Origin of the sequence: Lysinibacillus sp. HST-98 (genome assembly GCF_016757845.1) — a bacterium.
In the GTDB taxonomy this organism is placed as follows: Bacteria; Bacillota; Bacilli; order Bacillales_A; family Planococcaceae; genus Lysinibacillus; species Lysinibacillus capsici.
In genome coordinates this window covers 1-55,350 of the sequence record NZ_JAENHX010000013.1, presented here as the reverse complement: position 1 = coordinate 55,350, position 55,350 = coordinate 1, and the positions used below count along the sequence as shown (strand labels likewise).

The following is a 55,350-nucleotide window of genomic DNA, read 5'->3' as shown; positions in this document are numbered from 1 at the left end:
TAGGTCTAACATTCTAAGGGGAAATTTTCAGAATTGAAATTGAGGTGAGTTAAATGACGTTCGCATCGTTCGGATTATTATGTATACCCATTTTATATCTTTATCATTACCTGCGTGGCCAATTTCTTGATTTTTTGTGCGACTGCTTTTCATCGGTGTTATGGCAACTGATAGCGAAGAAATCACTATGATTTCATTCATTTTAGGGTTTTTATTCATCACTGTTTTACCATTACTTTTCTTCATTTGGTCACTAAAAGATTTTCTAATTTTATGTAAAAAGTAAGAGAGACAGTAAATAAAAACATAAAAAAGCCCCGGCTCAAAATTAATTGAGTACCTGGGCTTTGGAAATGATACATGTTTAGTCCTTCTTTTTATCTCTGTTTTTATCAAGAAATTCAAATACTACGAAAATTATACCCATAAGAATTGTAAATTTAAGTGCCTTCATAAATGATTCATCAAAAATAAAGTAAGAACTTATTAACAAAACAAAAATAGCAGCGATATATCTTAATAAAGCTCTATACATCTGTTCCTCCTTTATCCAAGCTCTAAAACTAGTAAGTAAACACTTAATTTTTATGCCTTATTAATATTATTAAAAAATCGGTTCAATAACAGTCGATTTCGCATAACGTGTATTTCTATCGACAATATCTGCTTGTTTAAGATAGTCATGTACTGCTGCTTTAAGTGTTTCGTTTGTAAATGGCATTTTATCACCATCCTTTACTATAGGTTTGGGTGTTTCACCGATGCAAAGAATTAACTTTTGTTCTCTGAGCCGACCACTCGAAATGGGATATAACAAATAACTTTACTTATCTTTTTAATTAGTACAAGAATGAATATTAAAATTTCAATTCTATCTCTTTTTCGTGTGAACATAAAATTATAGCTAAAGAAACCAACCATAATAACAATAGATATGCCAAAAAAATAATCGTATTGTCAAAATCTATTTCAAATTTATTGTAGTTATAGCTGATGTAAGAATTGTTGAAAAGGCTGTTTTTATAAAATTCCCCATCATTGTTTCTATTTTAAGCTTGATTTTTAACTTTAGGATTAAATATTTTGCATTTAAAGTTTGGATAAGCTCTCTCAGCATGCTTTTATTATTGGCTAGAAGAAATGAAGCTTTTTATAAGCTATTAATAATTTTCTCTAGAACTATTCCTGCCGTTGATAATTCATATTTTTCGTTTATGTGTGTTTGTGGAGGATTATGAAGATTGGCTACCTCCCAATAACTTTCTCTTTCAACTCTCACCTCAGTTTTACTAAAATCTGTATTTGCTTCATAAATTTTAAATATGATTCCGTTACTTAATAGTTTTTCAATTGTTAAATACATACTTCCTTGACTTTGATTAATATAATTTAAATACGAAAAGGTTGTTCGTATATCTACCACAGGAAGCGATCTCTCAGAATAAGCTGCTTCATCAAAAAAATCTAGCAATATTTTTAAATTCTCTATATCTTTATCAAAGAGATATGTTAGTGTATTAAAAGCAATTAACTCCTCATGTGATATTGTCTCTCCCTTTTCAATTACAGAAGATAATATCTTCCCCATAATATAACAAGCTGAATTAGAATTTGATTGAAATACTTTACTAAATGCATTTGCTATATACTCAGCTTTTTCCTCATTATCTATGTAATCAGTTAGTTTGCTAATTTCAGACTCTGTTAATTGTTCATTAATTGACAGCCCATTTAAAAACGACATCATCCTTTTATTAGATATATAGCGTGTGGCGCTGTTAACAAATTTAACCACATTCACACTATCACCAACAACTTGAATAATTTCATTTTCAGTAATGAAATCTTTTAAATCAATGTATTTACTAACTGCTTCATTCAATTTTTTAACTATGAATTCTGGTTTCACTTAAACTCACTCCATTCTCAAACATTATATAATATTTTCCATATTTTTCAATATAATAGATTACCGTAAACCACTTTCAAACGAATGAAAGGCACTAGAAAAGGACACATCGCTAGACGCATCCTTTAGCTTGTAAAATTTGTTCTATTGGAAATTAAAAGTCCATGTCATTGACCCAGTTTTATTGTTAATATCTGTGTAATCAAATGTTATCTGCGCTTCCCCAATACCAATCTTCTGCACATTTAAAGAAACATGTCCTGAGGGATTTGGACCTGTAATCGTTGCAGTAGCAATATTGTCATCATTGCTTCTCGGATTGCTGAAAATGACAGTTGAATTGTTTTCCCCTGTTATGGCAACCGTCAAATTCACATTAGTTGACATGGAATAAGGTCCACCAAATGTCCCACCATCAACATATGGTGGTGAAATATTAACTCTTGGTGTATCTGGAATTGTTACCGTTACGGGTGCTGACTTGTAAGCTACTACTTTAGTGTTATTATCCACTATTTTATAGTTTACCGTTACATCACCAGCTGTAACACCTCTTATAGCCCCTGTACTTTGCTGAATTATCGCAGCTCCTGTACCATTTGTTACAGTCCAGATGATGGATTGTCCGACTCCTGAAGGCGTGAAATTAGTTGCTGCTGAGCCCCAGCCAATAACTGAATAAGGTGCTGGCACCATGGGTATTGCTGCTACTGCTGCTTGTGGATGAACTGTCACAGTTGCCGTACCTTTTTCAATTACTACGCCATTAGCATCCATTCCTACATACGCAATAACTGAGCTACCTGCACTTATAGCTGTTACTTGGCCTGTTGTAGTATTCACTGTCGCTACACTTGTGGGTTCAGCTACAAAACTTTTGTTTGTTGCTGTTGCAGATAAGCCTGCTCCTACTGAAGCTGTTATCACTTCGTCCATTTGCAGTACTTGCGAATATGTTGGGCTTTTTTCTGTTGCCTCATCATATACAGTGAGACTCACAGAATTCATTTTACCATTACTACTAGTATACGAAATGGTTGTTGTGCCCGGTGTGTGAGCAGTAATTTCACCTGTACTAGAATGAACTGTTGCAACACTAGTATTGCTTGATGACCAGGTTATGGTGCCTGATTCGGTTGTTTCTGCTGTTCTACTAGTAGTCTCTCCCAGTTGTAAAACAGATGATGACGTTCCTACGCCAGTAATCGCTGCACCATTGCTATGAGTCACTGTGAAAGTAACTGAAGCCGTTTTTAGTCCATCTACTGTTGTTGCTGTTATGGTCACAGTCCCTATACCAGTCGCTATTACTTTCCCCTGTCCGTTAACAGTTGCAACGTTCAGATCTGATGAAGACCATCTCACAAGTTTATTTGTCGCATTTGCAGGTACAACCGTTACTGTTAGTGTCTTTGTTTCACCAATTTGAAGATTTTCTATTACCTCATTCAATGTAATCCCGACTACAGGAATTACACTTGGGGTTGGTGTAGAATCTGGGGTTGGGGTTGGGGTTGGCTCTGGTTTTGGTTCTGGTTTTGGCACCGGTTTTGGCTCTGGCTTTGGTTCTGGCTTTGGTTCTGGCTTTGGTTCTGGTGTTACTTTATCAATCTGCTTTAAAAATCGAGACGCAACAAGGGCAACTTGTTGTCTTTCAGCTATTGCTTGTGGATTGAAACGATTTAATGTATCGCCTGTCATTAGGTTTGATGCTACTGCAAAACCTACCGCATCCCTTGCCCAAGCAGAAATTGTATGTTGGTCATCAAAAGTAAGCTGCTCGCCAAGGCCAATAGATTCGCCACCTAATGCTCTAGCAAATAGAGTAGCCATTTCTTGACGTGTTAAACCTGAGCCAACCCCGAACTTCCCATCACCTGTCCCATTTATTAATCCAGCTTTAACTGCTGCTTCGATAGCTGGATAAGCATAATGAGTTGTTGGAATATCGGTAAATGTTGGAGTACTTGGAGAGTTAGTTAGATTCAAATCCAGTGCTTTCGCTAAAATTATAGCAAAATCTTGTCTTGTAATTGCTGATGTTGGTCTAAATTCACCATCTGGATAACCATTTATAATGCCTTTTTCCACTAACTCGTTGATAGCATTTTTTGCATAGGAATTCTCAATATCAGAGAAATCAACTGCAGCAAAGGTGACTGTATTTACTGAAAGAAATGAAACGACAAAACTTGATAAAAATACTATACTAATTATAATATTTTTCAAAATAACACTCCTTAGTTTAGTTTGGAATAAGTATCTTTCATCTTCAATTATTAATTTTATAGCCATTTAATGTCGTTTCTATTAACAAACGTTAATAGTACTGTTAATTATTAACAGCATAGAATTATTCGTTGCTTGTGCAGCGACTTCTCATTTTACTTAGAACTCTATCATCACAAATTACTTGTTAAATTGTATCCCTCCTATCAACAAACTCATCTAGTTTTAACAGGTCTTCTACAATAAATATTCTTTACCTATTACTTTTTTTCCTTCTGTAATTCAATCCATCCGTTAAATATATATTAATTACAAAATAAACAGTAATTAACGCTTACTTTCATATTCAATATATGCTTCTTCGGCAGTGGTAGATATGATAGTTTATATCCAACTGACTTAATACTGTGTTCTTGCTAGTATGTCTCAACGTTTTTTCAATGCTTACAGGTGCCATCATCTGGTCTGATTAAACCTGAAAATCAATTACTAAAAAAAGTAAATATACTAAATCTTTTCAAATTCAGTACGATAACAACTATGGAACTAAAAATGTGAATGGGAAGGTGACAATTTATCATGATGACGACAAAATTTTCTACTATGCAATATTTAATGTCACGTAGATCCTCGTCTAAGTATTATGGGTTGACGCGACAAATGAACAAGGAAGTTAAAGCTACATCAAAAGAGGATCAAGAAAAAATAAATAATGTAAATAAAATTCTTGAAGAAAGTAAAACTTCTAAATTATCTACCAAACAAATTGATACGCTAAAAAGTGCTGTAAAGCAAGGGTTATTAGGATCTAGCTCTAATCATTTAAGCCCATTAGGTATGTATAACTATAAAAAATCAATCGCAAGTTCGAATTCAAACTTACATTCAACTTTGAGAGCTTATCGAAACTCTATCTAGTATGTATTAGCAAAACACCCTTTAACGAATTAGAGGGTGTTTGTCTTGTAAGGCTGGTTTCATATCATGGTATTCAATTAACCAAAGTCGAACATCATGTATGCTTTTAACTTCTTATCCCCTTTTAAACGTCCACTATATAAAAAGGATCACCTTCCTATCAGTGACCCTTTCAACGATTATTTAAAATTCTGTGGTTTTACCACCTTAAATGAAGCAACTTCCCCGCAGTTTTTACAAAAAGTCATTTGGAGTGGTGACCCTACCGCCATTATTGCTCCTATAGGCCTTATATTGCCCTGGCTTGTAGTACCTCCCACCTGTCCAGTCGTAAATTTATCTCGACCACAAGCCTTGCACACTAATTTTTCATTCTCCATCTTATCACCTCATTATGTAATTTATGTAAATTATAGCATAAAAACCTTTAGTATGAGCGACGAGCGGTCTGCCCCATCAAATGATTAGCATTAAGTCATATTCTTATTATTCATTTTGTTAATTCTTGTAGAGTGTAAATGAAACGGTTAAAACGGAGGGAAAAACGTTTGAATTTCCTGATGAAATTCAAAAAGTAATTGTGATGGGACAAGGGGCAAATCGTGAGATAAAGAGACGGACTATTGAACATGCCGATGACATCGACAGAATAAAAAATGCCCTGCAAATTTCAACTGAATCCCATACCAATATAGGGCCATTATATAAGTTGAAAGTGATTGATGAAAATGGCTAGAAGGACGTGATTGATGTATGGTATTACGAAAATTAACAGTGGCTGCTTCCCTTAAATCAAGACAAAGCTTTGAACGGACACATAGATTGAAAATATAGATACCCCCATTAGGAACCAACCATAAACTGTTCGCTGTTTTTGGAATTCTTGAATGCCTAAAGTGAACATGAAAAGGCCTAAGAACAATATCATGAGGTAATTCAATTGGAAATCTTGTGTGATTAGTCCGTAAACGGCGAGAGATATGCCTGTGATGGAAAAAATAATTTTTAAACAATTTAACATAATTCTCCACCTCCCCTTTTAGTTTATCATACACTAAATAAAGCTTATAGCTAACTAGAAAGACATTGGCATAACTATATTTCCATAGAAAAAGGCATATGCTCATCCGCAGATCGGCATATGCCTTTATTTTTTAAACTCTTAACGATCCACGGAAGCCTCGTGCAGCGTAGTAGGATTCTGCCCCATTGTGGTACATAAAGACCATGTCATAGCGACGGTCGCAGAAGATGGCACCGCCAAGTTTGCGAATGTTGTCAGGTGTTTGTACCCAGCTTGATGTTTTTAAATCGAACTTGCCAAGCTCCTGTAGTTGGCGATATTGCTCCTCTGTTAACAGCTCAATGCCCATGTCCTTGGCAACGTCCATAGCCGTATTTTCAGGCTTATGATTTTTTCTAGATTCCCATGCTTCACGGTCATAACATAAACTTCTGCGACCTTTAGGACTTTCCGCAGAACAATCATAGAAAATGAACTCGTCCGTGTTTGCATCATAGCCTACTACATCTGGTTCACCACCTGTTGCTTCCATTTCGTGGAGCGACCATAGTTTCTCCCTATTAGCCTCTAGCTTAGCTTGGACATTTGCCCAATCAAGCCCTACATGACGAGATGTATTTTTCTCGAAGCGAACTTGCAAAGTATTGATTAGTTCCTCGGTTTGCTCTTGTGATAATTCCTTCGTTGACATTGTTGTCTTCCCCCTCACTTATTTAAATGACAAGCCTACTTCTTTCAATGATGATCGCATAAACGGTAAGGAGGCTGGTCCAATACCATGCTATTTTAAGATATCCTTTTCCGTGTACATAGATAGTTTTTCCAACGTATCAACACCTGCGTGTACGAATGCATTTCTTGCAGGTGAACTCAGCTTGGAAAGGAAGCCACTGCTAGGTTTATTTTCCTGATCACAGGTAGGACAGCTTGGACAATCTGTGCTTTTGTAAAATCGATGTCCTTTTTCACAAACTTTTAACCTTTTATCTGCCAACGTCATCCCTCCAAACCTTATGCTTTTGTCCATTTTACCATATATCAATCTAGGGGATTGCTAGGGAAACTTAGAATGCCTCTATTTGTTGATCTGTTAAGTTTTGTGCACCGAGGTATTGAACTTTCGGTACCCCATCCATATATTTCACCACAGCATATCTTTGTATCCCTGGTTTTAGCCAAATTCGTGCTTCCTTAGGCCAACTTGCAAAATCCTGCGCAAACATTTCCTCTGATGTAATATTTGTATCCTTTGAGAGCGAGTATTCAGTATGATTAAATTCATTATCTAAGATGGTCACATAGAATAAATCGTCTCTGACTTTATAGACATCTTGAAAATGGCGGTCAATCGCATCGAAATAAAAACCAGTTGGATAGATATAAAACTTCCCTGCTTCATAAGACATAATGGACTGGCTCTCTCTGGAAGGGAAATTCATCTTCTCGATAGCTAAGTCAACGCCAAATGTTTCTTTGTATTTTGCTTTGACGGAGGCCCCATCAAACACCATTTCACTCATGTCTGAATACTCATGGTCGAGATTGGACTTTTGAATAACATCTAACACTAAAGATTGGACGACTTTTTTGTCTTGATGATGGATGCGTCTCTCTGTATGAAATTCCCCTAAGGCACTGATGATTTCTTCCCTTTTCTTCTTTTCTAGCAATGCTTCTTGCCCAACAATACTATTTACGCTCGGTGCGAGGGCAGCAAGGACTGTGCCAACATTGCTAGCTGGACTAGTATAATCGAAACCATATTTTTTCTCAGAAAAATTACTAATTAATATGGAACGTTCCTCTCCAGTATATGGGGCAAAAGCTGTGTCATATGTGGCTTGATCTGTTACTTCACCATTTAAAAAATAGTCGATACCCTCAACATTGTTATTATCCATTGTATAGCCAGTAATAACTAACTCCATTGCTGAGTTAGTTGGCTCCTTGGCATAAATCCAGATCTTGTCAACCGTAGTACCTTGACTTGTTTGATTGGAGAACATTTTGATGAACGTTCGACCATCCTGACCTTTGACTAAAGACACATTCATATCACAGGCTGAGCAGACCAATTGATCAACTTCACTTGAAAAAGATAGAATAGCGCTTTCACCGTTCGTATTTCCCGTCCAAACTTCTTGGATATAATTATCCTTATTTCGATGTGTATATGCAGATAATGGGTAGTCTACTCCCTTCATGAAGGCATAAACCTCCTGAACCCCATCATTATCAAAATCGATTAATTCTGAATATAAAACGCCCTGATTATACTCATTTTCAGCAAATGTTTGCATATCGTATGTATAGCCTATTGTCTCAACAGCCTCAGATAATTTCTCATATAATTGACGATCTACCAACTGCTTTTCCTGTGCCAACTTAGATGCCGCTTCTTGTTCGGCGCTAGCCTCGACCCCAGGCTCCTCCTTGGATTGATTTGAACATCCGCACATCAATACCATGAGGCATAATAACAACCAACTTTTTTTCATATTAACATTCAACCTTTCAACACTATGTAATATCTATGTAATTTTTCTACATTTACTACTTTATACCAACATAAGGGTGCTGTAAGTAATAAAGTTTTGATATACCCCTTTGCTAAAAATGATTTAATCCAAACTCTCTATATAGAATTGCTGATCCTTTCCTTCTAAATAAGAAGAACCCCGTTCCAAGTTAGGACGGGGTAACAGTAATATGCTTTCTTGTTTCATCAATAGCACTCGCTGAGATTAATCATTTCCCTCTAATTTTCTGCGTTTTAGCACATAGAAAGGTCTCGTGAATTCCGTCATTTATATTTATTTAAAATTTCTGCTGGAATATGACAGTAATCATTTGGACATCTGGTTAATCTATCCTGATGCTCCTCTGCACTTCTGACATAGTTTGTAAGGGGCAATACTTCAACCATTATAAGCTCGTAATCATTTCGCTCTCTTAGAAATGCCCTCGCCTCTTTTAAATGCTCAGGATTTTCACTATATACGCCTGTTCTATATTTTTCGCCAACATCCTGTCCTTGTCTATTCAAACTGTAAGGATCAATGATTTCGAATAAATAGCCCATTAAATCTCGAATGGATACAACTGTTGGATCAAACCTCGTTTTTACACATTCAGCGTATCCATCATAATCGCCCTCAAGCGTACGACTTGTTCCATTCGCTCTTCCCGCTTCTGTAAACATAACTCCTGGTAGCGTTTTGATAAAAGCTTGTACGCCCCATAAACATCCACCTGCCAAATATACAACTTCCATCATGACTCTCCTTTTTTTCTACTATATATCAAAATACTAATTTTATTAGGATCCTATTCATAAAGAAAGGCACTCATCACATTCATTACTAATGGATAAAAATTATTAAACCTTAGATAAATGTAACGAATCGAGTATACCAAAAGAATTTTTTTACAATATGTCTGCGCTGTAGAAGTATCAATATGAAAAGATGTAACTACTTCTTAACATGTATTACTTTGTAGCCAATAAATAAGATGAAAAACCAAATTGGTGCGACATATAGGGCAACACGCATATCGGGAATAAACGCCATTAGCACAATCACCATTAATAAAAATGCAATAGCAATATACGTAGAAAGTGGGTAAAGTGGAATTTTGAATTTCAGTTTGGCTACTTCCTCTTTCGTTTTTGACTTCCTAAATTTCAATTGTGCAAATAAAATAATCATCCAGCTTGTAATAACTGCAACCGTCGCAACAGCAGAAATATAGATGAACACTTTTTCAGGTACTACATAGTTTAAGACAACCGCGATTAATAACACAGCTGAAGAAAATAAAATCCCTCGACTTGGACTACCATTTTTGCTTACTGTTCTAAAATACTCTGGACCATTTTTTTGTACTGATAAATTGTGTAGCATACGTCCTGAACCGTATAAGCCACTATTAAATGCAGACATTGCTGCTGTAATGACAACAAAGTTAATAATGTGAGCTGCAGCAGGGATACCAACGTAATCGAAAATTTGAACGAATGGGCTACCTTCTGAGCCAACTTCGTTCCAAGGATAAATAACCATCATAACGCCTAGCGCCCCAATGTAGAAAATTAAAATACGCCAAACGATGTTGTTAATCGCTGATGGAATGGCCTTGCTAGGATTTTTTGCTTCTCCTGCAGAAATACCCACTAATTCAACCCCACCGAATGAGAACATAACTAATACGAGTGACATTAAAATACCATGAAAACCGTTTGGCATGAAGCCACCATGTGCCCATAAATTATCAAAGCCAATTGCTTCACCGTGGTTGCCGACACCAAAGAAAATAATGGCTAATCCTAGAACGATCATACCGATAATTGCCACAACTTTAATCATCGCAAACCAGAATTCGAATTCTCCGTATGCTTTTACATTTGCTAAATTTACAAGCGTCATCATCACAAGGACGACAAAAGCAGTTACCCATTGTGGAATATCTGGAAACCAGTAGTTAATATATACACCGACTACTGTTAGTTCTGCCATGCCCACGACAATCCACATGAACCAATATGTCCATCCAGATAAGAACCCAGCAAAGCGCCCTAAATATTTATTCGCATACATACTGAACGAGCCTGATACAGGTTCTGCTACTGCCATTTCGCCTAATGCACGCATAATGGTGAAAATAACTAACCCGCCAATTAAATAAGCTAGTAAAATAGATGGTCCAGCCATTTGAATGGTTGAACTAGAGCCATAAAATAAACCGACCCCAATGGACCCGCCAAGTGCAATTAATTGCATATGACGCGTGCTTAATTCCCGCTTTAGTTGTGAATCTTGATGATTATCTTTCATAATGCTTACTCCCCATACGTTTAGATTTTCAAATACTTGCTCAAAAAAGGAATAAAAAAAACGCCCCTTTGGATTAACCAAAAGGACGATTCAACTCGTGTTACCACCTTTAATTTATAAGCAATTCACATTACTTACCTTAAGAAGTACGGTCATTTGACGATACTCTCGCACATGATTACGGGTGCTTACCGGCGTAGCCTACTTAGAATAATCCTTTCGGTACACAGCTCCAAGATGAATTCTCAATTGTTTTACATGCACCTCACATCGACCGGTAACTTTCTGTTCGTAAAAATAATTGATACTACTTCTTTTCATAGCCTTTGTTCTATACAAATATTTTTGAATTGTTTTTCATTTTACAGAAAAAAAATAGTTTGTCAATATAATTTTAAAAAATTCTTCATAAACCGCATACATTACAAATGACAATAATAGCTAATTTCTAAACAGCCCTATGTTCTTCAAGTAATACCCCTGTTAGTTTAAGAAAAATATGACGTTCATTTAATAAGCGAGCCTGATAACTCTGTGTTATTCTTTCCCACTAAACTCCCATATATTTAAACCCTCAGAAGCTTCTGGTGCTTCAAAAAATTTAGTAACTTCAATAAACGTCGCTTCCGTGTCAAAAGCTGCTCTTTCGGGTTGTTCATTACGCCTTTGCGCAATTTGAACCAAGCATTGCTGGTTATTTAAATTAAGGAAAATTAGTTGATGGTTTGCATTAACCTCAGACGCTATATCCAAAAACCATTTTCGCTGTTTTTGAGTATTACCTGGAAAATCCATTACTACATCCGTACCAACACTCAATATGTTTTGGACATGCTTTTTCACCATCGGCTTGAGCTGTGCTGATAATTTTAGATAGTCCTCAAATGATGTGATCTGATCGGGATAAAGAGAGGAAAGCCATTCATCCTCAGATAAAAGGACCGCATTTTTTTCTTTAGCCAATTGTTTTGATTTTGTTGATTTTCCTGCCCCCATTTTTCCACAGAAAAAGTATAGAGTCCCCACTTGTTTCATATTTTTATTCCTCCTACCTTTTTTATTACCCTTGTAAAACTATAATTTTTGCAACACGAAAAACGGATTCTACAATCAAAATCCGTTCTTTGTCATTTCTTATAGTAACTCTAACACAATATTTAAAAATACATTAGCTGATATGTTTTTGCTAAGATCCTATTTCAAGTGTTATGACGTCATCAAAAGCGTTCCATCGTTAAATCAGTATTTACTGAAACAGCAGCTTTATTACCTTTAGCAGCTGAAATCATTAAAGTGGATGGTTTAGATCTTTCGGTTTCCCCTGCAATATAGACATTTTTTTGAGTTGTTCTACCAACACCATCTGTTATCACTTTTCCATCTTCATCAATATCACAGCCAAGCTTCTGAGCAAACTGATTGGGGCGATAATAAGATGGGGCAACAAATCCACCCGACCTTATAATGGTTGCTCCTGATTCAAACTCTATTTTTTGTAAGTACCCATCATGACCTATGAGGTCTTTTATCTTCTCTGATATAACTTTGATCTTGTGTTTTTGTAACTCCATTTTACCTTCTCTAGATAAGTGAGCTCCATTCGTTAAGACAACCAAATCCTGTGACCAATTATAAATTAACTTGGTCAAATGCAGTACATGCTCTTCTTGTTCTGCCAACACCACTAATGGCTTATCCTTTTGCTCCCAGCCATCACAATACGGACAACTAAATAGACTTTTCCCATAAAACTTTCTTATACTTGGCATAGTAAATATTTCTTGAACACCGGTGGCGAGTATGATTTTTTCTGAAACAAATTCCTGACTCGTAGATGTTTTGACAGTAAAGCGCTCATTATCTATACCCTTTATTATTTCAGTAACTGTCGCATTAAGATAGGACACAGACGGGTAATTCTCCAACTCTTTTAACGCAATATCTTTAAACGCTTGTGGTTTTATCCCATCACGCGTAATAAATCCATGTGACGCCTGTGTCACTCTATTCCTATTTGTCCCATCATCCATTAATGCAATATTTCTCCTAGCTCTTCCTAAAGTTAAGCCAGCACTTAACCCAGAAGGACCTCCGCCTATAATGATACAATCAAGAACAGTCATTTTTACCTCCGCAATGATTTGCTTTTCTTTTGAATTGTAATTTGCATTTGAGAACTACATTATTTCCTACATCATGGATTTCCATTCTTTACACACTAATAACGCGGAGTTTTTGTTTATTTTACATTAAAAAAGACGCATTCCTTTTTAAAGAAATGCGCACAATTAGATAGCCATCAACGAAGGGCGAAATTAGCATGTCTCCATAGACAATGGAAGATGATTAAGTCCCTTCATGGGAGTTTAATTTCGTTATTTGTGAGTTAAAGGTGTTTCTGGTCTATTAGAGCAATATTTGCAAGTAGGGTCACTACATTTTGATTCAGTCCAACTATTACAATTGGGACAAAAATAAGAATCAAAATCATCGTAATATACTAAATTATAGTTGCATTTAGAACATTTATCTTGTTTAATTTCACCATAAAATTCAAAATCATCTATCATCACTTTGCCGTAGCCTTCGGTTATTTTCATAAACAACCTCCTTGAAACTATTTAATCGATAATTGTGTAATTAATAACCATTCTAACATATATTATCCAAACATTTTTTAAATATATTACATTTATTTTCAACACTCTACTTCGTTATGTGAATAAAAAAACGTGCAAAAATTTTTGAATTATTGATAAAATTAAACCATTAATCTATTGGAGGGCATAATGAACACGAAACAATTAAATGAGCAATTTTATGCAAAGAGAGAACTTGTTGGTACTGTCGATCATTGCATATGTGAGGATTGTATTTTTTATGCGGAGCAAATTATGAAAAATAATACGCTTGTCGCGTTTTTACATACTAAAGGCCTTGATCCACGAAAAGCTAATGAAGTTTGGTGTTACATGGAGAAAGATGGATATAAACATTACACGATTGATTTTTTTGAAGTATATGCAGATAAAGAAGAAACGCATACTGTTGGCAACGCAAAAATCATATTTTATGTCAACATCTACGCTGAAAAAGAGCAGCTTCCATATGGATGCACAATAGATGCTGTTTTTAAAATGTAGTGTAACTTTTAAAATCTCCAAAGCATCGTTTTTGAACCTTTCGTTATCTGGCCCGTTTGTTGGACGCAAGTCAAACACTACCACTGGTCTTCAAGTTAAGACTTTGTTAGTTGAAGCGTATTCAAAACATGGCATTATTTTATTAATTTTTCTCCTATTAAAATTTCATAGAGATTTTCTGAATCTTGCTTTGTTAATTTCACATAATTATCACTATCCGTAACCATTTCTAAATTTTCACCATTTTGGCTAACTCAAAGCGAATAAGAGGCTATTTTGTTTTCGCTACTGATCTTAAATGGAAATGGAAATTGAAATTGGTAGTCCGCATAGCGTGCCATTTCTACTTTTTTATTTATCCAATTAGCATTTTTCACTATATCAATCGCTTTTTCCACTTGTTTTTTTGATTGACTTCTTTAAAGTCTTCAAAAATACTTTCTTCACCAGTTCGTTTTTGTACAGTTATTTTTTGCCCAACCATTCAAACAACCCGAAGTAACTAACAAAACAGCTAGTAGAGAAAAAAATAATATTATTTTTTTCAACATGTGGACTCCCCATATATTATAGTACTAAACTACTCGGTTAGTTTAATAAAGAAAAAAAGAGCTGCATTTGCAACTCAATAGTAGTTAATTAATGCGCCTATTACATAATCGCTAGTAACGATGCAAATTTTCTATAAACGCCTCTGATTCATCAGCTATTCGCTTATAGTCAATACTGTGAACATAATGTGAAGAATCTAACTCAATTAATTTACCTTTATCAATTCTATTAATAAAGTCATTTTGAATTCCATTCCACTTTTGATTGTCAAAACCAGTCCCCTCACCATTCGATGAAAACAAAAATATAGGAATGTTCGGCATTCCAGCTTTTTTGACTTTTTGTGCATTTGCTTTTATGTGATCTATTTCATTTACCATATCTTTAGTCAATGTTCTTCGATAAAAAATTACTTTATACAACTCTTTCTCTTCGTCTGTTAAATTCCCATATTTTATTGCGTCACTTTCTGATAGTTTTGGAATCCATCTGATCAAACCAGTCTTAGCAGTAAAAGCACCTAATCGAACGAGGAACATATTGATTGCTATTTCTTCATATACAGCAGGAACAGCCATATCTAATCCAATAATAGCTTTTATTTCATCAGGGTAGTCTTGCGCCCATTTCAAGGCTTCAATGCCTGACATCGAATGAGGGAATAAAATATATGGACCTTCAATTTCTGATTTAAAAAGTGCCTCTTTTGTTTCAGCTAGAATTGTATCAATATCTCGGTCAATATCTGTGACTTCGCTAAATCCATAACCTGCCTTTTCAACAACAACAATTTTATATTTATCGCTTAACAAAGTATAAAGAGATTTAAAATCTAATGCAGGTGAGCTCGTACCACCACCAGACATAAAAACAAGGGTATCTTCTCCTTTTCCTTCTGTATAAACGTGCATTTGATGACCATTAACTTCTACAAGTTGCCCAGTTGGAACAAATCGTCCCTCTTCTTTTGATAATTGTATTTTATGATTAATAAAGCTCAAAGTAAGAATCAACACCAATAATGAAATAATAATTGTAAATATAATTAACATAATGCGTTTAAATCCTCTTTTCATATTTCTCACCTATATTTTGACTATTTCACTGCCATCAATCGTTCCTGCATTTTATACACAATCAAGTTTCGGTCCTTTTACACACGTAATATTTCATAACTGCCTGAATGGTTAAAATGAAACTAATCAAAGTCGATAATAAAAGCTCCATTGCTTCATGCTGATTCCATATAAGCCTATATCGCATGAACAAATAAAAACCGCTTGCCAATGCATGGCAGGCAAATAGACTTCCCCAGATCACTGCCTTTGACTTTTTATAAGCATTACTGCCCCATAAATATTTCATATACAAAAAACAAACAACACCTATACCTATAATAAACAGTGATGTCTGCGCAAAGGATGTTGTCACAGCCATCGCTTCTTCATGCGGCATATCCACATAGAGAAGGTTTCCAAGGTGAATTATGTTAAAGCTCAATAGACAAATTAACACATATAAAAACAATAGCCATTCGGCGATTATCATGAACCATTTCATTATTGCCTCAACCATCCTCGTCTAATAACCTTGTATTCTCTTTATTTGCTAAATATCTACAAAAGGGACAATAATGATCTCTCGCTATGAAAATCGCACGCACGATACATTTCTGACCAGGGAATGGTCTCTTCACAGCCACCACATTCTACATAAAGATCAGGTAGTAAACCCTTATCTAACAAGACATCCCACTGCGTGTTGGTTAATTGATCAGGTCCATTTGTTATAACATCTATCATGATTGCCAATACTTCCCCATCATAAATTCGATTTGACTTCACTAATTCTGTTAAATAAGCCATACATTCAGTTGGTTCACTTATGATTTTTTGCTTTAGCTTTTCCCTTAGCATGTAACGCCCGCTTTCTTTTCTAACTTTACTTGCAAACCTAAAACACCACTCTCTAATTATGTAAAAAAATAAAAATTAAGTAAATAAAAACCTTCTTCTATAAAAATAATTTACAAGTATGTTTTCAGCATTTTTTAGAACCATAGGGTAAATACCATTTCTCCTTTCTGCCAGCACACATATTATAGGTTGTAGAAAGGAGGGATTTTCAGTGGGATACAACGGAAACGTAGGTAACATGAACAACAGCTGCTATTATGGCGGCGACTCTGGCGGTGGCGGCTATTACGGTTCAACATTCGTATTAATCGTCGTTCTATTCATTCTTTTAATTATTGTTGGCGCTTCTTTCATGTACTAATCATCCCAATTAGCACCTAACCTTTTACAGACTCCTAAAGTTTGTAAGGTCATACTAGCTATTTTATAAGGGTCACTTTACCAGCCTAGTGACCCTTTTCATTTTCAGACAATCGTGCGATAATCAAATCTGAAATGGTAAAATTGAGGTGAATTCTACATGTTGAGAGTAATTAAAGCATTGCTAGGCATCGCATTGATTATGGTTGGCCCTTTGTTGATTGTCATTACGGTTGACGACACTGTATTTCTCAAAAATATATTATTAAGAAGCATTGGTGGTCTGTGCGTTTTACTGGGCGTTCATTTATTACATAGACAGTTTCATCCGAATTCATACACAAGTAAACCCACGAGCTCCAAATAAAGAGCACTTGGGTTTACTTAAATATTTAGAAAAATATTATTCCTTGGCAAAATATTTTGGGTCTATTTGAAGAAGAATTGTATTCATATCATAAAAATTTCCTGATTTAAATTTTTCCTCATGCGTAAACCCTTGTTGTTGTTGAATAAATGCTAACCATTCCTTTTCTAACTCACTACCACTCTTTCCGTAAACTTCCTCTAATTTTTGCGCTAGTTCTTTCTCGTTGTATATATGTTCAAACTTTTCGAGTCCGTAGGTATCAATTAAGTATTTAACAAATGATGCCGCATGCGTGTAGCTCATCTCCATCATGACTCGATTCTGTTCTTCACTTGAAAGTGCTGGGCGAAAATAGACATCATCTTGATTTGGATCAATTAACTTACTAATGGGAATTAACTTATCTGAATCCAAATAATGCTTCATGTATTTTTCAAAGTATAATTTATTTTTTCCATATTGATCCTCCATATAACTCGCAAAACCCTCTTGTGTAAAATAGCCATGGTCTGATCCAAAATTGTTGCCATAGCCCAGTAAAGAATGGGTCATTTCATGGACAAGTGGATAGGAATCTTCTTGAACACCAGTTAGTTCGATTTTCGATGCAAACCCCCAGGATAGACCGTCTTCCTTAAACCATACGTTAATGTGCTCGGATGGCGTGTAGGAAGTATGTATAGAATCCTTTATGTGGTCGTATGCTGTCACAATTTCATCCTTTATAGCCTCTACTTTTTCTTGTGGAACACCAATCTCATTCTTAATCTCAAAGGTTATCTTGCCATCCTTTGTTACGACCATATTTTCATCGTTTTGCTCTTCCTGTATTTGTTCTTTAGGTTGAACGGTTTCTGCTGTACAGGCTGTTAGTAGCAATGTACAAAGAAGGATTGTGCCTCTCCATTTAGCCATAACTACCTCCCAAAAAAGTAAAAAAGTATTTTCCAGTTTATACGAAACATAAATCCAAAAGTTTCATTTTTAAAAGAAAAATCAGGAAAATTAGACAAAATTATTTATAATGGTAGTAGACATGGGAAAAAGGAGGTCGCAATGAACAAAAGTACATGTATTCATTACAACCCACGCTATGGCTGGGATCTAAATAGTGATGCAAATTTAGAAATGCGGTTATTCGCCAAAGCACAACGTAGACAAGTAACTATTCTGAGCTATGGATGTGACTTAGATCATCACACCATTAAAAAAATTGCACGGCACTACCTCACTAGGAAAAAATCTAACGAAGCAGAAACAACAATCGAAATAAGGTACGATACATATGATGCTAATTCAAGTAAACATGAAGAAAGTCAATACTATTGGAAAACCTATTTCATTAGTGAAAGAACATTAGCTGCTTTCCTACAAGCGCTATATCGATTACCTGGTACACATATTCGCTGTGAATTTAATGTGCGGGGACATTTTGAAGTAAACCTAAATGGTGTGGAATTTTCTACACGTGTATTAAAAGCCCTTGATTATCCATCTATGTATAAGGAAGATTTAATCGGACGCTATCTTTTATTTATTGATACAGAATCACCTGACAATGAAATAATACGTCATAAAATACACTTGCTCCCTAAAGAGCTGCAAAGTCTCTCTCTTCCCTTAGACAGTTCACAGCTACAATGGGAACTATTAGTAAAGGACTGGATAACAGCCATTCTCCGCTACGACGTGTAAATTTTAGCATATGCAAGTTGATGGTCTATAAAACCAAGTATTATTATCATATAAATAGAAGTAGTGTTAAGCGAATTCGTTTAACATGGCACCTCCCGATTTGTTACTAAGGGGCACTTCCATCCGTGCCCCTTCTATTTTTTGCCTATTGCACACTTCCTCGCCCTCCAATACATAATGATGGGACGTAGATTTATGTTAGAAGTTATTTTAAAATTTTTTATCGAATACCTATGTTGATCAAAATATAGCAAGGCAAAATGATTGATTCCACACCATTTAATATGATGAACCGTATCGCAGCTTATTTTTGCCAATCGACATGTCAGAAAATATCTTCAATTGTTTGTATAACCTATACTCGAACACCTTTAATTCGATCATACATACTTCATTCCAAAAAGGTAACAATACAATGCATTAGGGAAAGATCACAAAGAGGTGTTTGGAAGAAAATGAAAAAGATTTTACTGTTTTTTATATTCTCCCTTGTACTAATTACTTCATTTCAAACAATACCCGCTTCAACAGCTGAACCAACCCAGGATTCTGACGAGCTGAGATTGCAGGATATGCTCATGCTTTTACTTACTCCTTATATTGAAGAAGATTTGACCAATTATTATTCAACGATTAGAAAGGATGTTTCCCCTCATATTACGCCTTGGAAAATTGAAGTGATTGATACAAAAAGAAACCATTTCCGAGGCTTTCAAATGCAAATTACATTTGAAATTGAACCTACCGATGGCGGACAATGGATTCCTATTGGAAAGGATCGAATGACCTATGAAATTTCTTCAGGACCAGATGTTAAATTGATTCATCACACACATCTCAAAACGTATAAATATCTGCCTGAATAATACCTTCCCATTAAAATCATAGACTTGTCCCTTTATTGAATGTCGTGCATTTTTTTTCATCTATGGTAGATGTAATCATAAAAGCACCCCGTCAAAGCTAGATTTTGTGTCTTACTTTGATGGGTATTTCATCGTTATACTAAACTTCGCTGTTCGTAGACGACTCTATTTATTTCCTATCTCTTATTTCTTCTAGTATTTCTATTATGCGATTGTTTTGCCTTTCAATCGATTTTAACTTTCTCTCTATTATGCTTGAAGAGAAAAACACAATTAGTACAATTGCTATTCCAATTAGTAAATCCATTTTAATTCCCCCACTGTTTATTTATGTCATTTCACTTCATCCTACATAGATTTCAAAAGAAAAAGATGGCTCTATATGGAGGCCATCTTTAAGTAAAGTATCCATGGTTGCGTGCTAATTGAATGCTAAACAACGATGAATTAACGAATTCGAGCCTTGCGGAAGCCGTCGAATATACTGATTGCCGCAGATACAATAAATATAATGATTATGCCGCCAATTAGCCATATTTCAAATTGCTTAGTAGATGTGGTAAATAAATTACTCATGTATGCGATACTTTCTTGGTTCATTAAATTCGGATTACTTACTATCACAATGAATACAACGGTTACGAAAAGCTCCACAATTGTATTAAAGATTGCCACCTTCTTCGTCCATTGCCCTTTCAGTAGTTTGTAGAGAGCTAACCCAATTTCGAGAGCAATGACAACGATCACAATGGGCCAATAACGAAGTAAAACATCCTGATTTAAAGCTGGGGTTACGAACTTGAGACCCTCTCCACCACCTTCATATATACCTAAAAGATGATTTGCATAAAAATATAGTGTTGCCCAAATGGCCGTCCACATTAAATGGCCAAATACTTCAAGCTTGGGAATTGCTTTTTTCTTTGGAATATAAATGACAGTTTTCAAATCCTCAGGAGTCCATTTTTTAAGACTTGCTGATAATGGATGCTGCTCTTTTCCTTTATCTGTTCGTTCCAAAATAACGAATACAAGTGTTAGCCAGAAAAAGACATGTATGCCTACTTCAATGATTCTCCATATTCCTGCACCCATCATATTGAGGACAACATTCATAACTGCTTCTTCCCCACCAAATCCAATAAAATATTCAGCAATCAGGGAGATGACCGCAATAACAGCGGCAATGGGAATAATCATTTTTAGTAGCGAGAGGTATACATCAAAATAGCGAGGGCCAATTAAATGCATTGGTTGATCACGATAACCACTCGCTAACGCCGCTGGATTCCCTAACTTTTCCAGCACTTCCTTTACATCATGCTCATTGTAATCATCAGGCAGCATATCCCCAATGGTTGATTGTAACTCAAGTGCAATATCCTCACGATTTTTTTCAGGCAGCCTCCGCGTGACTTCTTGAATATAAATTTCAGTCAGATTCATCTCTATCCTCATCTCCTTTTAGTAGCTCATAAAGTTCTTTTGAATTATTAATCCATTCTCGTTTCAATTGCAAAAAGACGTCTAATCCATATTCACTTAATACATAATACTTGCGGGGTCTACTCTCAGAGGTATCCCAGCTACTTGTCACTAACTCTTGTTTTTCTAAACGGCGAAGCAATGGATATAAGGTACTTTGATCGATGTTAATGCCCGAATCTTCTAATAATTGAACAAGTGAATATCCATACTGCGGTGTTCGTAATTGGCTTAAAACTGCTAATGTCAGTGTTCCTCTCCTAAGTTCTGTCATTAATGAATTCAGTAGCGTACTCATTCACTCACCTCTATTTCACTTACTTACTATATGACATACACTGTATAACTCATACTATGTATCGTACACTATTGTTGTTACAACAACAAGCAATTTTATTTTCCTTTATAGAAAAAAAGCTGTTTTTCAACACAGGAGTCTTTGTCCCTTTTTCAGCTGCTTGCTTTCTACCAATTAAAAAGAAAGGGCAAAATTGATAGCAACCACGTTCCGTTAATTAAAGGTCTAATCACTGTATTATCGTCAAATTTCCAATACATAACATTTCAGACATTAGTCTGAAGACAATCATTGATGTTAGACGGTATATTGTATTTATACTTTTTAACGATAAAAGTATTAGGAAAAATCCTAGACAACCATTACGTATAGAAAAAAATTACTACTAAAACGTTCAAGTATCTTAATTTATAAAAACTATACGTAATGTGTTTGTTAGATTTGTACTTGAAAAATTACCAACAGGTAGAACATCTTGTACAACATAACGTACAGTGATGTTTTTTTTATGTGATTTTTGCTATGAGCAAAACTGTATGTTCAGACCGATTAACTATTTATTAATAAGGAAATACAAATGTGTCGAGGTGACTTCTATGAAAGAGAAAATGCACTTTACAATTTTAAGTAACGATTCAACTGACGGAGATGGAGGTTACGGAGTAGGTACCCTTGATCTAAATAATGTAACGTCAATTATTATAGATTGTGAAAAAGAGCACGTGTTTATAGATTTAGACGCCTTACACGGACGAAGTAAAATTGAAAAAAAAGTTCGTTTTTCCCCTGACCTAGCCCATGCTAGCAGCGATTATTATCGTTATTGGATAGTTTGGGTAGCGATTCAGGTTAATCAAAATGGCCCCTATTATGCGGGATGTACCGCAAGTGAAGTACGGGTATCAAAGGAAGAACGCCGTATTAAGCTTGGCTATAAATCTTTGCCAGAGCAAGTAAATTATTTAGATAAGGCACTGAAAGGGAAATTTCTCTTGCAGCATATGGATAGCCATTCAAAAAAACTACTTTATCAGTTTTTATCTGAATTTAATGAAGCGTATTGGAAACACTCACCCGAAGAATTAAAACACCAGTTGTCTGTATAGGAGGATTTATAATGGCATTTGTAATTACAGAATTATGCAGGGATGAAAAAGCGGCTATCTGTTTGGATGTTTGTCCAGTAAATTGCATTGTTATGACAGATACCCAATATGTAATTGATCCAGACCTTTGCATTGATTGTGGCGCTTGTGAATTAGTTTGTCCAGTAGAAGCGATTTATTTTGAGGACGAGTTGCCTTCTGAATATCAGTCAGCTACCCTGCTAGCACGAAATCATTTTCGAAATTAGCATTGTCTTTATCTCTATAAATTGAATAGAAGGAAGAACAAGTCGATTTCCTATACAATAAGAAATCGACTTGGTCGTATGGCTTATTTGATAATGACGAATTTAGCCTAACTGGCGTTTAAATTGTTTAATGGCGAAAAAATATGCGATGACTATGATGCCGATGCACCACATAAGAGCGGGCCAGATATCATTACTAACAGAGCCTTCATATAAGAGGGCGCGAATTGCATTGACGATTGAGGTAACGGGCTGGTTCTCAGCAAACGCACGGATAATTGTAGGCATGGTTTCCGTGGGAACAAAGGCCGAACTGATAAAGGGTAGGAAAATCAGCGGGTATGAGTAGGCTGTTGCCCCCTCCATAGACCCTGCTGCTAATCCAGGAATGACTGCCAACCATGTCAGTGCAAGTGTAAACAGCCCTAGTATGCCAGCTACCGCAAACCAATCCAAGAGATCCGTACTAGAACGGAAACCCATCAAGAACGCAACAAGGATAACGACTACAACAGTAAGCGCGTTGGAAATAAGCGAGGCCAACACATGAGCCCACAATACAGACGAGCGCTTGATGGGCATGGCGATAAAACGTGCCATCAGCCCACTCTTTCTATCTGTAAACAGCCGCGCGGAAGTGTAAGCGCAGCCCGATGCAATGGCCATCAATAAGATTCCTGGCAATAAATAATTAACGTAGTTGGCTGTACCTGTGTCTATTGCGCCACCAAATACGTAGACAAATAGTAGCATCATGATAATTGGCGTAATCGCCACCGTGATTATTGTATCAGGGCTGCGCATAATGTTACGCATTAAACGCCCTAGCAATACCCCTGTTTTACTCTTCATTTAAATCTCCTCCTTTTTACCAATGATGGCGAGGAAAATGTCCTCCAATGTTGGCTGCTTCTCAATGTACTCTACTTTTGCTGGCGGGAACATCTCTTTAAGTTCTATCAGAGTACCAGTCGTTATCATTTTTCCTTCATGTAGGATGGCAATACGATCCGCCAGCTGTTCGGCTTCCTCCAGGTATTGGGTCGTTAGCAAAATGGTCGTGCCACCATCTGCAAGCTCCTTGACTGTTTCCCAGACTTCCATTCGTGCTTCAGGGTCAAGCCCTGTCGTTGGTTCGTCTAGAAAAATAACTGCTGGCGTCCCAATTATGCTCATGGCGATGTCAAGTCGGCGCCGCATCCCGCCAGAAAAATTGTCTGCTCGACGATTGCCCGCATCTGTCAGGCTGAATCTTGCGAGTAGATTGTCTGCGGTTTGAGCGGGATTGGAAACCCCTCGCAACTTGGCAATCATAATCAGGTTTTCCCGCCCTGTGAGCATACCGTCTAAAGTGGCGAACTGCCCTGTCAGGCTGATGCTCTGACGAACATGATCTGGTTGGTGCTGGACATCAAAACCGCAAATCGCTACTTTGCCACCATCAGCCTTCATCAGTGTGGAGAGAATATTGATTATCGTCGTTTTTCCTGCTCCATTTGAGCCTAACAATGCGAAAATTTCGCCACGCCGCACCTCAAAATCCACTCCCTTTAAAACTTCCTTTTCTTTAAAAGATTTTTTTAACCCTTTTACAGAAATCGCATTTTTGCTCATCCTTTTTCCTCCCTTATTAAAAATTTCTTTGCAGAGTAGATTGCCCTTTCTTAACTACTAAGTCTAACTGATAACCTGTATAACTTAGTACCGTATGAAATTAAAACTGAATAGCGAAGGCAACAATGAAAGTAGCTATTCAGTCGGTATTACTGATCCATTTATTTTTTTCCTAATCGATTCAAAATGCTTTGGTTTAAATCTTCACGGTACTTGGCGATATAGGTTTTTGCGTTTGCCACTAGCTCATCAGCAAAAGACGCTACATCTTCGCCAGTGATTGCCAGCACTTGTCTGCCTTCCGCTGCCCCAGCTTCGAACAACTCGATCAATTCATATTGCATGTGCAGCATATCCATCCCATTGCCCACTGTGAAATTCCACATGTAGTTTTGAATTTTTTTAAATACAAACTGGTAATCCTCTGGCAGCTGTTCGACCCGTGCCATCATCATCTTGTACTCTTTTTTATCACCCATCATTTTTTTGAACAATTCGATCACGTTATTTTCCTCCTTTGTATTATCAAGCTAAAGATCAGACGCATTATCATATGAAACTAAAAAGACTTAAGCGCATTGATTTTTGACGAGATAAAATCCCATTTTTCCCAAAATAATTTTAGTTCGTCACGTCCAGCCTCATTAAGTGAGTAAAACTTGCGGGGCGGTCCCATATCTGATGGTTTCTTTTGAATATTCACCAGTTTTTTTTTCTCTAAACGCACGAGGATGGTGTAGACCGTCCCTTCCACGACTTCAGTGAACCCTAACTCGTTCAGGCGTCGGGTAATTTCGTATCCATAGGTTTCATGACGGCTAATGATTTCCAGTACGCAGCCTTCCAAAGACCCCTTCAGCATCTCCGTTAAATTTTCCATATGCAGAACCACCTCTTTTTTGCTTCACTATTCTGTATAACTTAGTACTTAGGTAAATTTTTTTCGCTTTTGAGAGCTATTAAGTAATACTTATTACAACTACATAGTAGCACCGAGTAGTTCGAGTGTCAATTATTTTTCTTATAAATTTTTTGATGCCACTACTCAAGAAAGAAAAAAAGAGCTGCCTACGCAACTCCATGTTCTTTCATTAAGTTTTCACATTCTTATGAAGCGACTGTACTTATCCATATCAGGTGAGCCATTTATTTACGTTCAATATCTTATCCCATGTGATTGTAGATATTGGGAATTTAACTGTCTTAACCTTTTTAACTATTTACCTTCCTCATAGGCAAAGATGGTGTGAAATATAGGACACCATCTTCTATTTTTCATGCTACTTAACGATTGCTAAAATATCCTTTGGCTCATAAAAAACGTAATCTGCCTCCTCAAAGCCAATGGTGGATTTAGCTCCCCAATGGGCAAGGGCAAATTTGGCGCCTGCTTGCTTTGCGCATTGGAAATCATAGATAGAATCACCGATATAGATGGCCTCTTCTGGTGCTACCTGTAATGCGTCCAGACATTTTAACAGCGGCTCTGGGTTTGGTTTATGCTTTTCCGTATCACTGGCACTTACAATATGCTGGAAATACTCACTTAACCCAAACGGCTCAAACTCATCCACTACCTCTTGCGCTGTTTTAGAAGTGACAATACCCAATTGTAGCGGCTTTGTTGCAAGGTGCTGAATAACGTCCTCTAGACTTTCGAAAACAGCCACTTCATGTGAAAAATCCAGCACAGCCGCAGACCATTTCTGATGCACAGCCTCTATGTCATCCACGTTGAGCCTCTGCAATGCATCTTTTCCTGGGATGCCTAAAGCAAATCGTAATGCCTCAAAGGGATAATCCTTTTGTGTTTCTTTTCGTAAGGTTCTTTGCAATGACTGTAAAATCGCTTGCTCTGTATCCAAAATCGTTCCATCTACATCAAATATAATCGCTCTTAACATGTATACCCCTCCTAGTTAAAGCACGTTATTTATATATGCGCATAATTGCTGATACATTTCCTCTTCATAATCCTTCTGGCCTCTTATAAATTTCTCCTTTAAATTATAAAAACATATTTCAAGATATTCCTGATTATGATGCTGTTGAAAGGGTCTCCTATCCTTTACTGGGCCTAAACCCTTAAAGTAGTTATTCTTTTTTTCGAAGGTTCGAATTTGGTAACCCCGCTTCTTCATTTCATCCATGACTTTTTCAGTATACAAATACAAGTCTTCTTTCGGGTATTCGTATATATAATTAATCAGTATATGCTGATCCTCTTTCGCAAATATGCTATTTAGCTCTCTCCACTGCGACAATAGTTGTCCCTTTGGTAGATACGCAATTAAATCTATATGCCATAACCTCATGTGCCTTCCCCTTTCTATTAATCAACCATTAATGTAAAATATTACTTACTATGATGCTAAAACTGACGGAGGGATAGTATGGAAATAAAAACTGCAACGCTCGATGAAATTCCGCAAATTGAGCGTTTATACCAAGAGCTTTTTTTTGAGATGTCGATTCTTCAACCTAAATATATCAAACCTGCCAAACAAGATGCCAACTTTATCAGGTTTACGATCATTGAAGATGATTCAGATATTTTAATCGCAACATTCGAGAACGAAGTAGTAGGCTTTTTGCTAATTCAAGAAACAACGACCCCACCCTATACTTGCTTGGTTGAACACAAATATGCTTTTATTGTGGATGTGATTGTTGGCAAGCATTACCAAAATAAAGGAATTGGCTCTGCTTTATTAGATGAAGCAAAAAAATGGGCAGCCTATCGTCACTTGGACTATTTGGAGTTAAATGTATTGACTGAAAATAAAGGCGCTAAATCCTTATATGAAAAACACGGGTTCAAGGATACAAACCAGACAATGCGCTTAGAATTTTAAGTATGTGATGAGAAAGAAGGGATTTCAATGGAAGAAATGAAAACCGTACAAAAGAAAGCCAACCTCGTCGTGCCTGTCTTTATTGGCATGGGATTAGGTGCGTTTATCGGTTTACTTGCCTATGTAAAGGATTGGCTGTAAAAAAATAGACAAAGCCCCTCAAACTGCTTTGTCTATTTTTCAACACTATATTAGTTTACTTTCTTTCAGTAAATCATAAATGATTGTATCCTTTGTTTTATGAATACCCAATTTACCGATTTGCTTTAAGATAAATGGTGCTTCAATATCTGTTAGTTTTTTACCATCCAGCAAACGAGCCGTCGATGCTAATAATGTGCGAACATCAAAGGCAGACGCAAACACCTCTGGCACACCTCGGTCAATCCTTAATAGTTGATAGACTGCCTCCATCGCCGTTCTTACGGAATATTCCGTAGTAAAGACAGTGTCTCTTGCTGTTTCACTGAAGTTGCCAATAAAGGCTAAATTAGCAGACCCTTCTGGCACAACAAGTGGACGATCACCCATTGCTCTTGGCATGAAATAAGAGGTGATGTAAGGCATATAGCATGGTATCGTATTGCAAGAATTTTGTGCAATGTCTGGAATTTCATCCACTGGTACACCCATATGGTATAACCACTCTTGTGCAATTTCAATGCCTGTACATTCCGTAATACTTTTTTTAATAAAATCACCTGGCTTGTTTGATAGTAAGCCATAAATCCAAACAACTAATTGGTCCTTTGGTTGATTTTTAAAGTGAGGTTGTCGGTTCAATGTATAGCTTAGCATCCAATTAGAATCGGTAGCTGTGACAATTCCTCCTGTTACGACCTTACCAGCGTATGGGTCTCTTTTACTGATTTTTTCAATATACGGAGCCACTCGATCATCTAATGTTGTCAGGGTAGCGGAAACAAACCAGCTTTCCTCTGGCAGATTATCGCAGAACTTTTCTGGTCGACCAAATTCTTCACCTTGGGCAGCGATATTTTTCCACAGGGACCAGCTGCCACCTAAATCTTTATTGATAGGGGCTGGCGTATTATTATCCCCGTATGTTGTACTTTCTGTAATACTACCATTTGTCACAAACACGAACTCATTTTCTGTTAGTTCAATATTCTTTTTCACACCGTCTTTTCGTAACACCAATGTATGAGCTACTTTTTTGTCTCCTACCCTATCAACTAAAACATTTTCTACTACCGTATTATATTGGAAATCAACATTATGACTTTCTAAGTATTTAATTATTGGAAGCACGAGCGATTCATACTGATTATACTTTGTAAATTTCAAGGCCGATAAATCTGGTAATCCGCCAATATGATGAATGAAGCGCATAATATAACGACGCATTTCCATCGCAGAATGCCATTTTTCAAACGCAAACATTGTGGACCAATAGAGCCAAAAATTCGATTCAAAAAATTCTTCAGAGAAAACATCTGTGATTTTTTTATCCTCTAATTGTTCCTCAGGCGTAAAGAATAATTTAATCATTTCTTCTGAGGATTTGTCTGATAAGGTGAACTTGCCATCATCCTCTAGTCTTTGGCCTCTATCCTTCATTAATCGACATTTTGAATAATTAGGATCCTCTTTATTAAGCCAGTAAAATTCATCTAAAACCGAAGCATTTTCTACTTCTAACGAAGGAATGGAACGGAATAAATCCCATAAGCATTCAAAATGATCTTCCATTTCTCGTCCACCGCGAATAATAAACCCTCTCGTTGGATTAAGTATACCATCAAGACTTCCTCCTGAAATATCTAACTCTTCAAGAATATGAATGTTCTCACCTTTCATTTGGCCATCACGAATTAAAAAACATGCTGCTGACAGTGAGGCTAGACCTGAGCCAATCAGATAAGCAGATTTTTCATCGACTCCCTCAGGTTTTTTAGGACGTGCGAAAGCTTCATAGTTACCATTGCTGTAATACATATTACCGCCTCCTAATTTATTATTCTAATATAGAATATCATAGGTTATCGGCTAAATGGTAAAATGAGCTAATAATTAACAAAAAATTCAAATCCGCTAATTGTGCGTTAATTTATCTCCTCTTCTCATTGGACAAAGCAAGTGCTTGTATTTTTATAAAAGAGAACCGTACAGTAAATAATCGTACTAACCCCCTTAACGCCTGCCTTAAAAAGGAAAAACCAATTCAATATGTTACTATTCGCTTTGCATAATTATTATCTCAATAAATCTTTTTTAACCTTCATTCCCTTTTTGATGTTTAGCCAATTTCTCGTTACCTCGTTTAAAATTCCCCGTAATTTTAGCTAACAATAGCGCTCAGCCTCTTTCTACTTGACGATTTTAATTTGCTTTCCTTCATAACGTGAATGGCTCCTCGTTTAGTCTATTACGTTTATCGATTTCACTAACAGTTTCATACCCGATTTCTTAATAATTAGATTCAATAATAAAAGAATCTTAGCTTACAACTTTTTCTAATATGTTATTATTAACATATATTATATAAATATGGTATTTTTAGTAACACTTCCAGCATAGTGATAAGGAGAGAGGTATTCATATGGAATGGTTGAATGTACAAACACTAATTTGGTTGTTTCCTATTTTATTTATTATCCACGATTTTGAAGAAATTATTATGGTAGAGAAATGGTTTCAAAAGAATCGTCATAAGCTGTATGAAAGATTACCCCAAAAAATAGCCGATAAAGTGGTAAAACAATTTTCAATGAGTACCGCACAATTTGCTGTTGCTGTATTATTTATCTTTTTGTTTGTCAGTCTCTCTACCATTCTGGCTAACTACTATTTTCTAAACGGAATCGCTTTTACTATTTATTTTTTCACAGCTGTCACACTTGTTTTCTTTATCCATGCTTTTACCCATATTGGACAATCGCTATTATTTCGTTCTATCACACCAGGAGCGATAACATCAGCCATCATTATTATTCCTTATAGCATTATTTTATTTAAATCTTTGTTTACTAGTGGCATCCTTACTTGGCATATCGTTTTGCTAAGCCTGCCTTTTGGCATACTATTTTTCCCTATTGTCTTTACTGCGCATTGGATAGGAAAAAGAGTGATATAGATACATGTTCATGAAAAGACAGAAAGGAGGCAGTAGAATGGCAAAAACTCCGATTTATTTAAAATGGATGATTGGTATTGGGATGCTTATTATCCTAGCCTCGTTGTACTTTTTAAAAGACCATCCTTATTACTTATGGGTTAGGTGGACAGGTAATATTTTATTGATCGTAGGCATCGTATGGATGCCGTTTACTAAAGAAACCGATAAAAAACATGTAAATTCTTAGCAGGAGTAAATCTTCTGCTTTTTTTTACGGTAAATTTACCTACGATTATAATAAAATGATAAAATCAGATAAAAAAAGAAGGTCTTTGTATGTTAGAAAAACTGAATGTATTTCTCCAAAAATACATTGCGATCCTGACCCCATTAAGCTTAATTGTAGGTGTATTCTTAGAAAGCATTGGACATCATTTATTATTCCTTGTCTCCTGGCTATTTGCCTTTATGACATTCTCAGGAAGCTTACATATGAAATTTAAAGATGTAAAAATTTTCATGAAGCATCCAATACTCATTTTATTCTCCATCCTTTTTCTTCATCTCTTGATGCCTTTATGGGCATATTTCTTATCCACCGTTTTGTTTGATGACCATTTGTTGACTGTTGGTTTTGTCTTAGCGGTTGCACTCCCAACAGGCGTAACGAGTGTTATTTGGATCAATATTTGCAAAGGGAACTTACCGTTAGGCTTATCGATTATTTTAATTGATACCCTCCTTTCTCCCATCATCCTCCCCTTCATCCTCTATATCGTTTCGGGTGAAAAAATTGAGTTGGATGTGGCATCCCTGATTCTGAATTTACTATGGATGATTGTCTTACCCACAATTTTAGGTATATTAGTGAATGAACTGTCGAAAGGAGCCATCCCCCAGAAAATTGGTAAAAAGCTTGCTCCTTTTTCAAAGCTATGTTTATTTGCGGTCATACTGATTAATAGCAGCGCCATTGCTCCCTATTTAAAGGATATCAACATACATCTCTTCTTCGTGGTGCTTTTAGTGTTCTTGCTTGCAGTATCAGGCTATCTATTTGCTTACCTCATTGGTCGATACCTGTTAAAAGATGGCCCTCAAATGGCAACCTTTGTTTTTACTGGTGGCATGAGAAATATTGCTGTCGGTGTTATCGTGGCCACAACGTACTTTCCAGGTAAAGTCGCCATGCCTGTTGTGTTCGGTATGCTGTTTCAACAGGTACTAGCTTCCGTTTTTAGTAAGATGGTGAATCCGTTGTATAAACCAGATAAGAGCACCGTATAGACGGTGTTCTTATTTTAGATTTGCACTTATACTAACTAGAAGAATTTTATTTACATTTGAAGGGTGTGCTAATATGTCATACAATTTTCAACTTACCTCACCAAAAATACCTCCGAATCTTGACAAGGCAAATTTTCAGGATATTTTTTATGAGGAGGAACCCTATTTAACAAATTGCATGATTACGGATACCGTCATTGATCACGAGGATGTTGAACGATTAATCGTCTCTCATGTTATCTTTAAAAATGTCACATTCATCGATTGTACCTTTCAAAAAATTGATTTAACGGATGTTGTTTTTGAAAACTGCGATTTATCTAACGCCAACTTAAGTGAAGGCATCATTCATAGAGTGACCTTTAAAAACTGTAAATTATTAGGATTGAATTTAACTGAAGCAAACCTTGGCAATGTTTCATTTGAAAATTGTCTTGCAAACTTATGCAATTTCCCTGAAGTGCGCTTTAAACAAGTGCTATTTGATAGTACCTCCCTACAAGGTGCGAATTTTTATGATTGTTTACTAAATAAAGTGGCGTTTCAGGAAAGTGATCTAAATGATGTGGATTTCTCTCAAACTTCCTTAAAAGGAATAGACATCAGTACATGTAAATTTAAAAGACTTCAAGTAACTCCAGAAAGTTTACATGGGTGTGAAGTCTCTACTGAACAAGCGATCGGTTTTGCCTCCTTACTAGGATTGAAGGTTAAATACTAGTTTAAGGGCTTAAATGTTCAAGAAAAAAAATGAAGCGCTCATCCTTATGCTCGGATAGCGCTCAATTGTTGCAATCCTTCCCTTTACAGGCTATCCTCCTAATTCGCGGGGCTATCCCTCACTTTAAGCGTTCTATCCGCTACTTTTTTAGTTTTATCCTCCACTTTTAGAATTCTATCCTGCTATTTGAGGGCTATCCCTCACTTTAAACGTTCTATCCGCTACTTTTTCAATTTTATCCTCCACTTTAAATAAGGCGTCCGATAATTTATGCTATCAGACGCCTTGTTTGTTATTAAATTCATATTATTATTCGACCGACAGCCTTTTATATAGCATTTCTATATGTTCTATTCCATCTTCTAAATAAACATCGGATGTCGTTTCAAATCCAAAGCCCTCATAGAATTTTAGCAAATATGCCTGCGCAGAAATGCGGATGGCGTCTTCTCCAATCTCCTCTAGAATATAATCAATTGCTCTTTTAACCATTTTCAGAGACAATCCCTTTTTTCTGTATGTTTGCTTTGTTAACACTCTGCCGATTGCTGCTTCTTGATATGCTATTCCTTTGGGAAGAATCCTTAAATACCCAACTACCTCTCCTTGGTCTTCACCAAATAAATGATAAGCATTTTCGTCTTTTGTATCTAGATCCTGATAGACACACTCTTGCTCTACAATAAAAACTTCCGCACGAACCTTCAGTATCTCATATAGTTCTTTTACTGTTAACTCATCAAACTTTTTTATCTTCCAATCCACTTTTATAGCCTCCTTATACTATTCAATTTCATAAAGTATAGCAAAAGTAGAATAAAAGTGGATCAGCTCCTTTTAATGTAAAAGATTAAACTACATATCTAGAAATTTACTTGCGTCACTATTAAACTTCCATAGGATTCCGAATTCTAACTGATAGGTTCTACATCTCTTCTATGAGCCGTTTTCGTTTGACTAATATCACCATATGTGGCAGCTTCCTCATCAATGCCATAGAGTGGGTAAAAGTATCGGCTCTCTGCTGTATCAAGCGTAAACGCATGAAATCCACCTATATTATGCAGCCTTGCATACTCCGTTATGGCATCAAGATCAGGCTTTAAAACATACAGAGCATCCTTCGTCTTTATTGTAGCATTCCATCCAAATGACCTGTATAGCAGTTTTTGAAGAGGCTTGATAACCGTGCATAATCATCAACTGTTTTTCCTAGCTTAGGTTGATCGTTATCATCATGAATTTGACAGATAAACGATCATCCTTCTAAACAACAATAAAAATCATTTAAAATTCCTCTCTATAACGAAAAGGACTCGCACTTTTACTGACACAAAGCACTAGTCCTTTTTGATGAAAGCTAGAGTTTTATACCCAGCCTTTATTTTGTGTGGATTAAGATTGTTGCGTGAGCACGCCATCCTCCATACGATATACATGGTCACAGAACTGTAGCATTCGTTCATCATGGGTGACCATTATGGCAGCTTTGTTACGTTCTTTTGCTTCTTTGGCAAGAAGCTTTACGACCTCAAGTGCCCGTTTAGAGTCAAGGCTAGCAGTTGGTTCATCGGCTAAAATCACTTTTGAGTTATTCATGAATGCGCGCGCAATCGCAACACGTTGACGCTCACCTCCTGATAATTCATTCGGCATTTTTTTAAGTTTATCACTTAAGCCAAGCTCTGTAAGTAGTTGCTTTGCAAACTCTTTATCATCTTTTGTCACTTTACCACCCATTTTTTTCACAAGTAGTAATTGATCAAGTACATTTAAGTAAGGTACTAAGTTTGATGTTTGTAAAATGAAACCAAGCTCTTTTAAACGGAAACTTGCTAATTGTTTTGCTGAAAGATCAATAATATTCCTGCCGTTAATTTCTACAGTACCCTCTGACATCTGTAATAGAGCGCCTGCAATGGAAAGTAGTGTACTTTTACCTGAACCTGATGGACCGATAATGGCTACTAGCTCCCCAGCTTCTACTTCAAGTGTTGCTTGTTTTAATGCTTGAACAGTGCTAGCGCCTTCTTTATAGCTTTTAGAAACATTTTGTAATGATAATAGGGCCATTTATTCCACTCTCCCTAATGCTGTTAATGGATCGATTTTAACGATTTGACGTACAGAAACAATTGAACTTAATAATGCAATAATTAATAAAACAATCGCATAGGATATGATTAATGTCGGTTCTAAGTCAAATGGCATACCTTCTGGTAAAATTTTAGCCGTTAAGTAAGTTAGGACTATACCAATAAGGATACCTAATACTGATAGAATCGCTACTTGTGCAACAATTGCTTTACCGATGAAACCATTACTAGCGCCAATTGCTTTCATGACACCAAATTGTTGTGTCTTTTGCATTGTAATGACATAGAAGAATACAGCGATAATGAATGCAGAGATAACGATACAAAAAGCAAGCATCATCATAATAGTGCCATTTTCTTCTTTATAACCTGGCATACCGTTGATTGCTGTTTTCTTTGTAACCGTTTCAACATCTTTTACGGCTTTGTCGATAGTAGTTGGATCTTCTAAGTTAGGAGCCTTTAGGAAGAATAGCGGAACTTCGCATATTTTAATTCTTTTAATGCTAAAAACATGATGTAGCCTCCATATTTGAAATAGAATTTATATGAGCAAAGATTTTATCCTGCTAAATATGAATTCTTTTTCATTATACACAAAAGTTACACATGTGTAACTAAAATAAGTGACATACTTGTTACTTATTTTGAAATACCATGTAAAATAAGCAATTGGATCTCTTTTAAAAAGCTTTCTATAGGCATATTGAGATGGTTTGGCATATCAATCAATTGAAAAATGAAGCTAAGCAAAATAAAGTCGTTACGATCTTCTGCAATGATCCCCTCTTCCTTACCCTGCTTGATTACTTGTTGAAGTGGTATGTAGAGTCCACCATGCATGTTATTTAATACTTCCTTTTTTTGCTTCACAACTAGTGATACGTCATTAATCTGTGAGGCGAATCCTAAAATTTGATGTAGGTCACGCATATCAAACATACGAACAAGTAAATCCTCAAGCTGTTGTTCAAATGATTGCGAAAAATTAACATTTGAAAGGTTCTCGATGCTTTTTTCCATTTGCCAAACCATAAATTGAATAATAAGTTCTTCTTTATTTGGATATTGTTTATAAATTGCGGCCCTTGATACGCCAATACTTTGTGCAAGCAAGCTCATTGTAAACCCTTGATATCCAACAGATAGCAAAAGCTGATGTGTATGATGCCAAAGGTCTTGTTCAGAAAATTTTTTATCTCGTCCCATATAATACCTCCAATATTCTACAATGCTAACATTGAGACACAAAAAAAGCGAGTAACCTTTAAACATGCTTGATGATTGAGTAGATGGCCTTTTTGTTAATGGTAAAAACTATTCTATAGATAGAAGGTGACGACCATTTCATAATTCCAAAATCAATATTGTCAAATCTCCATAGGTATTTATAACGTAAGAAAGATGAAAGGAATGATTTTCTTTCACTAATCAACAAATTTAATAATCATCTTGGTCTTCTTCATCGCCAGCTTTACAAAAAAATCCATTTAAAATCATCTGTGGTAAAAATAGAAATATACTGGTATATTATAGGTTATATTCTATTTATTTTATGAAGGATGGTGCGTTGATGGATAAAACACTGGAAGATTTACAAAAGGAAATGATTGGTGAAGTAAAGAAGGGATTTCCCATTTTACTTTCTGGTGCGGTTGTCTTTTTACTTTTTACTCTAATGCCCTTATTTTTACCAATTGAAGCTGTACGTTTAATTTGGATCTTTGGCTTAGGTGCCATTTTCCCTATCGGTTTTGGCATTAGTAAAATTCTTGGGATTAATTTAAACGCTACTGGCAATCCTTTAGGGACGTTAGGAGGAATTGTTGCCGCTCCTCAAGCTTTTTACATACCTGTATTTATCATTGTGTATATGAACATACCTGAATACCTTCCCTTTACAATAGGTTTACTTGCAGGCTCTCATTTTCTGCCATACATATGGATTTATAAAAGTAAGGCTTATTTATTTGTGACTTTAGGCGTTTGCTTTTCTGCTTTGATTTTAGGTGGCTTCTTTGTCGATCAAGCCTTCACACTTGTACCTTTAGCCATTTCTATTGTGTATGGAATGGGCGTGCTTTTAATTCTAAGAGAACTTAAAGTCAATCCGATTTAATCACCTTCCTCTAGGTGATTTTTTTAATATTCCAGACCTCCTTCAACTTGAGAAATAAAGTATTCATTTCCTATCCCATACTTGTTCCTTTACAACAAACCTATTAATAAATGAAAGGATGTATAGATGTGCTATTTCCATATCGTAATGATCTTAGGAAAACGTTAATCCCTTACCTAAGCACACTTGATGAGGCATTTTGGTTTAAGACATCTGATTTTTATCCAAATAATGTCGCATGGATTATATCTCATTTATCAAGTAGCGAAGACTATTGGGTGAATGAAATTGGACTTAGGAAACCTTGTATGTTAAACCTTCACGATAATTGTTCGCCCAAGGAAATACTAGATTCCTATATTCAAATTAGAAATTATACGGATGACATTCTACATACATTAGACGAATCGCAGCTCAATGAATTAGTCGAGGTGCCGAAGTTTTCTGATGGTTGGACGCCACCTTCCGTCCCTACACTTAATTGGTTGTTTCATCATGTTTACTCACATGAAGCTTACCATGTTGGGCAAATCTCCGTTATCGCGCATCTTAATGGATTGCCAAAGCCATTATTTTAATAAAGGGCAAAGTAATGAAAGGAATAGCTTTTTAAATGGAGGAACAGTAGTGGGAAAAGGCGTTATTTCCGTACATTATGGTTTGAAGATACGAAGAGAGCACATATAGACCTGTATAACTGTTTATCACATAAGCTCTCGACATTCAGAAAACCATATCAATTATGGATGGAGTTTGTAGAGGAGAATGCTGGTTTGGATTCAGTTACTATCCATACACCCAATCCAGCTGAGGATAATTTCCCACTAACAATAGTAAATGTAGATTGGAATTGTCCTGTCCCCAAATTCCTTAAAGATTTAATCAACCTGAATGAGTGGAATATAGGGCACTATAAGCAGGTATCAACTAACAGCTATTTCATCCAGTCTAAAAATAATGGCGTGAAATCGTAAGGTCGGAAACCATTTGTGGGTTTCCGACCATTTCCTTTAATCCAAATATTCTTGAGCTAGTTGTTGATTTTTATAGATGGCCATACCCGTTTTCAATTTTCTAAAGCCCATTTTTGCATAAAACGGTTCATTCCCTGTTGTGGCAATTAACTGAATGCAGGATACCTCCCTTAACTGTACGATCATATCCTCTAGCAGTAAACGAGCAATCCCTGTACCTTGATAGGCTTGATGCACAACCACATCGTAAATGGCGGCATTAAATACGCCATCTGACAAAGCTCTAGCAAAGCCCACTATTTTTCCATCTACCACGGCGAAAACTTGATGTGTGCTTGCATCGAAAACTTGTTTGATAATCTGTTCATCATGTTTCCTCCACCCAACAGATTGATAGACTTCCTTTAATACTGGCAAATCCTTCTCTTCCATCTTGTATTGAATTATTACCATTTTCATCCTCCTCTTTTTGCTTTCATGAAATCTCTCTATGAAAACGATGTTTATTCTATTATACTAATAAAAAATGATTTGAGGATGGTGGGATAATTATGATGTTTGCTCCATTATTTGAACAGGACGTACCAGCACTTCTTCTTCCTTAACGGTAGAAGCGCTTTTTCTCCGTTATGGGCATAGGTATCTATGAAAACGGAGGAAAAAATATGAGAAATCTAGTAATCGGTGCCATCTTTTTATCGCTTGCTGCGAGTATTTGGGGTGCCATGTATGTAGTCGTTAAAGTAGTGGTGGAGGTTGTGCCACCATTAGAGCTTGTTTGGATGCGCTATTTAATTGCGGTGATTGCACTCGGGATCATCGGGATCATGTTGAGGCAATCCTGGAAAATAGCTAAAAAAGATTGGCTGATCATTTTTCTTGTTGGCCTTATTGGGAACACGATTTCAATTGTGACACAGGAAATGGGCACAATGCTATCCACCGCGCAGATGGGAGCAATTATTACTGCTACAACCCCTGCTTTTATGGTTGTCTTCGCCCGTTTGATTTTAAAAGAAAGTATTACGCTGAAAAAATGCTTGTCCATCGCTCTTGCCACGATTGGTGTTGGAATCGTTGTAGGCAATGGTCAAATCGATGTGACACAGCAATTAGGCGGACTCTATTTACTGCTTGCTGCCTTAACGTGGGCATTGATGTCGGTATTCGTCAAAAAGGTACCAAGCGATTACTCACAAATTGTTGTCACAACCTATACATCTATGATTGCCGTGATGCTATTGACCCCTTTTGTCCTTCCAAGGCTAAACAATTTAGATCTGGCAAGTGTTTTACAGCCGACCATTTCAGGTGGCTTGCTTTACTTAGGCATTATCTCAACAGCCGGTGGGTTTTTATTGTGGAATAAAGGGCTTCAACTAATGAATGCGTCTAGTGGCGGCTTATTTTTCTTCTTTCAACCGATTGTTGGCACCTTTTTAGGCTGGACCTTATTAGGAGAGACGATTGGGCTTTCCTTTTGGATAGGCTCCCTATTAATTTTTAGTGGCGTTTTTATTGTCATTCGAGACGAATAAATCGAAGTGCGTTTCTATGTTAGATAGAAACGCACTTTTTATGTTGGCTCAGCTTATGGTCATTGAACGTCTTGTTGACACATATATTGCCAATGCCTAAAGGAGTTGATATTCTGAACATCTTTTTAGATAACTTAAAGGATTTTACTTTATTAATTTTTTTACTTGCTAGTATGATTTATTGTCGACAGCTAAAATTAACGAGGTGGCAACGAAAATTATCGATTGGTGAATGGAGCATGTACATCCTGCTCTCTATTGCCCTTCCCCTTTATGCAGTGCTTTATCTTGCTTTTCTTTTAGGAGCATAGGAAAATAATACATCATAGGCTATTTTTGGAGGGATTTCATGTTTCAAACAATCGATCATTTTTTACAGTCTTGGGCATTTGAAGCCGCTGCTACGCAAAAATTACTTAATCACCTTACAGATGAATCGCTACATCAGGCAATCACTCCCGAAAACTGGACTTTAGGACGCATTGCTTGGCACACGGTTACTGCTATTCGAATTATTACCTCGAATTCGAATTTAGCGTTTGAAGCCCCAGCAAAGGATTTTCCAGTTCCTACTTCTGCTCAGTTCATTGCAGATGGCTATCACCAAGCGAGTGAAGCCTTTGTGGAAGCGATACAATCGCAATGGACTGACAAGACAATGACTGAAACGATTGAATTTATTGGTCAACAAATGCCCAATGGTTCCCTGTTATTATTTTTACTACAGCACCAAAGTCATCATCGCGGTCAAATGACGGTTCTGATGCGTCAGGCTGGTTTAACTGTTCCAGGTATTTATGGTCCAGCGAAAGAGGAATGGGCTCAGTTTGGGTTGGAAGCTCCTCAAATGTAGCTAAGCTTGTGCCAAATAATAAAGAGGTTGTCTATTTTTTAAGACAACCTCTTTTATTTATTAACTATAAAGATGCTAGCAAGTTATTAGTATCAGCAATGGTTGGGTTAGCGAGGTAATGTCCGCCTTCAATTTGCAGTGTTTGGCCCGTCATAAATTTTGATTCGTCAGAGGCTAAAAATACAACTGCATGGCCAATATCATCCGCTTCTCCATGATATGGTAGCGCATTAAATTTCGCATAAATTGCCAGCATTTCTTCTGGCATATTGTTTTTCGCGGCAGGTGTTAAAATAAGACCTGGTGCAACCGCATTACAACGGATATGATCCTTCCCAAATTGTGTGGCAATGTTTCTTGTCATATTCACCACACCTGCTTTTGTTGCCCCATAGGCTGTACGAATTTGGTCACTGGCGAACGCAGCCATAGAAGCCGTATTAATAATTGAGCCCCCACCAGCTTTTTGCATATATGGAATGGCAAAACGACTTCCTAGTAATATAGATTTTAAATTCACATTGACTAAGCGGTCCCACTCATCTAAATCAATATTTAATACATCTAAATCTTTCTTCAGGTTAGTTAGACCAACATTATTAAAGAGCACCGTTAAGGAGCCATATCGTTCTACAGTGAAGTTCACGGCCGCTTCAATGGAGGAAGCATCCCCTGCATCAAGGAAAACGGCTGCCGCCTCATACCCATCATTGACTAAATTTGCTGCTGCTTCTTTAGCACCCTCTACATTAAAATCAGCAATGACTACTTTTGCGCCCTCTTTTGCTAACAAGCTAGCTGCTGATAAACCAATACCAGAAGCTCCACCTGTCACTAATGCCACTTTATTTTTTACTCGATTCATTTTCAATTCCTCCTTCAACTCACACGAAAAAGAGCAAATCAGCTCTCCTAACGTAAAATAGTTTAACACTAAACTATTTATTTTTAAACTAATATCTCTAAATGTAAACACGTATATTTTCATCCTGAATCGAAATACTTCTATAAAGTGCTATTTAAATAAGGACGTGCAAGCAAATGCTAAAGAAAATTACTTTTTCACTATGTATTTTTTTATTTTACCAAACCACGGAACATGCAAGTGCGCATCCTCAGCCACCCACTTTTGAGGGAAAATTTGATGAAGCTGGCTATCAATCAGTTGAAGCGGCTGTGAAGGAATTTGAACAGCATTATAGTAAGGTTAAACTCCCAACTGTTTTACCCCCGTTTTCCATCACACATAAGTTTGGTCGATTTTACAAAGATCATCACTATGGCATGTATGATTCACTTAACATTCTCTATGTTCATAACGAAATGAAACAGCATATTTTTAAAATGGATATTCGACCTATTCAACCGAAAGTGAGCTTTTCAGGAAAAGCATATATACTGCAAGATGGTCGTCAGGGAATTTATTTTGAGCAGCTGCTTTTTAACTTCTTTGTCTTTGAAGAAAGCAATTTACATTATCTTCTCGGCATTTATAAAGATAGCACGAATCAGGAAACACCCAATCTTTTCGTACAAATAGCCAATTCGATAAAGTCAAATGAAGTCACAACATCTATATATTTTCCTTCATCTATACAATGAATATGTTGTTATGCTATAATACTTTAGAAAACCTCAAAGGGTATTAACCAATTCTGAGCTACAGTGATGCATATCGCTGTAGTTTTTTCTATGCTATCATTTCCTTAAACTTACATTACGAGGTGAGAATATGGAAACAAATACTTATAGTTGTAAAGCCTGTAGCGGTCAATCTTTTTCTGAAGGGAAATTAGATGGCTATGCTGCTTTAAGACCCGTGAATACCATCTTTTCCACAGGTTCACCCCTTATTTTCACTGTCTGTACGCAATGTGGAGAAATTGCCTCTATTAAAGCTACAAAACCTGAAAAGTTCAAGTAAAAAACAAGAGAGCATCATTTCAATAATGAAATTTGCTCTCTTGCTTTATGTTTCTTTATTATTCTTCTTTCCCCATTGATACGGCTTTTTGGACCAATTCCACATCCAAACAAAGAAATAGATGAAGACCATTGTGATGACCATCATCGTTATATTTTCTCCCCATGCAATCGACTCATGCTTCCTCCATTGATTCACCGTTCTAACAATGAAGTACAAAAAAGGATAAATAAAATAACCTACTTGATCCCGTCGCAACTAAACACGCCTCCTCTTAGAAAAGATGATTTTCCCTACTCACCAATCATCGTCGCAAGCTTCATCATCGTTTTCCAATTGCGAACTGTAGCAGGCACCTCTAGCTTATGCAGTTGTTGACTAAGCTTGGCATTGCGAATGCTATCGTAAAATAAAAGATAGACATCTCTCCCCTTAATAATGGAGCGCTCTTTTTCACTTACATACTGTAATAACTTAGCACCGTTCTCTTCAGTTGGAACTGTTGAAAGTAGTGCAACATGGAGACTTTCCCCTGTAGCTGTTGCACTTGCATCTGCTAAGTCTTGTTCTGAGAAAGGACAATTGTTCACAATAGAGCGGAATTCTTCAGCTGTACGAATGATCACTGTACTCGTAATAGTGAAGGTAGTTTGGATGGTCTCTTGAATTTGCTGTTGCAAAAGTTCTGCTGATTCACTCGATTCAAACAGGATATTGCCACTTTGAATATAGGTCCGAATGTTTTGGAGCCCTAGTGGTTGCAGCGCATCTCTTAATTCAACCATTTTTAATTTATTGTGCCCGCCTACATTAATACCTCTTAAAAGTGCTACGTATTTAGTCATTCGCTTCCACCTTTCCTTTTATCTATAGTATAGCAATAATTAGGGAATAATAGGAAAAAACTGCACCCTTTCATGCAGGGCGCAGCTTGATTAGCTATACTAATTGATGGATATCTTCTATTAAGCGATCCACATTTTCTTTGGTCGTAGCCCAGCTTGTGCAAAAGCGCACAACCGTATGAGTATCATCGTATGCTTCCCAAATGGAGAAGGAATATTTTTCTTCTAACGTTGGAAGTAGATGGTTTGGTAAAATTGGAAATTGCTGATTCGTTTTTGAATCATAGCGCATTGCGAAGCCTTTATCGAGAAATGCCTGTCGTATCAGCATGGCCATATCTACCGCATGATGGGAGATATCCATATAGAGCGTATCTTCAAATAGCGTTTCGAACTGAATGCCTAATAATCGACCTTTGGCAAGCAGCCCCCCTCTTTGCTTGATCATGTAGCGGAAATCCTTTTGATAAGCAGGATTCACGATGATGACTGCTTCTCCAAACAATGCACCCATTTTAGTGCCACCAATATAAAATACATCGCAAAGCTTAGCGATATCAGCGAGAGATAAATCACTGTGTTGTGCCACTAGCCCATAGCCTAAACGAGCACCATCGATAAACAGCGGTAGGTCACAGTCTTGACAAACTTCTCGTAAGGCTGTTAATTCTGCTTTACTATAGGTCGTGCCATTTTCCGTAGGATGAGATATGTACACTAAGCCTGGCTGCACCATATGCTCATGTGTGCGATCTAGCCAGTGCGCATCATAGCAGGCTTTCACCTGTGCCGCAGTTAGTTTGCCATCATCGCTAGGCAATGTCAGCACCTTATGACCCGTTGCCTCAATAGCTCCTGTTTCATGCACTGCAATATGCCCTGTACTCGCAGCAATGACGCCCTGATGAGGACGCAAAATAGACGCTATCACGGTCATATTCGTTTGTGTACCACCAACTAAAAAGTGAATGTCTGCCTGCTCCGCTGCAATCGCTTTTTTAATAAACGCTCTTGCTTTTTCGGAATGCTCATCCATACCATACCCTGGAGATTGTTCTTCATTTGTTGCCACTAACCGCTGCAAAATTTGTGGATGGGCACCTTCTGCATAATCATTCTCGAATCGAATCATAGCTACTACTACCTCCAAATTCTCTCTATCTATTCCTCTATCTTACGCCTGTTGCTTCATTTTCGCTATATCTTAAAGAACAGTTCACAGTAGTTGTTAGTTATGAGGTGATGAAATTTTAAATTTGTACTTCGGAGGAGATCGATGCCAAGCAGATCTCATCCGCTTTGATCACGCTATAAACAATTTCCTCTTTGTTTGATTACTTGGGATTCATTTTGGAGCGGCTTCTCCTTAGTTTGGATCACCTCAATCAATCTCTCAATATTTCAGAAGGGCCACCTTCATTCCCCGCCGGAGCCACAGGATGAGTCACTCGAAGTGGCACTAGAATCAGCACATTGTTGACTGTCCTGGGAGGAAAGATATGCATCATTTGTTGAAAATTCGTTAGTGGAATGGATATGGTGGTTGTGCTCATTCGATTTACTGTGATTTTTATTTGCATTACTGACGATGCCTATAACAACCACAACTCCAACAAATACGATAAATAAAATCATTTATTCCAGCTCCTTTCATTCATTCTATAAATTGTAACATTAAATCCACGATTGTTAGTAGAGATCTATGTAAACGTGGCAATAGATAAAATAACACCACAATCGAAAATGATTGTGGTGTTTACGTTATGATTGCGATTTGCGTGTGGCAGATTTTTTTGAACGATTTTCTTCGCTCGAATTTTTCTTTTGCTCTTGTGTTAAAGCATTTTCTTCGCGCACATCTAAATCATCTGGACTTAAATCTGTCGCTAATTCCGCCAACTCTGACTGACGTTTATATTGCTTGCCCTTTGTCAAAATGATCACCTCCAAGTAGTATTACATTGCCCTATTTGGTTTGATCTATTCCCGCGACGGTATGAAATGATTATTTCTAGCTAAACTAATTGCACCATCTGCTGGTTCAAAAGATGGTGATAAACTTGTAAATCTTGCTCATATAAACGCTGATAGGTCGCTAGGCTATGCTGTTTGATATTGTCAAAGTCCTTTTCAGGAACTAAGCGATGTGTACGGTTAAGCATCCATGCATTTTCCCAAGCTGTTTGCTCAAATTGAATATTCATTTTATGTTCTTCAATCAGCATGGCTAGTAGTTGTTCCTGACGATATATTTCTTTTAAGGCATGTTGCTTTTTCATTGTAAAGATTTCTATTGTACGTGGAAGTGATGCCTGTAATGCTTCTCGATCCACTGCATGACCTAGCTCATGTAGGGTCATTGTTTTGACATAAATTTCAAGTGAAGTTGGAAACATTAGTTCATTTCTTGCCTCTACTAATCGTTTCGCATCAAATCCAACATAATCCCCAATAAAGTTATAGCTCATATTAATACCTGAATCGTCTTGTTTTATCTTAACCGTCATGTTCACAGTCTGCACGACGGATTGAATTACCTGAAATAGTACTTTTTCTTTAAGTTGTGTCATTCTCTCAATCCTCATTTCCGCTAAAAACAAGTAGAAGCGGATTAAATATATACTACAATTAGGAGAAATTCAACAAATTTATCCTGTGGATTGAGAGGAACTTAACAACCAAAAAGGCGCCTGTAGTTTAAAACTACAAACGCCCTGTGTGTGAAGGGTTTCAAGCTATTTAAAAGTGATTAGTTATTGTTGTTATTTCGACGATTTTGGTTGCCGTTGGAGTTGTTACTACGCTGTTTACTGCGTGCTTCTCCACCTTTACGTCCTATTTCTTCATAAAAATCGTCGTCGTGCTTTTCAGAGGTAGCTTCTCCGCCTTTGCGGCCAATTTCTTCATAAAATTCTTCGCCGTGGTTTTCAGCCGTAGCTTCTCCACCTTTGCGACCAATTTCTTGATAAAATTCATGTCCATGATTTTTAGACGTAGCCTCGCCGCCTTTACGTCCTATTTCTTCATAAAAATCACGGTCATGATTTCTGGAGGTAGCTTCTCCGCCTTTACGTCCCGCTTCTTCGACAGACATGTTTTCATTGTTGTTTCTGTTGCGATTGTTTTGCTTGTTAGCCATTTCTATTCCTCCTAAATATTTTTTGAGCTTTTTACTAGCTCGCTATTTATATTCCCAGTCAAAACACATCTAAACATATTTTTTTAAAAAATTGATTTTCTTATTGGAATAGAACGCTGTTAGGTGCGGATTGTTAACAAACCCATCAATCATATACATGTACCCTTTCCAATATAATACTAATCTATAGTATGTCATCGATGATGAAAGAAGGGTGATGGAAAAATGACGACGCTCACAAAGCCATCTATTGGTTTAACACAATTTACAGACTTCACAATGAAGGGAAGCGCAGCAAAAACAAAGTTTGTGAAGGATATAAAATATCAGGGAGAATACCATCCAATAAAAGATTATTGGAAAGCCTTGCGTGATGGATTAAAAAAATACCATGAACATCGTTTTAATGATACCTATTTACTAGACCTCGTGGATAATGCCCTACCTGCACGCCAGAAAAATTACCAAGAAGCCGTTAAAGCCTATATAAAATTTGTAAAAAATAAAAACGTTCAGTGGTTTGAACCAGGTAAGGCGAATTGGTATTGCGACGATTTAATTGTGCGTTCCAATCCTGAACTCGGTTTAATCATTGACGATGTACCCTATTTAATCAAGCTGTATTTTAAAGGAAAAAATGAGCGCATCGATAAACATAAATGTCGATCTGCCCTCACTCTTCTAAAGGACTCCCACTATGCGGTCGAACACCCTGATTCTGTTAAACACGCCATTTTAAACGTACAAAAAGGTCGCTTGATCACAGATGATGATTCAACGGACTATCATCAAATTGCCCTCGAATCGGATGCAGCTCAATTTATGTTTATTTGGAATAGGCTCTAGCTACTTGTAATTTGGTACTTCCATCTCTATAAAATGACTGACAAAAATATATTCAGATATGATATTTTATATTCCAATATGATATGCTTTTATTCCATTACAAAAAGACATTCTTTATAGGATAATAAAAATAATCGAGAAAACAGAAAAAAAGGAAGTGCTACTTTGAATGCTGAATTGGTGATGCAGGAGCTAGAGGCTCTTGGCAAGGAACGGACGAAAAAAATGTATATATCAAATGGCGCCCATGAGCCGTTATTTGGTGTGGCAACAGGTGCCATGAAGCCTATTGCGAAGAAAATTAAAATCGATCAAACTCTAGCAGAAGAGCTTTATGCCACTGGCAACTATGATGCAATGTACTTTGCTGGCGTCATTGCAGATCCAAAAGCCATGACTGTGGAAGATTTTAATCGATGGATCGATGCAGCTTATTTTTATATGCTGTCGGATTATGTAGTAGCGGTTACTTTAGCAGAGGCACCGATTGCTCAGGAAGTGGCGGATGCGTGGATTGCCAGTAGTGAGGAATTGAAAATGTCTGCAGGCTGGAGCTGCTATTGCTGGCTATTAGGGAATCGCAAGGACAGCGAATTTTCCGAGAGCAAGCTAGCTCATATGCTGGAAATCGTAAAAAATACCATTCACGATGCACCTGAACGCACAAAATCGGCCATGAATAATTTTTTATACACAGTAGCTATTTCCTATGTGCCGCTCCACGAACAAGCAGTAGCAACCGCACAGGCGATTGGTCCTGTAGAGATGAAGCGAGACAACAAAAAAAGCACGCAGCTAAATGCTTATGAAACAATTCAAAAGGAAATAGAACGAGGCAGAATTGGCTTTAAACGTAAATATGTGAGATGTTAATCATCGCATTTTAAAGGCATCTATCCCATAAGGATGGATGTCTTTTTAAATGAAAAATCATTGAATAATAATATATTTTTATTGAAAAACGATAAATTTTATTTTAAAATCAATATATCATTACCAGTGAGGTGATTTGTATGAAACATAAAAAGGGGTCAACCCTTTTCCTAAAGAGTGTGATCATACTGCTAGGTATCCCTGTATTAGCTTTAGGACTATTATGGCTACCTGGGATGGCAAGTAGAGATGCAGTGGCACATCCCGCATCCTCCTATTTGTCTTATCTTTTTTTACTCTATGTGTATGTACTATGTATTCCCTATTACACAGCGTTGTATCAGACCTATCGCCTCTTAACGAACATCGACCAGCATAAAGCTTTCTCCAAATCTTCTGTACGGGCTTTGAGAACGATCAAAAATTGTGCTCTCACGATTGTAGCCGGCCTTGTGCTAGGTATTGCAACAATTATGATGATGTTTACTGGCAAGGAAGATATTACAGGAATTATTACACTGACACTCATCAGCATCTTTGTAACAAGTACGATTGCAACCTTTGCAGCCATTCTGCATCGACTACTTCAAAAAGCCATTGATCTCCAAAACGAAAATCAATTAACCATATAACAAAAAGGCACTAACCATTCTTGACTGGTAGTGCCTTTTCATGTTTCGAAAGTATTTAAAACTAATTTCCTATAAAAACATATCAAAATTCTCTTTTCGATAGTATAATAATTACATATTTTGATAATTGGAGGATTTATATGAAGAAATTGGTTTTGTTGATGGCGATGCTTACATTATTTTTCACCACAGCCTCTATTGCGAGCGCACATCCAGGGCGTTTAGATAGCAATGGCGGTCACAACTGTTCTGACAAATCAAAGGCTAAAGGGCTTTGTTCTGGCTATCATTATCATAATGGCAATAGTGGCAATAATACAGGGACTTCTTCAGGCGGTCAAAGTTATTCTACACCAGCACCTAAAGCAACGGTAGCACCTGTATTAACGAAGGTTGCTGTCTATTTAAATGACGTGAAGCAAAATTATACGCCTAGCGCTTATATGAAAAATGGCACAACCTTAGTGCCAATGAAGGCAATTTTTGAATCTCTTGGGGCATCGGTTAGCTATGATAATGCAACGAAAAAAGTAACGGCCACAAAGGACAGTAAAAAAATTGTGATTGGTGTGGGGAATAAAACGGCTTATGTTGATACAAATGGTTCTGCATCAACAATCACACTCAGCCATCCTGCTGAAATATATCAAGGTACAACAATGGTGCCTTTACGTTTTGTCAGTCAAGCACTTGGCGCAAATGTAACATTTGATGAGGCAGCACTTGTTGTTTATATCTCAACTAAATAATGGACAAGTCTTAAGCAGTATGCTCCTACAAGGTGCTGCTTTTTTATTGTTTCCTAAAGTTAAAATCATACTTCTTGTTGATTTTACCAGCAATCGTTTCTAGAAATAAAGCCACTGTCATATTCTCGACTTCATTTGTATACCATGCTAGCTTTGCACCATAGTTCTTTTTATTATAATTCACTTCTAATGGCCAGAAATTTTTTGTTTTATACGTATAATCAAATTTTACATAGAGTTGCTTACCATCGGGACATTCCATCACCACCTGGTATAATGGATTTTTTCTTTCTTGTTCAAATTTTACTTTTCTTATTTTGGTTAACATCAAAACCCCTCCTCTCTTCTACTACATTCGACAAAATTTTGAAAAAACCTTTATTTAATGAAAAAGGATAAAGCTCGCGATGACTAGGAGCTTTATCCTGCACAATTAGTTGGCTATAAATTTGTCGTAATAGCGTTTCAGCATGGTCGCCATTTGCTCTCTTGTTAAGGCGCCTGCTGGATTCATGTTTTTACTTCCATCGCCTCGGATAATGCCTTCGCTAATTGCCCACTCCCAAGCCTCTTTATGGGCTGCCCCCACTTCTCTGCTTGTTTGTAAACTAGCTTTTTCAGCTAGTATGCTTTTCAACGTCTCTATTTCTTGTTTTAGCTCATTATATTGTGACACTGTTAATCCCTCCTCAAGCCCATTTTTAATATCTTGCTGGAACTGTGCTTCTGTAATCCCCATACTTTTTAAATAGTCAAAAGGATCTTTGTGCGTAGTGCCTCCTAGATTTTCCGCAATCCATCGATGTGACTTAATGCCGTTGCCGCTACCATCTAAAACAGTGGGAACCCCTGCCTCTATAGCAAGTTTACGTAACAGCCAAATATAAGCTGCATAGTCCTTTTTAAATTGTTCCTTGTCAGCAGTCCGTGCCAGTTCCACCTGGGCATAGCTATACGGATTTCCCTTTGGTCCACAGCCATATTGCACGCGATTGACTGGGGCTACTTGCACGATTCTTCCACCACCACCTACCCAGTGAGAAACAAAGGCATTGGCTTTATTTCGATTCATATAGGCGATTTCGTTTTCCAATGCCTTTGGACCTGTATTGCTGCCATTACCTGATTCATGCGCCACAATGTATTTGACTGCCGTTAGCGTCTGATTTGGTAGCCCTGACATCATCTGTTTTTCAATAACATAACTCATGTTGCACCATCCTTTCCTATTATTTTTTAGTGACTGACGCTATGTTATTTTTGTCTTTTTGGGTTTTTTTAGGGTAAACAACAAATAATTAGAGGTTCCTTTTGAGGCTTATTAGCTTCTTTTCGCGCTTAAGGCTACTGCGATCGTTTCACCTCTCTTTCCTCGAAGCTATGAAGAGTGAATGTCACAAGGACATCCACTTACTATTAGTAAATGCGCGCACAAAAGTGTTTTCTAGTTAGTTGTGCTCTTTTACTATTTTTTCATTATGATTTTATAACCTCTTTTCTCGCTTCCAAGCATTGACAAAGTATTGTTTTCTGTAGTATTTTAGTTCTTCTAAAATATTGAAAGCGAGGAAAGAAAGTGTGCAGGCAGTAGAGATTATTCGTCAATTACCAAGCTTACACGGCTTTACACAGCTAGTGAAAATTAACAAAGGCTATTCACCTGATAGCAAGTATCTGGTAACAGTAGGTGAAACGCGCTATTTGGTGCGCTTGTCAGATCTAGCACATCATGACAAATGTGCAGTAGAGTTTTCCTTGCTCCAAGAGTTAGCAAAGCAAGGTGTAAGAACACATAAAGCCGTTGACTATACCTTGTTTCAGGAAGCCAGCGTATCCGCAATGGTCGTTAGCTTTTTAGAAGAAACACCAGCAGATGAAATTATTCAGGAACTTTCTGACTCTGAGCAATTCCACCTTGGTCTTGCGGCAGGGAAAGAATTGAAAAAAATACATCAAGTGAGCCCTCCGCAAATAATTCATTGGGAGACAACACAGCTCAAAAAGTTTTCTAGCTATTTGAAGGCATACCAACAAGATGCCTATCAACTTCCACAAGAAGCTAAACTATTGCGCTTTATTGAAACGCACTTACCACTGTTAAAGCAACGCCCCATCACCCTGCTTCATGATGATTTTCATCTCGGTCACATTATTTGTAAAGGACATACTTACAATGGGGTGATAGATTTTAATGGCTATGATGTGGGTGATCCTTATCATGACTTTTATAATCTTGCCTTATTTAGTAGACGACAAAGTATCCCCTATTGTATTGGGCAGATTGATGGCTATTTTTCATCTGCACCAGACGATATGTTTTGGCGGTTATATGCTCTCTATGCAGCCATGACTATCTTTTCAACCATTGTTTGGACTCGTCACTATGACCCACGCTCCTTTGACGATGCGTTGGAAAGAATTCACATGATTTTACAGGACCATGATGACTTTTCATCGATTAAACCTTTATGGTATGTGGAGAATTTATTCACTCCGTAAGAGGGCTAATATTTTTTGTCGTTCTGCTGCAAAATCAATTGTTGGCTGTGATTTTGGTTCCTGATCGCCACGCTGCTGAAACCACTGCGGAATGATTTCCCGTCGTCTGGCTTTAGAATGTGATGACACTTGCTGCTTGCGGGCTTGAAAACGTTGCTGCTCGATAGCAATATCTGCAAGATTCTTTATATTCTGATCGCACCAATTTTGTAAGATTCTCTCTACATACCGCCAGCGTAAAACATTATGCTCCACCGCTAGCTTCATCGCATAGATGACCATGTCCTCTGAAAAAATAGTGAGCCAATGACGAATTTTACTAGCAATGTAGGTTGTTTGTGTGCCAAAGCCTTGTTGCACATAAAAGTGATGGGCAGTGCTAGTAGACTCCTTATCATCTTTATCTTTTAGTAATTGATTATTTAGTAAATTATTATTTAGTAGTGTGGGCTTTTCCGTCGATGGTACAACCGTTGACGAATTTCCCGTTGACGGTATAGCAGCACGTTTTGATGCTTCATAGACGAAAAATTCTACCCTACCGAACTTGCCGTCTTTTCCTCGTTCCTGTACTTTTTGAAGATAGCCCGCCTCTATGAGTTCATCCAAAATTTTGGCTGTCGCTTCCCGCCCACATTTACTACGAATTGCTAAATCTGCAAGACTAAATGACCAATCATCTGGCAAAGACAGCATATAGGCAAGCAGACCCTTTGCTTTCCAGCTTAATTGCTCATCGTTTAAGAATGCTTTATCCAAAACCACAAAATTCTCCTTTTTAGCTACTCGATAAATCATGACGCTCCCTCTTTCCATCTAATGTCCTTTCTAACTATATAAAGAAAATTTTTAAAAATGGGACATAAAAAAAAGTACATGCCATGAAGCATGCCCTTTTAAGCAGATGAAATGAATTTTTTAGCGAATTCCTATTAAGACAAAGGCATTCCAATTCATGCTATAGAACGTTTTGATGACTTTGCCTACTTCAAGATTTAGATGGAAATATAATCATGATCTGTAAGTATAATGAAAGCAGCAGAAGCAAACAATTGCTTCTGCTTTTTTATTCATAAAGCTCTTTATAGACGATGACTTTTAAAGCGGCAATCTCTTCATCGGATAATTTGCCTTCCACCATTTGCAGTGCTTCTTCCTGCGTCATCGAGCCGTCCTGCAATTTTACACGCATGTCGTTCAAATCGGTAATGCCCACTTTTTGAATTAAGACTTTCGTTGCCTCTTCTTTTGTCGTAAACGGTAATGTACTGCTATCGACCGTTTTCGCCTCTTCCATATAGGCTTTTAATTGTGGGTCATTTTCAATGGTACTTTTGATGTTTTCCTTTTGTCCGCTATTTTCTAATTCTGTCGACAAGGTATCTACAATTTTTTCAGAGGCAAATTTTGTGCCGAAATGCAGCACACCATACCCCACTACACCAACGAATAGAGCAATTACCACTAGAAATTTAATCAATCTCAACTACGCTCACTCCTTTATACACGTTCATCATACTATATGGAGCGGGTGTTGAGAAACAATTCTCCCTAGAAATTATGTAAAAAAACCCCATCTATGAAGATGAGGCTTATTTAACGTATTTCAAATACTTCCGCACAAATTCTACAATGTAGAGAACTTCCTCTTCTGTCATCGTTAGCAGCTTGCAAACACGCTGTAGTCTAGCAGGTAATGCTAATTGCTGACGCACCTGATGAATATACATATATTTACATTTTCGCGGATTTACTTTGTCTCGTATTTGCTTATATCGTAGATAAGCATAGCGGGCAAAGGCGTTGAGCATCTCCCGCTCCTGCTCATCACGCTCCCTCTTTTTAGCAGCCTCATCAATGATGTCCGTGTCAAATATCTGTGTACCATCTGTTAATTGCATAGTACCACCTCTCTATTGCAAATGTACTCCTCTCTATTAAATGCAACGAAAAAAGCCACACCTAGGGTAGATGTGACATTTTTTATGATTTTTATATGTAAAGATTGATGGATAACCTGTAAAATGTGGTGGATAGAATGCTAAATGTGACGGATACAATGTCTAATCTGACGGATACAACGCTCATTTTGATGGATAGAATCGCTTAGATTGGATTGCTCCTTCAAATCGGTGGTTTGAATGCTAAATGTGATGAATACAATGCTTTTTCTGATTGTTGGCCACTATTAGCTTCATAGATAATATGCAAAGATTGCTACAATAATGTTTGGTATGGCTAATAGTAAAGCGTTATTCATGAGGAGATTTCGTTCACTTCTGTCTTCATTTGTTTCTGTTGCGAAATTGGCGCGCATTCTATCTCCGCTTGCGATGGCTCCTGACAATAACATGGCAGAAACGATGAAAATTCCACCGAGTAGCCCTGAAAGCAAATGGGCTTCCTCTGTACCCCATATGAGAATGGAGCATATCACACCTAGAATGGACAAGATGGTGCCAATGCCTATATACTTCATTTTCAGCCCTCCTTCGTTTATTATACGGCTAACCGCTCTTTTTCGTTTCAATAAACCCCTATTTTCTTATACGAAATTTTTCCTTTTCCAGTAAAATAACTATAAGGAGGGAGGCTATGCAAATGAAAGACAAAATAAGAGCGTTAACGAAAATGACCTTAGATGATTTAGTACATAATAGATATGAGAAACTTCAACAGGCGAAGATATTAACAGAGGATACTGCTATTTTTCTGCAAGAGGTTTTCGCCTTGCAAGGTACCTTAACATGGCCGCTGGATGAAGCTTCCGTAGCTATTGATGTGTATGAAATGGATGACCAAAGTTGCTTTACAACAGAAATTCGTTATTTATGGTTTGATGATGAAGAAAGTGCTGTGGTTCTTTTTTGCAAGGCCTATACAAATGCAGATCAAACGGAGATCACTGCTTTTATGATTGATACGGTTGATGCCTAGTATAGTATCCTCGCCAAACGTTCATAGTAAGTATGGTGTGAAACTCACGCCGAATCATACGACGGAGGGATCAATTTATGAATGGAATTCGTGAAGGTTTAATCCCCACTATACTTGGGTCAGCTGTTACGGCGGCAGGCTATGCAATGAAGCAAAAACATGGCTCTAACAAAATGGTGGCCAATACGATTTTTGGCTTTGGCTTAGCGCACATTGTGTTAGGTGCGATTGACCTGGTAGAGCATCGTCGTTAACGAGAGAAGGGCACGCTATGTGCTCTTCTTTTTTGTATTTTTTTCTATTAAATGCTAACATTGTCATAAAACTTAAGGAGTACAGTGATGGCGACAATAGAAGATTTTATAGCACTTGATATACGAATCGGCACGGTATTAGAGGCAGAGGAACTACCAAAGGCTCGGGTTCCTGCGATTAAAATGAAAATTGATTTTGGTGAAGAGCTGGGCATTAAACAGTCTTCTGCACAAATTACGAAGCGTTATACACCCGAAGTCATTATTGGGAAGCAAGTAGTAGCGATTGTTAATTTCCCACCACGTCGCGTTGCGGGTTTTAAGTCAGAGGTATTAGTCATTGGTGGTGTACCTGTGGAGGGAGATGTAATTCTGTTAACGCCTGATCAGCAGCTGCCCAATGGAACGAAAATACAGTAAAAGCCTCTCGCATTAGGTGCTGCACCCCAAAAGTTAGAGTAATAAATCTAATTTTTGGGGTGTTTTTGTATGGCGAAATATAGCCAAGGTTTTAAATTAAAGATCGTTAATGAGTATTTAAAAGGGAATCTGGGCTACCTAT

General features: G+C 37.0%; 70 protein-coding genes, 2 pseudogenes and 1 other annotated feature. Of the genes and pseudogenes, 27 read left to right on the top strand and 45 right to left on the bottom strand.

Translation table 11 applies throughout. The features are described from left to right. Nucleotides 1-1,150: 1,150 nt before the first annotated feature. The gene (locus tag JIN86_RS21545) at nucleotides 1,151-1,909 is read right to left on the bottom strand and encodes a hypothetical protein (protein ID WP_202342827.1); all 759 of its coding nucleotides are present in this window, start codon (nucleotides 1,907-1,909) and stop codon (nucleotides 1,151-1,153) included. 144 nt (nucleotides 1,910-2,053) lie between these two features. Beyond that, on the bottom strand, nucleotides 2,054-4,138 hold the full coding sequence (locus JIN86_RS21540; RefSeq protein ID WP_202342826.1) for an Ig-like domain-containing protein: 2,085 nt from the start codon (nucleotides 4,136-4,138) through the stop codon (nucleotides 2,054-2,056). 660 nt (nucleotides 4,139-4,798) lie between these two features. Here JIN86_RS21540 and JIN86_RS21535 point away from each other — a divergent pair. Beyond that, nucleotides 4,799-5,056: a hypothetical protein gene (locus JIN86_RS21535; RefSeq protein WP_237497387.1), complete on the top strand. Its 258-nt coding sequence runs from the start codon at nucleotides 4,799-4,801 to the stop codon at nucleotides 5,054-5,056. A 179-nt stretch (nucleotides 5,057-5,235) separates the two neighbouring features. Here the strand turns inward: JIN86_RS21535 and JIN86_RS21530 are convergent, their stop codons facing one another. The 10 genes and pseudogenes from JIN86_RS21530 to JIN86_RS21485 all read right to left on the bottom strand — a co-directional run bounded on the left by JIN86_RS21530 (nucleotide 5,236) and on the right by JIN86_RS21485 (nucleotide 13,515). Beyond that, entirely contained in the window at nucleotides 5,236-5,436 is a 201-nt protein-coding gene (locus JIN86_RS21530) for a hypothetical protein (RefSeq protein ID WP_004228479.1), read from the bottom strand. A gap of 407 nt (nucleotides 5,437-5,843) precedes the next feature. Then, entirely contained in the window at nucleotides 5,844-5,984 is a 141-nt protein-coding gene (locus tag JIN86_RS23665) for a DUF3953 domain-containing protein (protein WP_225341030.1), read from the bottom strand. Nucleotides 5,985-6,210: 226 nt separating this feature from the next. Then, nucleotides 6,211-6,771, bottom strand: a complete 561-nt coding sequence (locus JIN86_RS21520) for a DUF4256 domain-containing protein (RefSeq protein ID WP_004228486.1) — start codon at nucleotides 6,769-6,771, stop codon at nucleotides 6,211-6,213. Between the two features lie 18 nt (nucleotides 6,772-6,789). Beyond that, nucleotides 6,790-7,080 (bottom strand): annotated as a pseudogene (locus JIN86_RS21515) (RNA polymerase alpha subunit C-terminal domain-containing protein). A gap of 64 nt (nucleotides 7,081-7,144) precedes the next feature. Further along, a complete protein-coding gene (locus tag JIN86_RS21510; protein ID WP_202342825.1) occupies nucleotides 7,145-8,578 on the bottom strand; it encodes a hypothetical protein in 1,434 nt (477 codons plus the stop codon). Between the two features lie 305 nt (nucleotides 8,579-8,883). Beyond that, nucleotides 8,884-9,354, bottom strand: a complete 471-nt coding sequence (locus JIN86_RS21505; protein WP_004228493.1) for a peptide-methionine (S)-S-oxide reductase — start codon at nucleotides 9,352-9,354, stop codon at nucleotides 8,884-8,886. Between the two features lie 199 nt (nucleotides 9,355-9,553). Continuing rightward, nucleotides 9,554-10,915: an amino acid permease gene (locus JIN86_RS21500; protein ID WP_202342824.1), complete on the bottom strand. Its 1,362-nt coding sequence runs from the start codon at nucleotides 10,913-10,915 to the stop codon at nucleotides 9,554-9,556. 78 nt (nucleotides 10,916-10,993) lie between these two features. Beyond that, nucleotides 10,994-11,245, bottom strand: a binding site (T-box leader). Between the two features lie 207 nt (nucleotides 11,246-11,452). Then, entirely contained in the window at nucleotides 11,453-11,950 is a 498-nt protein-coding gene (locus JIN86_RS21495) for a P-loop nucleotide/nucleoside kinase family protein (protein WP_202342823.1), read from the bottom strand. A gap of 182 nt (nucleotides 11,951-12,132) precedes the next feature. Next, nucleotides 12,133-13,038 (bottom strand): NAD(P)/FAD-dependent oxidoreductase, encoded by a 906-nt coding sequence (locus JIN86_RS21490; RefSeq protein WP_202342822.1) that lies wholly within the window; start codon nucleotides 13,036-13,038, stop codon nucleotides 12,133-12,135. A 252-nt stretch (nucleotides 13,039-13,290) separates the two neighbouring features. Further along, a complete protein-coding gene (locus JIN86_RS21485) occupies nucleotides 13,291-13,515 on the bottom strand; it encodes a toprim domain-containing protein (RefSeq protein WP_004228499.1) in 225 nt (74 codons plus the stop codon). Between the two features lie 189 nt (nucleotides 13,516-13,704). On the opposite strand from JIN86_RS21485, the gene JIN86_RS21480 reads away from it, so the two are divergent. Next, on the top strand, nucleotides 13,705-14,058 hold the full coding sequence (locus JIN86_RS21480; RefSeq protein WP_004228501.1) for a hypothetical protein: 354 nt from the start codon (nucleotides 13,705-13,707) through the stop codon (nucleotides 14,056-14,058). A gap of 662 nt (nucleotides 14,059-14,720) precedes the next feature. Here JIN86_RS21480 and JIN86_RS21475 read toward each other — a convergent pair. The 3 genes from JIN86_RS21475 to JIN86_RS21465 form a co-directional block, all read right to left on the bottom strand. Beyond that, entirely contained in the window at nucleotides 14,721-15,686 is a 966-nt protein-coding gene (locus tag JIN86_RS21475) for an alpha/beta hydrolase (protein ID WP_237497386.1), read from the bottom strand. A gap of 61 nt (nucleotides 15,687-15,747) precedes the next feature. Next, the gene (locus JIN86_RS21470) at nucleotides 15,748-16,170 is read right to left on the bottom strand and encodes a hypothetical protein (protein WP_202342821.1); all 423 of its coding nucleotides are present in this window, start codon (nucleotides 16,168-16,170) and stop codon (nucleotides 15,748-15,750) included. Between the two features lie 56 nt (nucleotides 16,171-16,226). Continuing rightward, nucleotides 16,227-16,526 (bottom strand): hypothetical protein, encoded by a 300-nt coding sequence (locus JIN86_RS21465; protein WP_237497385.1) that lies wholly within the window; start codon nucleotides 16,524-16,526, stop codon nucleotides 16,227-16,229. A 238-nt stretch (nucleotides 16,527-16,764) separates the two neighbouring features. Between JIN86_RS21465 and JIN86_RS21460 the strand changes: the two genes are divergently transcribed. After that, on the top strand, nucleotides 16,765-16,887 hold the full coding sequence (locus JIN86_RS21460) for a YjcZ family sporulation protein (protein WP_081456919.1): 123 nt from the start codon (nucleotides 16,765-16,767) through the stop codon (nucleotides 16,885-16,887). Nucleotides 16,888-17,289: 402 nt separating this feature from the next. On the opposite strand, the gene JIN86_RS21455 is transcribed toward JIN86_RS21460, so the two are convergent. Beyond that, complete coding sequence (locus JIN86_RS21455; protein WP_202342820.1) at nucleotides 17,290-18,171, bottom strand: gluzincin family metallopeptidase; 882 nt, start codon at nucleotides 18,169-18,171, stop codon at nucleotides 17,290-17,292. 141 nt (nucleotides 18,172-18,312) lie between these two features. Here JIN86_RS21455 and JIN86_RS21450 point away from each other — a divergent pair, with 141 nt between their 5' ends. Then, nucleotides 18,313-18,951: a hypothetical protein gene (locus JIN86_RS21450; RefSeq protein WP_202342819.1), complete on the top strand. Its 639-nt coding sequence runs from the start codon at nucleotides 18,313-18,315 to the stop codon at nucleotides 18,949-18,951. Nucleotides 18,952-19,406: 455 nt separating this feature from the next. After that, on the top strand, nucleotides 19,407-19,817 hold the full coding sequence (locus JIN86_RS21445; RefSeq protein WP_202342818.1) for a DUF3888 domain-containing protein: 411 nt from the start codon (nucleotides 19,407-19,409) through the stop codon (nucleotides 19,815-19,817). A 169-nt stretch (nucleotides 19,818-19,986) separates the two neighbouring features. On the opposite strand, the gene JIN86_RS21440 is transcribed toward JIN86_RS21445, so the two are convergent. From JIN86_RS21440 to JIN86_RS21430, 3 genes are all read right to left on the bottom strand, one after another. Further along, nucleotides 19,987-20,124 carry a hypothetical protein gene (locus JIN86_RS21440; RefSeq protein ID WP_004228528.1) on the bottom strand — a complete coding sequence of 46 codons (138 nt, stop codon included), beginning with the start codon at nucleotides 20,122-20,124 and terminating at the stop codon, nucleotides 19,987-19,989. A gap of 140 nt (nucleotides 20,125-20,264) precedes the next feature. Continuing rightward, nucleotides 20,265-21,263 carry an HAAS signaling domain-containing protein gene (locus JIN86_RS21435; protein ID WP_202342817.1) on the bottom strand — a complete coding sequence of 333 codons (999 nt, stop codon included), beginning with the start codon at nucleotides 21,261-21,263 and terminating at the stop codon, nucleotides 20,265-20,267. Further along, entirely contained in the window at nucleotides 21,250-21,600 is a 351-nt protein-coding gene (locus tag JIN86_RS21430; RefSeq protein ID WP_004228532.1) for a PadR family transcriptional regulator, read from the bottom strand. Before JIN86_RS21430 ends, JIN86_RS21435 begins: the two co-directional genes overlap by 14 nt. Before the next feature lie 596 nt (nucleotides 21,601-22,196). Here JIN86_RS21430 and JIN86_RS21425 point away from each other — a divergent pair. Both JIN86_RS21425 and JIN86_RS21420 read left to right on the top strand, forming a co-directional pair. Further along, the gene (locus JIN86_RS21425) at nucleotides 22,197-22,706 is read left to right on the top strand and encodes a YwhD family protein (RefSeq protein ID WP_202342816.1); all 510 of its coding nucleotides are present in this window, start codon (nucleotides 22,197-22,199) and stop codon (nucleotides 22,704-22,706) included. 11 nt (nucleotides 22,707-22,717) lie between these two features. Next, nucleotides 22,718-22,954, top strand: coding sequence for a DUF362 domain-containing protein (locus JIN86_RS21420; RefSeq protein ID WP_009371104.1), 237 nt, complete (start codon nucleotides 22,718-22,720; stop codon nucleotides 22,952-22,954). 102 nt (nucleotides 22,955-23,056) lie between these two features. Here the strand turns inward: JIN86_RS21420 and JIN86_RS21415 are convergent, their stop codons facing one another. The 6 genes from JIN86_RS21415 to JIN86_RS21390 form a co-directional block, all read right to left on the bottom strand. Next, on the bottom strand, nucleotides 23,057-23,806 hold the full coding sequence (locus JIN86_RS21415; protein ID WP_202342815.1) for an ABC transporter permease: 750 nt from the start codon (nucleotides 23,804-23,806) through the stop codon (nucleotides 23,057-23,059). Then, on the bottom strand, nucleotides 23,807-24,568 hold the full coding sequence (locus JIN86_RS21410) for an ABC transporter ATP-binding protein (protein WP_004228541.1): 762 nt from the start codon (nucleotides 24,566-24,568) through the stop codon (nucleotides 23,807-23,809). 161 nt (nucleotides 24,569-24,729) lie between these two features. After that, a complete protein-coding gene (locus JIN86_RS21405; RefSeq protein ID WP_004228543.1) occupies nucleotides 24,730-25,071 on the bottom strand; it encodes a DUF1048 domain-containing protein in 342 nt (113 codons plus the stop codon). 56 nt (nucleotides 25,072-25,127) lie between these two features. Next, nucleotides 25,128-25,448: a PadR family transcriptional regulator gene (locus tag JIN86_RS21400; protein ID WP_004228545.1), complete on the bottom strand. Its 321-nt coding sequence runs from the start codon at nucleotides 25,446-25,448 to the stop codon at nucleotides 25,128-25,130. Nucleotides 25,449-25,848: 400 nt separating this feature from the next. Then, complete coding sequence (locus JIN86_RS21395; protein WP_202342814.1) at nucleotides 25,849-26,472, bottom strand: HAD family hydrolase; 624 nt, start codon at nucleotides 26,470-26,472, stop codon at nucleotides 25,849-25,851. A 15-nt stretch (nucleotides 26,473-26,487) separates the two neighbouring features. Further along, on the bottom strand, nucleotides 26,488-26,883 hold the full coding sequence (locus tag JIN86_RS21390; RefSeq protein WP_004228549.1) for a pyrimidine dimer DNA glycosylase/endonuclease V: 396 nt from the start codon (nucleotides 26,881-26,883) through the stop codon (nucleotides 26,488-26,490). Between the two features lie 78 nt (nucleotides 26,884-26,961). On the opposite strand from JIN86_RS21390, the gene JIN86_RS21385 reads away from it, so the two are divergent. Then, on the top strand, nucleotides 26,962-27,423 hold the full coding sequence (locus tag JIN86_RS21385; protein WP_004228553.1) for a GNAT family N-acetyltransferase: 462 nt from the start codon (nucleotides 26,962-26,964) through the stop codon (nucleotides 27,421-27,423). Nucleotides 27,424-27,609: 186 nt separating this feature from the next. On the opposite strand, the gene JIN86_RS21380 is transcribed toward JIN86_RS21385, so the two are convergent. Further along, nucleotides 27,610-29,382, bottom strand: coding sequence for an oleate hydratase (locus JIN86_RS21380; protein WP_202342813.1), 1,773 nt, complete (start codon nucleotides 29,380-29,382; stop codon nucleotides 27,610-27,612). Between the two features lie 604 nt (nucleotides 29,383-29,986). Here JIN86_RS21380 and JIN86_RS21375 point away from each other — a divergent pair. From JIN86_RS21375 to JIN86_RS21360, 4 genes are all read left to right on the top strand, one after another. Then, nucleotides 29,987-30,520, top strand: coding sequence for an HXXEE domain-containing protein (locus JIN86_RS21375; RefSeq protein WP_202342812.1), 534 nt, complete (start codon nucleotides 29,987-29,989; stop codon nucleotides 30,518-30,520). A 37-nt stretch (nucleotides 30,521-30,557) separates the two neighbouring features. Continuing rightward, nucleotides 30,558-30,749, top strand: a complete 192-nt coding sequence (locus tag JIN86_RS21370; RefSeq protein WP_009371097.1) for a hypothetical protein — start codon at nucleotides 30,558-30,560, stop codon at nucleotides 30,747-30,749. An 89-nt stretch (nucleotides 30,750-30,838) separates the two neighbouring features. Continuing rightward, complete coding sequence (locus JIN86_RS21365; protein WP_202342811.1) at nucleotides 30,839-31,789, top strand: bile acid:sodium symporter family protein; 951 nt, start codon at nucleotides 30,839-30,841, stop codon at nucleotides 31,787-31,789. Between the two features lie 73 nt (nucleotides 31,790-31,862). Then, entirely contained in the window at nucleotides 31,863-32,510 is a 648-nt protein-coding gene (locus JIN86_RS21360) for a pentapeptide repeat-containing protein (RefSeq protein ID WP_202342810.1), read from the top strand. Between the two features lie 309 nt (nucleotides 32,511-32,819). On the opposite strand, the gene JIN86_RS21355 is transcribed toward JIN86_RS21360, so the two are convergent. The 4 genes and pseudogenes from JIN86_RS21355 to JIN86_RS21340 form a co-directional block, all read right to left on the bottom strand. Continuing rightward, a complete protein-coding gene (locus JIN86_RS21355) occupies nucleotides 32,820-33,275 on the bottom strand; it encodes a GNAT family N-acetyltransferase (protein WP_202342809.1) in 456 nt (151 codons plus the stop codon). 630 nt (nucleotides 33,276-33,905) lie between these two features. Continuing rightward, on the bottom strand, nucleotides 33,906-34,583 hold the full coding sequence (locus JIN86_RS21350) for an ABC transporter ATP-binding protein (RefSeq protein ID WP_202342808.1): 678 nt from the start codon (nucleotides 34,581-34,583) through the stop codon (nucleotides 33,906-33,908). Beyond that, nucleotides 34,584-35,087 (bottom strand): annotated as a pseudogene (locus JIN86_RS21345) (ABC transporter permease); the annotation flags it as partial. Nucleotides 35,088-35,248: 161 nt separating this feature from the next. Beyond that, nucleotides 35,249-35,815 (bottom strand): TetR/AcrR family transcriptional regulator, encoded by a 567-nt coding sequence (locus JIN86_RS21340; protein WP_202342807.1) that lies wholly within the window; start codon nucleotides 35,813-35,815, stop codon nucleotides 35,249-35,251. 364 nt (nucleotides 35,816-36,179) lie between these two features. Between JIN86_RS21340 and JIN86_RS21335 the strand changes: the two genes are divergently transcribed. The 3 genes from JIN86_RS21335 to JIN86_RS21325 all read left to right on the top strand — a co-directional run bounded on the left by JIN86_RS21335 (nucleotide 36,180) and on the right by JIN86_RS21325 (nucleotide 37,699). Continuing rightward, nucleotides 36,180-36,725, top strand: a complete 546-nt coding sequence (locus tag JIN86_RS21335; RefSeq protein WP_004228576.1) for a DUF7010 family protein — start codon at nucleotides 36,180-36,182, stop codon at nucleotides 36,723-36,725. 128 nt (nucleotides 36,726-36,853) lie between these two features. Beyond that, on the top strand, nucleotides 36,854-37,303 hold the full coding sequence (locus tag JIN86_RS21330) for a DinB family protein (protein WP_202342806.1): 450 nt from the start codon (nucleotides 36,854-36,856) through the stop codon (nucleotides 37,301-37,303). Between the two features lie 195 nt (nucleotides 37,304-37,498). Further along, nucleotides 37,499-37,699: a hypothetical protein gene (locus tag JIN86_RS21325; protein WP_202342805.1), complete on the top strand. Its 201-nt coding sequence runs from the start codon at nucleotides 37,499-37,501 to the stop codon at nucleotides 37,697-37,699. Between the two features lie 36 nt (nucleotides 37,700-37,735). Here the strand turns inward: JIN86_RS21325 and JIN86_RS21320 are convergent, their stop codons facing one another. Then, nucleotides 37,736-38,152, bottom strand: coding sequence for a GNAT family N-acetyltransferase (locus JIN86_RS21320; protein ID WP_004228579.1), 417 nt, complete (start codon nucleotides 38,150-38,152; stop codon nucleotides 37,736-37,738). A gap of 212 nt (nucleotides 38,153-38,364) precedes the next feature. Between JIN86_RS21320 and JIN86_RS21315 the strand changes: the two genes are divergently transcribed. Beyond that, nucleotides 38,365-39,237 (top strand): DMT family transporter, encoded by an 873-nt coding sequence (locus JIN86_RS21315; protein WP_202342804.1) that lies wholly within the window; start codon nucleotides 38,365-38,367, stop codon nucleotides 39,235-39,237. Nucleotides 39,238-39,586: 349 nt separating this feature from the next. Beyond that, a complete protein-coding gene (locus JIN86_RS21310) occupies nucleotides 39,587-40,090 on the top strand; it encodes a DinB family protein (RefSeq protein WP_009371092.1) in 504 nt (167 codons plus the stop codon). Between the two features lie 64 nt (nucleotides 40,091-40,154). Here the strand turns inward: JIN86_RS21310 and JIN86_RS21305 are convergent, their stop codons facing one another. Then, on the bottom strand, nucleotides 40,155-40,955 hold the full coding sequence (locus JIN86_RS21305) for an SDR family NAD(P)-dependent oxidoreductase (RefSeq protein WP_202342803.1): 801 nt from the start codon (nucleotides 40,953-40,955) through the stop codon (nucleotides 40,155-40,157). Between the two features lie 176 nt (nucleotides 40,956-41,131). Between JIN86_RS21305 and JIN86_RS21300 the strand changes: the two genes are divergently transcribed. Continuing rightward, a complete protein-coding gene (locus JIN86_RS21300) occupies nucleotides 41,132-41,692 on the top strand; it encodes a carbon monoxide dehydrogenase (protein ID WP_202342802.1) in 561 nt (186 codons plus the stop codon). Between the two features lie 130 nt (nucleotides 41,693-41,822). Then, nucleotides 41,823-42,014, top strand: a complete 192-nt coding sequence (locus JIN86_RS21295) for a hypothetical protein (RefSeq protein WP_202342801.1) — start codon at nucleotides 41,823-41,825, stop codon at nucleotides 42,012-42,014. Nucleotides 42,015-42,059: 45 nt separating this feature from the next. Here the strand turns inward: JIN86_RS21295 and JIN86_RS21290 are convergent, their stop codons facing one another. The 7 genes from JIN86_RS21290 to JIN86_RS21260 form a co-directional block, all read right to left on the bottom strand. Then, the gene (locus tag JIN86_RS21290) at nucleotides 42,060-42,272 is read right to left on the bottom strand and encodes a hypothetical protein (protein ID WP_202342800.1); all 213 of its coding nucleotides are present in this window, start codon (nucleotides 42,270-42,272) and stop codon (nucleotides 42,060-42,062) included. 35 nt (nucleotides 42,273-42,307) lie between these two features. Next, a complete protein-coding gene (locus tag JIN86_RS21285) occupies nucleotides 42,308-42,859 on the bottom strand; it encodes a DUF1697 domain-containing protein (protein WP_202342799.1) in 552 nt (183 codons plus the stop codon). 94 nt (nucleotides 42,860-42,953) lie between these two features. Then, nucleotides 42,954-43,991: a threonine aldolase family protein gene (locus JIN86_RS21280; protein ID WP_202342798.1), complete on the bottom strand. Its 1,038-nt coding sequence runs from the start codon at nucleotides 43,989-43,991 to the stop codon at nucleotides 42,954-42,956. A 284-nt stretch (nucleotides 43,992-44,275) separates the two neighbouring features. After that, nucleotides 44,276-44,494 (bottom strand): hypothetical protein, encoded by a 219-nt coding sequence (locus tag JIN86_RS21275; RefSeq protein WP_202342797.1) that lies wholly within the window; start codon nucleotides 44,492-44,494, stop codon nucleotides 44,276-44,278. Between the two features lie 126 nt (nucleotides 44,495-44,620). After that, nucleotides 44,621-44,803, bottom strand: coding sequence for a hypothetical protein (locus JIN86_RS21270; protein WP_232735591.1), 183 nt, complete (start codon nucleotides 44,801-44,803; stop codon nucleotides 44,621-44,623). A 71-nt stretch (nucleotides 44,804-44,874) separates the two neighbouring features. Further along, nucleotides 44,875-45,429, bottom strand: coding sequence for an integrase (locus tag JIN86_RS21265; protein ID WP_202342796.1), 555 nt, complete (start codon nucleotides 45,427-45,429; stop codon nucleotides 44,875-44,877). Between the two features lie 179 nt (nucleotides 45,430-45,608). After that, complete coding sequence (locus JIN86_RS21260; RefSeq protein WP_009371087.1) at nucleotides 45,609-45,998, bottom strand: KGG domain-containing protein; 390 nt, start codon at nucleotides 45,996-45,998, stop codon at nucleotides 45,609-45,611. 225 nt (nucleotides 45,999-46,223) lie between these two features. Here JIN86_RS21260 and JIN86_RS21255 point away from each other — a divergent pair, with 225 nt between their 5' ends. The 4 genes from JIN86_RS21255 (at nucleotide 46,224) to JIN86_RS21240 (ending at nucleotide 49,098) form a co-directional block, all read left to right on the top strand. Further along, nucleotides 46,224-46,844, top strand: a complete 621-nt coding sequence (locus tag JIN86_RS21255; protein ID WP_009371086.1) for a hypothetical protein — start codon at nucleotides 46,224-46,226, stop codon at nucleotides 46,842-46,844. Nucleotides 46,845-47,027: 183 nt separating this feature from the next. Further along, on the top strand, nucleotides 47,028-47,717 hold the full coding sequence (locus JIN86_RS21250) for a DNA alkylation repair protein (RefSeq protein ID WP_370568739.1): 690 nt from the start codon (nucleotides 47,028-47,030) through the stop codon (nucleotides 47,715-47,717). 140 nt (nucleotides 47,718-47,857) lie between these two features. Continuing rightward, a complete protein-coding gene (locus tag JIN86_RS21245; RefSeq protein WP_202342794.1) occupies nucleotides 47,858-48,349 on the top strand; it encodes a DUF2975 domain-containing protein in 492 nt (163 codons plus the stop codon). Nucleotides 48,350-48,489: 140 nt separating this feature from the next. Beyond that, nucleotides 48,490-49,098: a copper amine oxidase N-terminal domain-containing protein gene (locus JIN86_RS21240; protein WP_202342793.1), complete on the top strand. Its 609-nt coding sequence runs from the start codon at nucleotides 48,490-48,492 to the stop codon at nucleotides 49,096-49,098. Between the two features lie 43 nt (nucleotides 49,099-49,141). Here the strand turns inward: JIN86_RS21240 and JIN86_RS21235 are convergent, their stop codons facing one another. Both JIN86_RS21235 and JIN86_RS21230 read right to left on the bottom strand, forming a co-directional pair. After that, entirely contained in the window at nucleotides 49,142-49,426 is a 285-nt protein-coding gene (locus tag JIN86_RS21235; protein ID WP_004228621.1) for a hypothetical protein, read from the bottom strand. 105 nt (nucleotides 49,427-49,531) lie between these two features. Beyond that, nucleotides 49,532-50,308 (bottom strand): N-acetylmuramoyl-L-alanine amidase, encoded by a 777-nt coding sequence (locus JIN86_RS21230; protein ID WP_202342792.1) that lies wholly within the window; start codon nucleotides 50,306-50,308, stop codon nucleotides 49,532-49,534. A 368-nt stretch (nucleotides 50,309-50,676) separates the two neighbouring features. On the opposite strand from JIN86_RS21230, the gene JIN86_RS21225 reads away from it, so the two are divergent. Then, nucleotides 50,677-51,597, top strand: a complete 921-nt coding sequence (locus tag JIN86_RS21225) for a phosphotransferase family protein (RefSeq protein ID WP_202342791.1) — start codon at nucleotides 50,677-50,679, stop codon at nucleotides 51,595-51,597. Here JIN86_RS21225 and JIN86_RS21220 read toward each other — a convergent pair. The 4 genes from JIN86_RS21220 to JIN86_RS21205 all read right to left on the bottom strand — a co-directional run bounded on the left by JIN86_RS21220 (nucleotide 51,583) and on the right by JIN86_RS21205 (nucleotide 54,076). Next, nucleotides 51,583-52,395: a DnaD domain protein gene (locus JIN86_RS21220; RefSeq protein ID WP_202342790.1), complete on the bottom strand. Its 813-nt coding sequence runs from the start codon at nucleotides 52,393-52,395 to the stop codon at nucleotides 51,583-51,585. The genes JIN86_RS21225 and JIN86_RS21220 overlap by 15 nt on opposite strands. Nucleotides 52,396-52,663: 268 nt before the next feature. After that, the gene (locus JIN86_RS21215; RefSeq protein WP_004228631.1) at nucleotides 52,664-53,083 is read right to left on the bottom strand and encodes a hypothetical protein; all 420 of its coding nucleotides are present in this window, start codon (nucleotides 53,081-53,083) and stop codon (nucleotides 52,664-52,666) included. A 106-nt stretch (nucleotides 53,084-53,189) separates the two neighbouring features. After that, a complete protein-coding gene (locus tag JIN86_RS21210; RefSeq protein WP_004228634.1) occupies nucleotides 53,190-53,498 on the bottom strand; it encodes a hypothetical protein in 309 nt (102 codons plus the stop codon). A 293-nt stretch (nucleotides 53,499-53,791) separates the two neighbouring features. After that, on the bottom strand, nucleotides 53,792-54,076 hold the full coding sequence (locus JIN86_RS21205; protein ID WP_004228636.1) for a DUF5316 family protein: 285 nt from the start codon (nucleotides 54,074-54,076) through the stop codon (nucleotides 53,792-53,794). Between the two features lie 116 nt (nucleotides 54,077-54,192). Here JIN86_RS21205 and JIN86_RS21200 point away from each other — a divergent pair, with 116 nt between their 5' ends. The 3 genes from JIN86_RS21200 (at nucleotide 54,193) to csaA (ending at nucleotide 55,208) form a co-directional block, all read left to right on the top strand. Beyond that, nucleotides 54,193-54,534 (top strand): DUF7668 domain-containing protein, encoded by a 342-nt coding sequence (locus tag JIN86_RS21200; protein ID WP_009371082.1) that lies wholly within the window; start codon nucleotides 54,193-54,195, stop codon nucleotides 54,532-54,534. Between the two features lie 77 nt (nucleotides 54,535-54,611). After that, nucleotides 54,612-54,788, top strand: a complete 177-nt coding sequence (locus tag JIN86_RS21195) for a hypothetical protein (RefSeq protein WP_004228639.1) — start codon at nucleotides 54,612-54,614, stop codon at nucleotides 54,786-54,788. An 87-nt stretch (nucleotides 54,789-54,875) separates the two neighbouring features. Next, on the top strand, nucleotides 54,876-55,208 hold the full coding sequence (gene csaA, locus JIN86_RS21190) for a chaperone CsaA (protein ID WP_004228641.1): 333 nt from the start codon (nucleotides 54,876-54,878) through the stop codon (nucleotides 55,206-55,208). The last annotated feature ends 142 nt before the right edge of the window (nucleotides 55,209-55,350 follow it).

Bases quoted from the DNA above. Each gene is read 5' to 3' on its own strand.
- JIN86_RS21250 (WP_370568739.1), top strand. From the start codon at position 47,028: ATGCAGGAGCTAGAGGCTCTTGGCAAGGAACGGACGAAAAAAATGTAT.
- JIN86_RS21240 (WP_202342793.1), top strand. From the start codon at position 48,490: ATGAAGAAATTGGTTTTGTTGATGGCGATGCTTACATTATTTTTCACC.
- JIN86_RS21380 (WP_202342813.1), bottom strand. From the start codon at position 29,382: ATGTATTACAGCAATGGTAACTATGAAGCTTTCGCACGTCCTAAAAAA.
- JIN86_RS21205 (WP_004228636.1), bottom strand. From the start codon at position 54,076: ATGAAGTATATAGGCATTGGCACCATCTTGTCCATTCTAGGTGTGATA.
- JIN86_RS21335 (WP_004228576.1), top strand. From the start codon at position 36,180: ATGGATAAAACACTGGAAGATTTACAAAAGGAAATGATTGGTGAAGTA.
- JIN86_RS21220 (WP_202342790.1), bottom strand. From the start codon at position 52,395: ATGATTTATCGAGTAGCTAAAAAGGAGAATTTTGTGGTTTTGGATAAA.
- JIN86_RS23665 (WP_225341030.1), bottom strand. From the start codon at position 5,984: ATGATATTGTTCTTAGGCCTTTTCATGTTCACTTTAGGCATTCAAGAA.
- JIN86_RS21315 (WP_202342804.1), top strand. From the start codon at position 38,365: ATGAGAAATCTAGTAATCGGTGCCATCTTTTTATCGCTTGCTGCGAGT.
- JIN86_RS21260 (WP_009371087.1), bottom strand. From the start codon at position 45,998: ATGGCTAACAAGCAAAACAATCGCAACAGAAACAACAATGAAAACATG.
- JIN86_RS21235 (WP_004228621.1), bottom strand. From the start codon at position 49,426: ATGTTAACCAAAATAAGAAAAGTAAAATTTGAACAAGAAAGAAAAAAT.
- JIN86_RS21265 (WP_202342796.1), bottom strand. From the start codon at position 45,429: ATGACACAACTTAAAGAAAAAGTACTATTTCAGGTAATTCAATCCGTC.
- JIN86_RS21450 (WP_202342819.1), top strand. From the start codon at position 18,313: ATGAACAAAAGTACATGTATTCATTACAACCCACGCTATGGCTGGGAT.
- JIN86_RS21195 (WP_004228639.1), top strand. From the start codon at position 54,612: ATGAATGGAATTCGTGAAGGTTTAATCCCCACTATACTTGGGTCAGCT.
- JIN86_RS21510 (WP_202342825.1), bottom strand. From the start codon at position 8,578: ATGAAAAAAAGTTGGTTGTTATTATGCCTCATGGTATTGATGTGCGGA.
- JIN86_RS21245 (WP_202342794.1), top strand. From the start codon at position 47,858: ATGAAACATAAAAAGGGGTCAACCCTTTTCCTAAAGAGTGTGATCATA.
- JIN86_RS21455 (WP_202342820.1), bottom strand. From the start codon at position 18,171: ATGGCTAAATGGAGAGGCACAATCCTTCTTTGTACATTGCTACTAACA.
- JIN86_RS21535 (WP_237497387.1), top strand. From the start codon at position 4,799: ATGAACAAGGAAGTTAAAGCTACATCAAAAGAGGATCAAGAAAAAATA.
- JIN86_RS21500 (WP_202342824.1), bottom strand. From the start codon at position 10,915: ATGAAAGATAATCATCAAGATTCACAACTAAAGCGGGAATTAAGCACG.
- JIN86_RS21340 (WP_202342807.1), bottom strand. From the start codon at position 35,815: ATGGGACGAGATAAAAAATTTTCTGAACAAGACCTTTGGCATCATACA.
- JIN86_RS21385 (WP_004228553.1), top strand. From the start codon at position 26,962: ATGGAAATAAAAACTGCAACGCTCGATGAAATTCCGCAAATTGAGCGT.
- JIN86_RS21210 (WP_004228634.1), bottom strand. From the start codon at position 53,498: ATGCAATTAACAGATGGTACACAGATATTTGACACGGACATCATTGAT.
- JIN86_RS21360 (WP_202342810.1), top strand. From the start codon at position 31,863: ATGTCATACAATTTTCAACTTACCTCACCAAAAATACCTCCGAATCTT.
- JIN86_RS21435 (WP_202342817.1), bottom strand. From the start codon at position 21,263: ATGAATCTGACTGAAATTTATATTCAAGAAGTCACGCGGAGGCTGCCT.
- JIN86_RS21415 (WP_202342815.1), bottom strand. From the start codon at position 23,806: ATGAAGAGTAAAACAGGGGTATTGCTAGGGCGTTTAATGCGTAACATT.
- JIN86_RS21375 (WP_202342812.1), top strand. From the start codon at position 29,987: ATGGAATGGTTGAATGTACAAACACTAATTTGGTTGTTTCCTATTTTA.
- JIN86_RS21475 (WP_237497386.1), bottom strand. From the start codon at position 15,686: ATGAAAAGAGGATTTAAACGCATTATGTTAATTATATTTACAATTATT.
- JIN86_RS21420 (WP_009371104.1), top strand. From the start codon at position 22,718: ATGGCATTTGTAATTACAGAATTATGCAGGGATGAAAAAGCGGCTATC.
- JIN86_RS21280 (WP_202342798.1), bottom strand. From the start codon at position 43,991: ATGATTCGATTCGAGAATGATTATGCAGAAGGTGCCCATCCACAAATT.
- JIN86_RS21495 (WP_202342823.1), bottom strand. From the start codon at position 11,950: ATGAAACAAGTGGGGACTCTATACTTTTTCTGTGGAAAAATGGGGGCA.
- JIN86_RS21350 (WP_202342808.1), bottom strand. From the start codon at position 34,583: ATGGCCCTATTATCATTACAAAATGTTTCTAAAAGCTATAAAGAAGGC.
- JIN86_RS21370 (WP_009371097.1), top strand. From the start codon at position 30,558: ATGGCAAAAACTCCGATTTATTTAAAATGGATGATTGGTATTGGGATG.
- JIN86_RS21490 (WP_202342822.1), bottom strand. From the start codon at position 13,038: ATGACTGTTCTTGATTGTATCATTATAGGCGGAGGTCCTTCTGGGTTA.
- JIN86_RS21275 (WP_202342797.1), bottom strand. From the start codon at position 44,494: ATGATTTTATTTATCGTATTTGTTGGAGTTGTGGTTGTTATAGGCATC.
- JIN86_RS21320 (WP_004228579.1), bottom strand. From the start codon at position 38,152: ATGGTAATAATTCAATACAAGATGGAAGAGAAGGATTTGCCAGTATTA.
- JIN86_RS21480 (WP_004228501.1), top strand. From the start codon at position 13,705: ATGAACACGAAACAATTAAATGAGCAATTTTATGCAAAGAGAGAACTT.
- JIN86_RS21295 (WP_202342801.1), top strand. From the start codon at position 41,823: ATGGAAACAAATACTTATAGTTGTAAAGCCTGTAGCGGTCAATCTTTT.
- JIN86_RS21300 (WP_202342802.1), top strand. From the start codon at position 41,132: ATGCTAAAGAAAATTACTTTTTCACTATGTATTTTTTTATTTTACCAA.
- JIN86_RS21440 (WP_004228528.1), bottom strand. From the start codon at position 20,124: ATGGATTTACTAATTGGAATAGCAATTGTACTAATTGTGTTTTTCTCT.
- JIN86_RS21520 (WP_004228486.1), bottom strand. From the start codon at position 6,771: ATGTCAACGAAGGAATTATCACAAGAGCAAACCGAGGAACTAATCAAT.
- JIN86_RS21505 (WP_004228493.1), bottom strand. From the start codon at position 9,354: ATGGAAGTTGTATATTTGGCAGGTGGATGTTTATGGGGCGTACAAGCT.
- JIN86_RS21230 (WP_202342792.1), bottom strand. From the start codon at position 50,308: ATGAGTTATGTTATTGAAAAACAGATGATGTCAGGGCTACCAAATCAG.
- JIN86_RS21430 (WP_004228532.1), bottom strand. From the start codon at position 21,600: ATGAGTACGCTACTGAATTCATTAATGACAGAACTTAGGAGAGGAACA.
- JIN86_RS21395 (WP_202342814.1), bottom strand. From the start codon at position 26,472: ATGTTAAGAGCGATTATATTTGATGTAGATGGAACGATTTTGGATACA.
- JIN86_RS21365 (WP_202342811.1), top strand. From the start codon at position 30,839: ATGTTAGAAAAACTGAATGTATTTCTCCAAAAATACATTGCGATCCTG.
- JIN86_RS21465 (WP_237497385.1), bottom strand. From the start codon at position 16,526: ATGCTAAGGGAAAAGCTAAAGCAAAAAATCATAAGTGAACCAACTGAA.
- JIN86_RS21390 (WP_004228549.1), bottom strand. From the start codon at position 26,883: ATGAGGTTATGGCATATAGATTTAATTGCGTATCTACCAAAGGGACAA.
- JIN86_RS21485 (WP_004228499.1), bottom strand. From the start codon at position 13,515: ATGAAAATAACCGAAGGCTACGGCAAAGTGATGATAGATGATTTTGAA.
- csaA (WP_004228641.1), top strand. From the start codon at position 54,876: ATGGCGACAATAGAAGATTTTATAGCACTTGATATACGAATCGGCACG.
- JIN86_RS21530 (WP_004228479.1), bottom strand. From the start codon at position 5,436: ATGGAGAATGAAAAATTAGTGTGCAAGGCTTGTGGTCGAGATAAATTT.
- JIN86_RS21310 (WP_009371092.1), top strand. From the start codon at position 39,587: ATGTTTCAAACAATCGATCATTTTTTACAGTCTTGGGCATTTGAAGCC.
- JIN86_RS21470 (WP_202342821.1), bottom strand. From the start codon at position 16,170: ATGAAATGGTTCATGATAATCGCCGAATGGCTATTGTTTTTATATGTG.
- JIN86_RS21200 (WP_009371082.1), top strand. From the start codon at position 54,193: ATGCAAATGAAAGACAAAATAAGAGCGTTAACGAAAATGACCTTAGAT.
- JIN86_RS21445 (WP_202342818.1), top strand. From the start codon at position 19,407: ATGAAAAAGATTTTACTGTTTTTTATATTCTCCCTTGTACTAATTACT.
- JIN86_RS21410 (WP_004228541.1), bottom strand. From the start codon at position 24,568: ATGAGCAAAAATGCGATTTCTGTAAAAGGGTTAAAAAAATCTTTTAAA.
- JIN86_RS21400 (WP_004228545.1), bottom strand. From the start codon at position 25,448: ATGGAAAATTTAACGGAGATGCTGAAGGGGTCTTTGGAAGGCTGCGTA.
- JIN86_RS21425 (WP_202342816.1), top strand. From the start codon at position 22,197: ATGAAAGAGAAAATGCACTTTACAATTTTAAGTAACGATTCAACTGAC.
- JIN86_RS21305 (WP_202342803.1), bottom strand. From the start codon at position 40,955: ATGAATCGAGTAAAAAATAAAGTGGCATTAGTGACAGGTGGAGCTTCT.
- JIN86_RS21460 (WP_081456919.1), top strand. From the start codon at position 16,765: ATGAACAACAGCTGCTATTATGGCGGCGACTCTGGCGGTGGCGGCTAT.
- JIN86_RS21255 (WP_009371086.1), top strand. From the start codon at position 46,224: ATGACGACGCTCACAAAGCCATCTATTGGTTTAACACAATTTACAGAC.
- JIN86_RS21285 (WP_202342799.1), bottom strand. From the start codon at position 42,859: ATGACTAAATACGTAGCACTTTTAAGAGGTATTAATGTAGGCGGGCAC.